We start from the raw sequence: 55427 nt of genomic DNA on the forward strand, positions 1-55427 counted from the left end.
CACCGCCACCCCCGTCCGCCCCACCCGAGAGGAGGCGACCGCATGTACGAAGGCATCGTCCAGGAGCTGATCGACGAGCTCGGCCGGCTCCCCGGCATCGGCCCGAAGTCCGCCCAGCGCATCGCGTTCCACATCCTGCAGACCGAGACGTTCGACGTCACCCGGCTCGCCGAGATCCTGCTCGAGCTGCGCGGCCGTGTGCACTTCTGCGACATCTGCGGGAACGTGGCGGAGGAGGCGACCTGCGGGATCTGCCGCGATCCGCGCCGCAGCCGCGCCGTCATCTGCGTCGTGGAGGAGGCGAAGGACGTCCCGGCGATCGAGCGCACCCGCGAGTTCCGCGGGCTCTACCACGTGCTCGGCGGCGCGATCAGCCCGATCGACGGCATCGGCCCGGATCAGCTCCGCATCCGCCAGCTGCTGCAGCGGCTCGCGGACGGCGAGGTGCAGGAGGTCATCATCGCGACCGACCCGAACCTCGAGGGCGAGGCGACGGCGACCTATCTCTCGCGCATGCTCAGCACCCTCGGCATCCGCATCACCCGTCTGGCCTCCGGGCTGCCCGTCGGCGGAGACCTCGAGTACGCCGACGAGATCACCCTCGGCCGCGCCTTCGAGGGCCGCCGGCTCGTCGAGAACTGACGCGGCCGCCGGAGTCGCATGACCGCTCCGGCATGAAGTCGACCGGTAGACTCGCCCGTCGGGTCGCGACGGCGGTCCAGCCACCGACACGGGAGCAGCACGTGAGCCTGATCGTCCAGAAGTTCGGCGGGTCCTCCGTCGCCGACGCGGAGAGCATCAAGCGGGTCGCGAAGCGGATCGTCGCCACCAAGCAGGCGGGCAACGACGTGGTCGTCGCCGTCTCGGCCATGGGCGACACCACCGACGACCTGCTCGAGCTCGCCCACCAGGTCACTCCCATCCCCGCCCCCCGCGAGCTCGACATGCTGCTCTCCTCGGGCGAGCGCATCTCGATGGCGCTGCTGGCGATGGCGATCAAGAGCATGGGCTTCGAGGCCCGCTCCTTCACCGGCAGCCAGGCCGGCATGATCACGGACGCGCAGCACGGCGCCGCCCGCATCGTCGACATCACCCCGGTCCGCCTCCGCGAGGCGCTCGACGAGAACGCCGTCGTCATCGTCGCGGGCTTCCAGGGCTTCAACCGCGACACGAAGGACATCACCACCCTCGGCCGCGGCGGCTCGGACACCACCGCCGTCGCGCTCGCCGCGGGACTCGGCGCCGACACCTGCGAGATCTACACGGACGTCGACGGCGTCTTCACCGCCGACCCGCGGGTCGTCAAGAAGGCCCGCAAGCTCGACCGCATCACCAGCGAGGAGATGCTCGAGCTGGCCGCCGCGGGCGCGAAGGTGCTGCACATCCGCGCCGTCGAGTTCGCCCGCCGCCACGGAGTCACGCTCCACGTGCGCTCCTCCTTCAGCCCCAACGAGGGCACCATCGTCTACAACGCCGAGACCGCCGGCGCCGAGCAGAACGGACAAGCCGTGGAAGAGCCCATCATCGCCGGAGTCGCCGCCGACCTGAACGAGGCGAAGATCACTGTCGTCGGAGTCCCCGACATCCCGGGCAAGGCCGCGCAGATCTTCACGATCGTGGCCAAGACCGGCTCCAACATCGACATGATCGTGCAGAACGTGTCGGCTGCGGCCACCGCCCGCACCGACATCTCGTTCACCCTGCCCAAGGCCGACGGCCAGACGGTCCTCATGGCTCTCAACGCCGAGAAGGACGAGGTCGGCTTCGAGTCCCTGCAGTACGACGACCAGATCGCCAAGCTCGCGCTCGTGGGCGCCGGGATGCGCACCAACGCCGGCGTGTCCGCGAAGCTGTTCCGCTCCCTCTACGAGGCCGGGATCAACATCGAGATGATCTCCACGAGCGAGATCCGCATCTCGGTCGTCACCCGCGCCGACACCGTGAACGAGGCCCTGCGCGTCGTGCACACCGCCTTCGGGCTCGACGCCGAGGACGAGGCCGTCGTCTACGCCGGCACCGGCCGCTGACGGCCGGACACCCTCGCGATCCGGCCGTTCCTCCCGAGCGGCCGGAGCGACCGGTACCCTCTCCCTCGATCCCCCCGCCACGAGCGGCCCGCGCGCCGCACGGACGAAAGAGCACAGCATGAGCAGCACCCCCCTCCACGTGGGCGTCGTCGGCGCGACCGGCCAGGTCGGGAAGGTGATGCGCCGCCTCCTCGAGGAGCGCGACTTCCCGATCGCGTCCATCCGCTTCTTCGCCACCGCCCGCTCGGCGGGCACGACGCTGCCGTTCCGCGGCGGGGACGTCGTGGTCGAGGACGTGGAGACCGCCGATCCGACGGGGCTCGACATCGCCCTGTTCTCGGCCGGAGCCACGGGATCGCGCGCGCAGGCGCCCCGCTTCGCCGCGGCCGGCGTCACCGTGATCGACAACTCCAGCGCCTGGCGGATGGACCCCGAGGTCCCGCTGGTCGTCAGCGAGGTGAACCCCCACGCCATCGACCAGGCGGTCAAGGGCATCATCGCCAACCCCAACTGCACCACGATGGCCGCGATGCCGATCCTCAAGGTCCTCGACCGCGAGGCGGGGCTCACGCGCCTGATCGTCAGCACCTACCAGGCCGTGTCCGGCAGCGGACTGGCCGGAGCGAACGAGCTGGCCGGCCAGGTCCGCGCCGCCGTCGCCGACGAGCACCTGCTCGACCTGGTGCACGACGGCTCGGCGGTCGACTTCCCCGCGCCGGACAAGTACGTCGCCCCGATCGCCTTCGACGTCATCCCCTTCGCGGGGAGCCTGGTCGAGGACGGCTCGAACGAGACAGACGAGGAGAAGAAGCTCCGCAACGAGAGCCGCCGCATCCTCGAGCTCCCGGAGCTGCTGGTCTCGGGCACCTGCGTGCGCGTCCCCGTGTTCACCGGCCACTCGCTCTCCGTCAACGCAGAGTTCGCCTCCGCCCTCAGCCCCGAGCGTGCTCGCGAGCTGCTGGCCGACGCGCCCGGCGTCGTGCTGCGCGAGGTGCCGACTCCGCTGGAGGCCGCGGGCAAGGACCCGAGCTTCGTCGGCCGCATCCGCGCCGACGAGGGTGCTCCGGAGGGACGCGGCCTCGCGCTCTTCATCAGCAACGACAACCTCCGCAAGGGCGCGGCCCTGAACGCCGTGCAGATCGCCGAGCTCATCGCGGCGAAGCAGCCCGTGTCCTGACCGGCGTGGACGGGGCCGGCGCCGAGCGCTCCGGCCCCTTCCGGGTGGAAAAGCCGCGAATTTGATGGGGGAGCGGGGCCCCTCCCCGCCGCGGCGTGCTCGGGCGAGCGTAAACTCGACTCTCGTGAACTCCTCGGAACCGGTCGACGTCGCCCTCATCGGTGGGGGCATCATGAGCGCCACGCTCGGCGCCCTCATCACCCAGCTGCAGCCCGACTGGACGATCGCCGCCTACGAGCGCCTCGGCGACGTGGCGCAGGAGTCGTCGAACCCGTGGAACAACGCGGGCACCGGTCACGCGGCCCTCTGCGAGCTGAACTACATGCCCGAGGCGGCCGACGGCTCCGTCGACCCGGCCAAGGCGATCCAGATCAACGAGCAGTTCCAGATCTCGCGCCAGTTCTGGTCGAGCCTGGTGGAGTCCGGCGACATCCGCGAGCCCTCCAGCTTCATCAACCCGGCGCCGCACATGACCTTCGTGCACGGCGAGGCCAACGTCGAGTACCTCCGGAAGCGCTACGAGGCCCTCAAGGACCAGCCGCTGTTCGCCGGCATCGAGTTCACCGAGAGCGTCAAGACCATCCACGAGTGGGCGCCCCTGCTGATGGAGCAGCGTCCCGCCGGCGGCGGCCCCTACGCGGCGACGCGCATGCCGGCCGGCACCGACGTCGACTTCGGCTCGCTGACCCACCAGCTGTTCGACCACGTCGTCGCCCACGGCGGCACGCTCGACACCGGCCGCGAGGTCACCGACATCACCCGGCAGAAGGACGGCACCTGGCGCCTCGACCTCAAGCAGGTCGTCGGAGGCACGCCCCAGTCGGTGACCGCCCGCTTCGTCTTCGTCGGCGCCGGCGGCGGTGCGCTGCACCTCCTGCAGAAGTCGGGCATCCCCGAGATCAAGGGCTTCGGAGGCTTCCCGATCTCGGGCCAGTTCCTCCGCACCGACAACCCCGAGCTGGTCGCCCGGCACAAGGCGAAGGTCTACGGCAAGGCCGCGGTCGGCGCGCCCCCGATGTCGGTGCCGCACCTCGATGCGCGCGTCGTCGACGGCGAGTCATCCCTCCTCTTCGGCCCCTACGCGGGCTTCACGCCCAAGTTCCTGAAGCGGGGCTCGTGGCTCGACCTGCCCCTGTCGATCCGGCCGCACAACATCGGCCCGATGCTCGCGGTCGCCCGCGACAACCTCGACCTGATGAAATACCTGATCGGTGAGGTGCTCGCCGGCCGTGGCAAGAAGATGAAGGCCCTGCGCGAGTTCCTGCCCACCGCCCGCGACGAGGACTGGTACCTGATCACCGCCGGCCAGCGCGTCCAGGTGATGAAGAAGGACGAGAAGAAGGGCGGCGTGCTGCAGTTCGGCACCGAGGTCATCACCGGAGGGGACGGCACGATCGCCGGCCTGCTCGGCGCCTCGCCCGGAGCCTCGACCGCCGTGCCGATCATGCTCGACATCGTGCAGAAGTGCTTCCCCGACCGGATGAAGGCCTGGGAGCCGCGGATCCGCGCGCTGGTGCCGAGCTACGGCTCGACCCTCAACGACGCGCCCGAGAAAGCCGAGCAGACGGTCACCGCGACCGCCGAGACGCTGGAGCTGTCCGCCTCGGTCTGATCGGCTGCGATCCGTTCGAACGTATGTTCTAATGGCTCCATGAGGTGGAGCGGGCAGTCGATCGGCACGGCCGACGAGGCCGCCCTGCCCGGCCTCGTCAAGCTCACCGACCTGGTGCGGACGGTGCGCACGCCGGAGTTCGAGGGCATCACCTTCTACGAGGTGCTCGCGAAGTCGGCGCTCAACCGCGTGCACACCTCCTCGAAGATGCCGTTCGGCTGGAGCATCAACCCGATGCGCGGCTGCACCCACGCCTGCACCTACTGCTTCGCCCGGCCCACGCACGAGTACCTCGAGTTCGACGGCGGCCGCGACTTCGACTCGCAGATCGTCGTGAAGGTGAACGTCGCCGAGGTCCTCACCCGGGAGCTCGCCAAGCCGAGCTGGGAGCGGCACCCCGTGGCACTCGGCACCAACACCGATCCGTACCAGCGCGCCGAGGGCCGCTACCGGCTGATGCCGGGCATCATCGCCGCGCTCGCCGCCTCGGGCACCCCGATCTCGATCCTCACGAAGGGCTCGCTGCTGCGGCGAGACCTGCCGCTGCTCCGCGAGGCCGCAGAGCACGTCCCGGTCGACCTCGGAGTCTCGATCGCCGTCTACGACGAGGGCCTCCAGCGCTCCGTCGAGCCGGGTGCGCCGACCGCGGCGGCCAGGCTGGCGACGGTCACCGCGGCACGGGAGGCCGGCTTCGACTGCTCGGTGTTCCTGATGCCGATCCTGCCGTTCCTCACCGACACACGGGCGCACCTCGACGAGTCGCTCCGGGCCTGCCGCGAGGCGGGCGCCAGCACGATCATGTACTCGACCCTCTACCTCAAGCCCGGGGTGAAGGAGTGGTTCCTGCAGTGGCTCGGGCAGGAGCACCCCGAGCTGGTCGACAAGTACCGAGCGCTCTACCCGGGCCGCGACGCCTACGCGCCTCTCGAGTACCGGCGCTGGCTCTCGGCGCGCATCCGCCCGCTGATGCGCGCGCACGGGCTCGAGCGCGGCGAGGAGGACCCGGCCACCGGCTCCGTCAAGTCCTCCGCCCTCGGTTCGCTCGGAACGCTGCGGACCCTCGGCGGCGAGCGGCGCTCCCTCCAGCACGACGGGCTGCTGGTCGGGGAGCTCGGGCCGGAGCGCGCCGCGATCCTGCCGGGCGTAGGACAGCCGACGCTGTTCTGAGCCGGGGGCGGGCCCGGCCGCGGCTAGGATCGTCCGCATGGTCACCCGCTCCGGTGAGCCCTCGGGCTCCTCCGCCCGGAGCGCCCGCGACGCGGCACCCCGTGCGGTCCGGCTCGGCCTGCTCGACCCGCGCGAGGACCTGCTCGCGGCGACGAGCGCGTGGATCCGCACCCACGCCCCGGACTTCGAGGTCGTCGTGGCCGCCTCCACCTGGCACGACCTGGTGACGAGCGATGTCTTCCCCACCCAGGTGGTCGTGATGGACGCCGAGCTGCGCGAGCCGATCTCGATCGAGGCGCGGATCCGGACCTGCCGGGCGGCGGGAGCCGCGGTCGTGGCGCTCTCCGCGAGCGAGGACGACGAGGTCCGCGAGCGCGCCCTGAAGGCCGGAGCCGTGCGGCACCTGGCGAAGTCGCGCCCGCTCGCCGAGGTGATGGAGCAGACCCGCGCCGCTCTCGAGATGCGCTCGGCCGACGTCTCGTCCGCGCAGTGGCGGCCCCTGCCGTCCGGAGTCGCGGCGCAGCAGCGCCCACGGCTCAGCGCCGGCGAGCTGGAGGCGCTGCGTCTCTACGCGTCCGGATCGAGCACCCCCGAGGTCGCCGCCAAGATGAACGTGCAGTTCGAGACCGCGAAGACCTACCTGCAGCGCGTGCGCCGCAAGTACGTCGCCGTCGGCAGGCCCGCGGGCCGCCGGGCCGATCTGATCCGCCGCGCCGGCGAGGACGGGTTCCTCCCGTGACCGGCCCCTGCTCACCCCGGGGGCCCCGCCCCCGGACCCGCCCCGAGGAGACCTGATGGCCAAGCTGTACTTCCGCTACGGAGCGATGAACAGCGGGAAGAGCACGTCGCTCCTGCAGGCCGCGCACAACTACGAGGAGCGCGGGCACCGGGTGCTGCTGGCCAAGCCGGCCGTCGACACGAAGGGCGAGGAGCTGATCGTGTCGCGGCTCGGCGTGACCCGTCCGGTGGACATCCTGTTCGAGCCCGACGGGGACCCGGTGGCCGTCTTCACCGCCGCCCGGGCCCGCGTGCTGGCCGAGTCGAAGCGCGACGTGAGTGCTCTGCTCGTCGACGAGGCGCAGTTCCTGCCGGAGTCGCACGTCGACGATCTGCTCCGGATCGCCATCCTCGAGAACGTGCCCGTCCTGGCGTACGGCATCCGCACGGACTTCCGCACCGCCGCGTTCCCGGGCAGCAGGCGACTCCTGGAGATCGCCCACAGCCTCGAGGAGCTGAAGACGATCTGCCGGTGCGGGCGCAAAGCGATCTTCAACGGGCGCGTCGTGGACGGCCGCTTCGTCTTCGACGGCGATCAGGTCGCGATCGACGGAACGGCGGTCACCTACGAGTCGCTGTGCGGCGCGTGCTACCTCCAGGAGAGCCGCGGCCGGCTCCGCGGATGACCGGTCGAGCGTTCCTCACCGGTGCGACACCCCTCCGAAACGAGGAAGTGGGTAGCCTGACGACGTGACAACACCGGAAACGGAATTACGCCTTTCGAAGCAGCAGGAAAGGTCGGGGGAAACGATGACGGCGCAAGGGGCACCGCTGAGGCGTCGGCCGTCGTGGGAGCAGGACTACCGGCGACGGCTGCTCATCACGGACGTCGTCGCGATCGTCCTCTCCGTCTTCGGCACGCAGCTCTTCTGGTTCGACCTGAACCTGAACTCGGATCTGGGGTTCAAGAACCCCGCCGACATCGCGGTCAGCTACACCTGGGTGTCCGTCGCCCTGTCGGTCGGCTGGCTCCTCGCCCTCCAGGTCTTCGACACGCGCGACCGCCGGATCGTCGGCACCGGCTACGTCGAGTACCGCCGCGTCGTCGACGCCTCCATCTGGCTCTTCGGCATCGTCGCGATCATCGCCTACCTGCTCCAGATCCTGCTTGCGCGCGGCTACATCATCACGGCGTTCCCCGCCGGGATCGTGCTGATCTGCGTCGGCCGCCTGGTCTGGCGCTCCTGGCTCACCCGGCAGCGCCGGGCGGGCCGCTTCTCGAGTCAGGTCGTGCTCCTCGGCTCCCGCGCGAGCGTCCTGCACACCGCGCGCGAGCTGCGCCGCGGCACCGAGGCCGGCTACAAGCTCGTCGGCGCCGTCTCGACCTCGGTCGGCGGTGCGGACGCGCTGCGGAGCGAGCAGGAGCTCTCGGGCCTCGCGGTCCACGGGTTCACCGGGATCGACGGCGTCCGCGCCGTGATGGACGCCACCGGTGCCGACACGGTGGTCGTCACGAGCTCCGACGAGCTGGCGCCGCAGCGGATCCGCGAGCTGAGCTGGACGCTCGAGCCCGGGCGCGAGCACCTCGTCGTGGCGCCGAGCCTCACCGACATCGGCGGTCCGCGCATCCACACCCGCCCCGTCGCGGGCCTTCCGCTGATCCACGTCGAGACCCCGCGCTTCGACGGCCGCCAGCGGTTCGCCAAGCGCCTCTTCGACATCCTGGCGTCGACCATGCTGATCATCCTCAGCGCGCCGGTGCTCGTCGTCGTCGCCGTGCTGGTCAAGGTCACCAGCCCCGGGCCCGTGCTCTTCCGGCAGGAGCGCATAGGCCTGAACGGCGCGACCTTCGAGATGCTGAAGTTCCGCTCGATGGTCGTCGACGCGGAGGCGCGACTGGCGGCACTCGCGTCGCAGCAGCGTGCGGAGGGGAACTCGATCCTCTTCAAGATGGCGAAGGACCCGCGCGTCACCCGGGTGGGTGCGATCCTCCGGCGCTTCAGCCTCGACGAGCTGCCCCAGTTCCTGAACGTCTTCCGCGGCGACATGTCCCTGATCGGCCCCCGCCCGCCGCTGGCCCGCGAGGTCGAGCAGTACGAGGAGCACGTGCACCGCCGCTTCCTGATGAAGCCGGGCATCACCGGGCTCTGGCAGGTCAGCGGACGCTCGAACCTCTCGTGGGAGGACACCGTCCGCCTCGACCTGTACTACGTCGAGAACTGGTCGATGACCGGCGACATCGTCATCCTCTTCAAGACCGCGCGCGCCGTCCTCGCCCGCGACGGGGCTTACTGATCGCCGGGGGGAGGGGCGCCGAGCCCCGCACCCTGTCCGTCTCGGTCCTCGAGACCCCGTTCCGCGTGGTCTTCGGACGCGGCGTCGGCGACGAGGACGCGGCGCGGATCGCCGACAGCTGGGCCGCCTGCGCGTCCGAGCCCGACGCGGGAGCACGCGACGTCCTCGCCGAGGTGGGGCACGATCCCTCCGTCCCGCTCGACGGCTCGCCCCGGGTCTCGAGCGCCACGCTCGCGCAGCTCGAGGAGTCCCTGACCTCGACCCTGACCCTCGAGGCGATCGGCGCCCGGCGCGCCGACCTGCTGATGCTCCACGCCTGCGGGATCTCCGACGAGTCCGGCCGCGTGCTGGCCTTCGTCGCCGCCTCCGGGACCGGCAAGACCACCATCGCGCGGACGCTCGGGTCCCGCTTCGGCTACGTCACCGACGAGACGGTCGGCGTGACCCCGGAGGGGCGCGTCCTGCCCTATCCCAAGCCGCTGTCGGTGAAGCCGCTGACCGGATCGGCGCCGAAGGCGCAGCTGGCCCCCGGGTCGCTCGCCCTCCGACCGGTCCCGGAGGCGCCCCTGCGGCTGGCGGGAGTCCTCCTGCTCGAGCGCCGCGACGGCGTCGGGACGCCCTTCCTCGAGCACGTCGACCCGGTCGACGCGATCGAGGACCTGGTGCCGCAGACCTCCTACCTCTCGGCCCGCCCGCGGCCGATCGCCGATCTCGTCCGCACCCTCTCGGCGCTGGGCGGCGTCCGGCGACTGGTCTACTCCGAGGCCGCGAGCGTGGTGCACCTGGTCGAGGAGGTCTTCGCGTCCCTCGGCGCCGAGGCCCCGTCCGCCTGGTCCGAGGTGGTCTCCGTGCAGCTCGACCCTGTGGGCGAGGCCCTGCCCGGCACCGTCCTGCGCACCCCTGCGGACGACGCTGTGGAGCTCGCCGACGGCCAGCTGCTCGTGTTCTGCGGCGGCACCCTCGTGCGCCTGTCCGGCATCGGCCCGACGATCTGGCGCCAAGCCGGCCGGGGCTCCGATCTGCCCGGTCTCGTCGCCGCGGTGCTCGAGGAGGCGGGCCCGCCGCCCGCCGGCGTCGATGCGGAGGCGGTCGTCGAGTCGGCGGTCGTCGAGCTCGAGGGCCTCGGAGTGATCACGAGAGGGACTCCGCCGGAGCCCACCCCCGACGGGTGGCACGGTTGACGCGCCTGGCGCCGAGGGCGCGGAAGCGCTGTGTCAGAATTCGGAAGAACCCGTCTCCGGCGCCCGCCGCGTGATCCGTACCAGCGAAGGAAATCTGACTCTGTGGAACTTCGAGACGTCCTCCGGCTCCTGCGCGACCACTGGATCCCGATCGTCGCGGCGATCCTCCTCGGCACTCTCGTCGCCTTCGGCTGGTCGCTGACGCAGAAGCCGCGGTACGTCGCCGACTCGCAGGGCCTCGTCTCCGTCGCCACCACCGGTGCCGACGACAGCCAGGCGATCTACACGCAGCAGATCGCGCAGTCCGTCGCCAAGTCGAGCCTCGCCACGTACGTCCCGATCGCCACCTCGCGCGACGTGGCGCAGATCGCGATCGACAGCCTCGGCCTCGACGTCTCGCCCGCCACGCTGATCTCGGCGATCGCGGTGCAGGCCGACACGGTCGCCCCAGTGATGAAGGTCAGCGCCACCGCCTCCACCCCCGAGGGCGCGCAGAAGCTCGCCGATGCCTGGGTCGCGGCCATCGCCACCAAGGTGCAGCAGGTCAACCAGGAGACGGGCGTCGGCGACACGGTCTCCCTCACCGTCCTGCAGACCGCGGCGCTCCCGTCCTCGCCGGCGTTCCCGAACCTGCGCCTCGTCCTCGCGGTCGGCGCGCTCGCGGGCCTCGTCCTCGGTCTCGTCTACGCGTTCGTCCGCAACACTCTGGACCGGCGCATCCGCACCGCCGAGATGGTCGAGCGCCTGTTCGACCTCCCCGTGGTCGGCACCCTCCCCGTCGACAAGCGCCTCAGCGAGACCAACCGCATCGTCCCCGAGGCCGACACGACCGACTACATCAAGGCCGACGGCAAGCACGCACTCGCCGAGGCGCTGCGCGAGCTCCGCACGAACCTGCAGTTCATGAACATCGACAGCCCGCCGCGCATCATCGTCGTGACGAGCCCGCTGCCCTCGGACGGCAAGTCGACGGTGACCGCGAACCTCGCGGTGACGCTCGCCGCCTCCGGCCAGCGCACCGTCGTCGTCGACGGCGACCTCCGCAAGCCGACGGTCGCCAAGTCGTTCGGCCTCGTGCCCGGCGTCGGCCTGACCGACCTGCTGATCGGCAAGGCGGAGCTGCAGGACGTCCTGCAGCCGTGGGGCCCGTCCGGCAACCTCTGGGTGCTCGGAGCCGGGTCGATCCCGCCGAACCCGTCCGAGCTGCTCGGCTCCAACGGCATGGACATCCTCCTGCACGAGATCGCCCGCGAGGCCATCGTGATCGTCGATGCGCCGCCGCTCCTGCCCGTCACGGACGGCGCCATCCTCACCGCCCGCACCGACGGCGCGCTCGTGGTCATCTCCGCGGGCAGGACGACGACCGACGAGCTGGGCAAGGCGATCCAGAACCTCGAGCGGGTCAGCGGCCACACCCTCGGCGTGATCCTCAACCGCGTGCCCGCGCGCGGCCAGGTCGGCCGGGGCTACGGCTACTACTACACGAGCTACTACGGCTCCGAGCGATCGGGTGCCCGCCCGGACACGGCCGTCGAGCCCGAGCCCGCGTCGACCTCGGCCTGAGCGCCCCGCGATGATCTTCCCGGGAGACGACTCCGCCCGCCCCCCCCGCCGGAGCTGGCGACCGGACGAACCGGTCGCCGCCTCCGCCGCCCCCGTCTTCACCGTGCTCTCGGTCTGCACCGGCAACATCTGCCGGTCGCCGATGGCGGAGCAGCTGCTGCGCGCCGCACTCGCCGACGCGACATCACCCGCGGGAGGTCCGCTCTTCGCGTTCACGAGCGCCGGAGTGAGGACGCGCGACGGACTGCCGATGGACCCGGTCTCGGCCCGCTTCTCGGCTCAGCACGGGGGAGACCCGGCCGCGCACACGAGCGCGGTGCTCGGCGACGCGATCGTCGGCGACGCCGACCTCCTGCTCACGATGACGCGCGACCACCTGGTCGACGCCTCCCGGCGCTTTCCGTCGCTCCTCCTCCGCGGCTTCACGCTGCTCGAGTTCGCCCGCGTGCTGCCGTTCGTGCTGCGGGAGGTGCCGCTGCCGACGGTCGAGGACCCCGCCGCGCGGCTCCGCGCCGTCGTGCGGCTCGCCGCCGCCCACCGCGGGCGCGCCCCGCGGGGCGAGGGCGGCGACGACATCGAGGACCCGATCGGCCGCAGCGAGGCCGTGCACGAGCGCGTGGCGGCGCAGATCGCGGCGGCTGTCGCCGACGTCTCCCGTGATCTGAGAGCATTGGCGCGGCGGTAGTCGCGCGTCCGCGGGCGCGCTGACGCGTCGCCGCATCGCATCGCTCCTCCTCACCGTCGCGACCGCGACACGAACCCGCCACGATTCGGAGAACCCCTGTGAAGCTTTCTGTCATCGGCTGCGGCTACCTCGGTGCCGTCCACGCTGCCGCCATGGCCGAGCTCGGCCACGACGTCATCGGCATCGACGTCGACCAGAAGAAGATCGACGCCCTGGCCGCCGGCACCGCGCCGTTCTTCGAGCCCGGCCTCCCGGAGCTGCTGTCCTCCGGCGTCGCCTCCGGGCGCCTGCGCTTCTCGACCGACATGGCCGACGCCGCCGGTGCGGCCGTGCACTTCGTCGCCGTCGGCACCCCGCAGAAGCCGGGCGAGAACGCCGCGGACATGACCTACGTCGACTCGGCGATCGACGGTCTCCTGCCCTACCTCGAGGCGGACTCCCTCGTCGTCGGCAAGTCGACCGTCCCCGTCGGCACCGCTGCCCGCCTGGCCGACCGCATCGCCTCCTCCGGTGCGACCCTCGCCTGGAACCCCGAGTTCCTCCGCGAGGGCTTCGCCGTGAAGGACACGATCAGCCCCGACCGCCTCGTCTACGGCGTGCCCGCAGGCGAGGCCGGAGCAGCGGCGAAGGCGACCCTCGACGAGGTCTACGCGACGGCGCTCGCGGCCGAGACCCCGCTCGTGGTCACCGACTACGCCACCGCCGAGCTGGTGAAGGTCTCGGCCAACGCCTTCCTCGCGACCAAGATCTCGTTCATCAACGCGATCGCCGAGATCGCGGAGGTCACCGGCGCGGACGTCACGCAGCTCGCCGACGCGATCGGCTACGACGTGCGGATCGGCCGCCGCTTCCTGAACGCGGGCATCGGCTTCGGAGGCGGCTGCCTCCCGAAGGACATCCGCGCCTTCTCGGCCCGCGCCGACGAGCTCGGCGTCGGCGAGTCCGTCGCCTTCCTCAAAGAGGTCGACGCGATCAACCTGCGTCGCCGTCAGCGCGTCGTCGACCTCGTCACCGAGGGCCTGGGCGGCTCCGTCGAGGGCCGCCGCATCGCGGTGCTCGGTCTGGCGTTCAAGCCGGAGTCGGACGACATCCGCGACTCGCCGTCGCTCGACGTCGCCGCTCGCCTGCACGACCTCGGTGCGACCGTGGTCGCGACCGACCCCGAGGCGATCGAGAACTCGCGCCGCCGCTACCCCGAGATCACCTACACGACCGACGTCGACGAGGCGCTGGCCGGTGCCGACGCCGTGGTCGTCGTGACGGAGTGGAAGCAGTTCCGCGCCCTCGACCCCGCGGCCACGGCGGCGAAGGTGGCCAACACCTTCCTCGTCGACGGTCGCAACTGCCTCGACCCCGCCGCCTGGCGTGCGGCCGGCTGGGAGTACCGCGGCCTCGGCCGCTGACGCGGCGGAGCCGTCGTCTCAGCGGACGCGGCTCGGCTGATCCGCCACGACGCCGGAGGTGCCGCGGAGGGGGATGTGCGCGAAGGCGTCGTCCCACTCCGCCGCCCTCCGGCGTCGTCGTGCGCGGACGACCATCCGGAGCAGTACGCCGGCGACAGCGCCGAGGAGGGCGCCGGAGGTGTTCATCACGACGTCGTCGACGGTGGCGAAGCGCGCCGAGAGGAAGAGCAGCTGGCCCGCCTCGATGAGCGAGCTCACGACGGCGCCGACGGCGACGGCGACCCACGCCCTCCGGAGCCGCAGGTTGAGGGCCAGGAGCAGCCCCAGGGGCACGAACAGGGCGATGTTGGCGATCGACTCGATGAACGCGTAGTCGACCATCGGGAGGCCGTGCCGGGCGAACCAGGAGGTCACTCGGCCGAGATCCCCCCGCACTCCCGCATCGACGGGCGTCGGCCAGAAGGCGATCGCTGCGAGCGCGACCACGTAGGGCACGCTGATGGCGAGGGTGAGGCGGGTGAGCGACCGGGTCACGGTGCTCCTCTCGTCGGTCGTCGGGCGGGGGCGGCGACGACGGCGGAAGAACAGTCTCGCTCCCGGCTGCTGGGATCGGGCCGGGAGGCGCGGGGGAGTGGGCTGGAGGCACGCCCGTGCGCAGGACGCTCGGGACGCCGACAGGGGTGCTCGAGCCGGAGAGCGCGGGGCGGTGATCGCGCCGGCTCCGTCGTCGACCAGGCTCCGGCCCGGGCGAGCATCCGCCTGCGGGCGAGCCCCGCCACAGCAGAATTCCGAGAACGCCCCGGGAACGACGAAGCCCGGCCGGATCATCGATCCTGGCCGGGCTTCTCACCGGTCGGGGTAGCGGGATTCGAACCCACGACCTCCTCGTCCCGAACGAGGCGCGCTACCAAGCTGCGCCACACCCCGGTGTGCTCATCACGGAGAACCGCTCACGAGCCTCGACAATAGTAGCCGATTTCCGGACCGCCGTCGGACACCCCTCGTCAGGCCGCCGGAGTGAGCGTGACGAGGGTCACCTCGGGCCGGCAGGCGAAGCGCACCGGTGCGTAGATCGAGGTGCCGACTCCGGCGGACACGTTGAGGTACGAGCTGCGCAGTCCGTTGTCCCACGTCGTCGAGCCGGCGACCTTGTCGCGCGGGATGTCGCAGTTGGTGACGAGGGCGCCGAAGCCCGGGACGCAGACCTGCCCGCCGTGCGTGTGCCCGGCGAGGATCACCTCGGCGCCGCGGGCGACGAAGTCGTCGAGGATGCGCTGGTAGGGCGCGTGCGCCACGCCGATGCTGACCCCGGCCGGTCCGTCCTCCGCGCCGCGCAGCTCGTCCACGGCTCCGGCGACGAGGTCGATGCGGTCGAGGCCGATGTGCGGGTCGTCGACGCCGAAGAACTCGATGCGCGTCCCCTTCACCGTGATGCTCTCGGCGCGGTTGTTGAGGTCCACCCAGCCGAGCCCGTCCGAGAAGAAGCCGGTCAGCCCGTCGGTGTCGAGATCGGCCTCGTGCTGCTTGGGGTTCTTGGAGGGGCCGACGAAGTAGCGGAGCGGGTTCTTGATCCGAGGGCCGAAGTAGTCGTTGGATCCGTTGACGAAAGCGCCGGGGATCCCGGCGAAGGGCTCCAGAGCCCGGCGGATGCCGAGCACGCCGTCGCGGTGGCCGAGGTTGTCGCCGGTGTCGACCACGACGTCGGGCGCCAGGGCGAGGAGCGAGCGGATCCACTCCTGCTTCTTGCTCTGCCACGGGGCCATGTGCAGGTCCGACACGTGCAGGACGCGGATCGGCTCGGAACCGGCGGGCAGCACCGGGAACGACGTGCGCCGGACGGTGAACAGCGTCCGCTCGACGCCGATGCCCCAGGCCGCGGCGACGGCTCCGGCCGCGGCGACGGTCGCGAGGGCGGTGGTGAGGGGGCGACGGGTGCGTCCGGTCATGGGTCCTTCTCTCGCACGTCGGCCGCGAGCGCGGCCGCGTTCATTCTGCCGGACGCTCCCTCGGGAGCAGCCGGGGGTGCGGGGGCTCAGCCCGCGCGGGGCGGGGCGCCCGGTCCGGCGCTGATCTGCAGGGTGATCTCCGCGCCCCGGGAGACGCGCGACCCGGCGGGCGGGTTCGTCTGCGCGACCGTCCCTGCCGGGCGGTCGGAGGGGACCGGAGAAGTGTCGACGCGGACCGTGAAGCCGACGGAGCGCAGGCGTGCGGCCGCCGCAGAGGGGCTCTGGCCGGTGACCTGGGGCACGGCCTCCTGCGGAGCGTCGACGAGCGAGCGGACCGGAGCCGGGAACGCCGTCCCGCCGTACTTCGCGTCGGCGACGCGCATGATGCGCGGCCAGATCTGGTGGCGCACCTGACCGGCGTTCACCCGGTTGAGACTGAATCCGCGCATGGAGGTGAAGCCGGTCACGTTGCCGACCCAGGTGGCGGTGGCGACCTCGGTGCTCGCGCCGACCATCCACGTGTGCAGCGCGTCGTCCGTGGTGCCGGTCTTGCCGATGTGCGGCACCCCGGTGCGGGGGTTGGAGGGGGCGCCGGTGCCGCCCGTCACCACTTGCTGCAGGGCGTAGCCGGCGGTCGCGGCAACCTCCTCGGACATCCCCTGGCTGCACTCGGAGGCGGGCGGCGCGACGTCCGCGCCCGTGCGGTCGACGATCCGGTCGATCGCGATGGGCGTGCAGACGGTGCCCTTGTTCGCGAAGCCGGCGAAGGCCGTGGCCATCGTGAGCGGAGCGATCTCGTTGGTGCCGAGGATGGTCGGCGCGAGCTTCTGCAGCTCGGTCCCGTCGGCACGGTGCACGCCCATCGCCAGCGCCGTGTTGCGGATGCCGCAGAGGTCCAGCTGCTGGGCCATGGCGGCGAACGAGGTGTTGATCGAGCCGGTCGTGGCCTGCAGGGCCGTGGTCACTCCTCCGTTGCCGCCCTCGTCGTTCCCGGGGTTCCAGGACTCGCCGTAGTAGACGCCGTCGGGCTCGCAGCTGTCACGGAAGGTCGTGTAGGCGCGGCGGGTGCCGTCGACGCTCTCGCCGAGCGAGTGCCCCTCCTGCAGCCACTCCGCGAGGGTGAACACCTTGTAGGTCGAGCCGACCTGGAATCCCGAGGAGCCGCCGTACCCGAAGTCGGTGTTGTAGTTGACGCTCGTGTAGTTGGGGCCCGTCAGGTCCGGATCGTTGGAGTAGTCCTTGTTCTGGGTCATCGCGAGGATGCGGCCGGTGCCGACCTCGACCGAGACGCTCGCGCTGCCGATGTTCACGTTCGCCATCGACTTGGGCACCCAGTCGTCGGTGGCCGAGACGGCGGCCTGCTGCAGGTCGGAGTCGAGGGTCGTGTAGATCCGGTAGCCGCCGCGCTTGAAGGTGGCGTCGCGCTCGTCCTGGCTCGCACCGAACGCGTCGTCGTTCTTGATGACCCAGGTGACGTAGTCGCAGAAGAAGGCCGCGACTCCGGCCGTCTGGCAGCCGGTGCTCGGCTCGGTGATGTTCGGCGTCACGGGCTCGGCGACGGCCGCCTGCGCCTGCTCGGACGTCACCTTCGACTCGAGGTCCATGCGGGTGACGATGTAGTCGCGCCGGTCCCGGGTCTGCGGGTAGCCCTCCGCGGCGGGGTTCGCCGGGTCGCCGGGCCGGTCGAAGCGGAACTTCTCGGGGTTGTTCACGATCGCGACGAGCGCGGCGGACTGCGCGAGCGAGAGGTCCTTCGCGCTCACTCCGAAGTAGTAGCGGGCGGCCGCCTCGACGCCGTAGACGGTGCCGCCGAACAGGGCGATGTTGAGGTAGCCCAGCAGGATGTCGTTCTTCGGATACTCCTTCTCGAGCCCGATGGCGAGCCGCATCTCGGCGACCTTGCGCTCCGGAGTGGTCTCCGTGGCCTCGCGGTAGGCCGCGTCGCGCTCGATCGGATCGCTGAGCGCCTCCGCCTTCTGCACGAGCACGTTCTTGACGTACTGCTGCGTGATGGAGGAGCCGCCCTGGACGTCCCCGCCCATGGCCGTCGTCGCGGCCGCGCGGACGGTGCCGAGCAGATCGATGCCGCCGTGCTCGTAGAAGCGGGGGTCCTCGGAGGCGACCACGGCGTCCTTCACGAACGGCGAGATCTCGTCCCAGCCCACCTCGACGCGGTTCTGGGCGTAGAAGGAGGCGAGCAGCACGTCGCCGCCGGAGGAGTCCTTCGCGTACACGTCGCTCTTCTCGGCGAGCGTGCCGATCTCGAGGTACTCGGGGAGGTTGTCGAACATCTCCACCGTGTTGCCGGCGGCCATGCCGCTCAGCGCAATCGCCGGCGTCACCGAGGCGGCCACCAGGACTCCCGCGACGACGCTCATGGCGACGATGCCGATCAGACCGCCGACGGCGCCCCCGATAGTCTTCACGACTCTGGTCCCGCCCTGCCCCGACATAGAATCAGCGTAGTCGCCGCGCTCGGACGAGCCGCGGCGCTCATCCCGCCGACGCGCGGCGCTCAGCAGTCGTCCCGCACCGGCCGCACCCGAGGAGAGCCATGTCCGTCCCGCGCTGGGAGTACATCACCACCCCGCTGATGATCCACAACACCACGGCGATCCTGAACACCTGGGGATCCGAGGGCTGGGAGCTGGTCCAGATCGTGACCGGTCCCGAGGGCGGCCTCGTCGCGTACCTCAAGCGCCCCGTCGCCGAGGCCGGCGCGTGATCGCCGAGCGCCTCGCGGAGCTCGGCGTGGAGCTGCCCGCGGTCGCGGTCCCCGCCGGCGCCTACGTCCCCGCCGTCGTGCACGGCGGCCTCGTCTACACGGCGGGGCAGATCCCCTTCGTCGACGGCGCTCTGCCGCTGGTCGGCAAGGTCGGCGACGAGGTGTCGCCCGAGCAGGCGAAGGAGCTGGCCCGCACCTGCGCCCTCAACGCGCTCGCGGCCGTCGCCGACGCGATCGGATCGCTCGACCGGGTGACGCGGATCGTGAAGCTCACCGGCTTCGTCGCGTCCGCCTCCGGCTTCACCGGGCAGCCCGGCGTGATCAACGGCGCCTCGGAGCTGCTCGGCGACGTGTTCGGCGAGCCCGGCCGTCACGCGCGCTCGGCCGTCGGGGTGGCGGAGCTGCCCCTCGGCGCTCCCGTCGAGGTCGAGCTGATCGTCGCCTTCGACTGACGCACCGCCCCCTCCGGCCCACACGGCGGGAGGGGGCGGCGCCCGGTCAGTCCGCGGCGATCGCGGAGGAGATCACCGCCATCACCTGCGTGTCCGCGAGCGTCGTCGTGTCGCCCACGGCACGTCCCTCCGCCACGTCGCGCAGCAGCCGGCGCATGATCTTCCCCGAGCGGGTCTTGGGCAGCTCCTGCACCACGAAGATCCGCTTCGGGCGGGCGATCGCGCCGATGTGCTCGGCGACGTGCGCCTTCAGGGTGGCCTCGAGCTCGTCGTGTCCGTGGGCCAGCGCCTCGGCCTGGCTCGCCTTCGCGATCACGAACGCGACCACGGCCTGGCCGGTGGTCTCGTCCGCGGCTCCCACGACGGCCGCCTCGGCGACGACCGGGTGCGAGACGAGGGCCGACTCGATCTCGGCCGTCGAGAGGCGGTGGCCGGAGACGTTCATCACGTCGTCCACGCGCCCCAGGAGCCAGAGGTCGCCGTCCTGATCACGACGCGCCCCGTCGCCCGCGAAGTAGCGGTCGCCGAACTTCGACCAGTAGGTCTCGACGTAGCGCTCCGGGTCGCCCCAGATGCCGCGCAGCATCGCCGGCCAGGGCTCGGTGATCACGAGCAGTCCGCCCTCGTCGGCGCCGACCGGCGTCCCGGAGTCGTCGACCACGTCGATCGAGATCCCCGGCAGAGCTACCTGCGCGGACCCGGGCTTGAGAGTCGTCACCCCGGGCAGGGGGGACACCATCATCGCGCCGGTCTCGGTCTGCCACCACGTGTCGACGATGGGGGTGCGGCCGCCGCCGATGACGTCGCGGTACCAGACCCACGCCTCCGGGTTGATCGGCTCGCCGACCGATCCGAGCAGGCGCAGGCTCGAGAGGTCGAAGCGCTGCGGGATCTGCCGGCCGAGCTTCATGAAGGAGCGGATCGCCGTGGGCGCCGCGTAGAGGATCGTCACGCCGTGCTTCTCGACGATCTCCCACCAGCGGCCGGGATGCGGGCTGTCCGGAGTGCCCTCGTACATCACCTGGGTGGCGCCGTTGGCGAGCGGGCCGTAGACGACGTAGCTGTGCCCGGTGATCCAGCCCACGTCCGCGGTCGACCAGTAGACGTCCGACTCGGGGTGCAGGTCGAAGACCGCGCGGTGCGTGAAGGCGACCTGGGTGAGGTACCCGCCGCTGGTGTGCAGGATGCCCTTGGGCTTCCCGGTCGTGCCGCTGGTGTAGAGGATGAAGAGGGGCTGCTCGGCGGGGAACGGCTTGGCGACGTGGTCGGCGTCGACCGCCACGATCTCCTCGTGCCACCAGAGGTCGCGCCCCTCGTGCCAGGCGACCTCGTTGCCTCCGCGGCGCACGACCAGGACGTGCTGGACGCTGGACTCGCCGCCGAGGGCGAGCGCGGCGTCGACCGCCGGCTTCAGGGGCGAGACGGCGCCCTTGCGCCAGCCGCCGTCGGCGGTGATGACGAGTGTCGCCTCCGCGTCGTCGATGCGCGCGCGCAGGCTCTCGGCGCTGAAGCCGCCGAAGACGACGGAGTGGACCGCCCCCAGCCGGGCGACGGCCAGCATCGCGATGACCGCCTCCGGGATCATGGGCAGGTAGATCGCGACGCGGTCGCCGGCGCGGACGCCGAGGCTCGTGAGCAGGTTCGCGGCGCGCTTCACCTCGGCGGTGAGCTCGGCGTAGGTGATCGAGCGGGAGTCGCCGGGCTCGCCCTCCCAGTGCAGGGCGACGCGGTCGCCGTGGCCGGCCAGGACGTGGCGGTCGAGGCAGTTGTAGGCCACGTTCAGCTCGCCGTCGTCGAACCACTTCGCGAACGGGGGCTCGCTCCAGTCGAGGGTGCGCGTGAACGGTCGGTGCCAGTGCAGGAGCTCGCGGCTCCGGTCGGCCCAGAAGGCGAGGCGGTCGGCCGCGGCCTCGTCGTAGAGCGCGGCGGTCGCGACCGCTCCGGCGGCGAGATCGGCCGGCGGCGGGAACCGGCGGGTCTCGTGGAGGAGGTTGTCGATGGCGTTCCGGTCGGCGGCCGGGGCGTCGGGGGGAGTGGACATCTGCGATTCGCTCCTTCGCGAGTGAGACGTTCGCCGGCCCGCGCGGTCGGCGTCGCACCACCGTAGCGCCCGCCTCCAGCGGGGATCGCCGAGCGCCGCAAGCTGAGTGCGGGGCGGGTGTCGGATAAGAGTCCGCAGAGAACAGGATCCGGGCTTGGCGAATCGCGATCCGTCCCCTACAGTTGCATACGGCCGAATGAACTTCGGCCCAGCGGCGCAAGTGATTCCCCCCAATCCAGCGCCGCCGAGGCGGCACCTGTTCCCCCCAATGGGTGCCGCCCCCTTCTTCCCGCCTGATCCGGCGGACGGACGCCCCCGCTCGAGCCCTGCTCGCGGGGGCGTTTCCGCGTCGCCGGGACGTCTCCTCGTCGACTGGGCTTCTCTGCGCCGTGGGGCCCCTCCTCGGAGCGGCTCCCTGCCGAGAGCCCCGGGCCGCCCCTGCGCTCGCGTCCGGCCCGGGTCGTTCCTCCACAGGCGCCGACGCGGGCGTCTCTCCTCCGATCGGGCAGGGAGCGCCCCGGCGCGCGGAACGGGCTCCTAGCGTGCCGGGATGACCCGCGACTTCGTCCCCCTCGTCCCCGCCGAGCACCGCCGCGACCCGCTGCCGGTGCGGCCCGCCGCCGCCGGTCTCGGGCTGCTCGCGCCGCACGCCGCGGATCCCGCGGTGACCGACCTCTTCGTGAACGGCGGCGCGGGCCTCTGGATCGACCGGGGCGGTGGTGCGGAGCGGGTTCCGGAGTGGACGCTCGACGCTGCCGGAGCACGGCGGCTGGCCGTCGCGCTGGTCGCGGCCGGTGGACGGCACGTCGACGAGGCGAGCCCGTGCGTGGACGTCAGGCTCCGCCACGGGGTCCGCGTGCACGTCGTGCTGCCGCCGGTGGCGACCGGGGGAGCGCTCGTGTCGGTGCGGGTGCCGCGGTCGGACTCCTGGACGCTCGGGGAGCTGCAGGCGGCCGGGATGCTGGACGACGACGGAGTGCGGCTTCTGCGCCGGGCGGTCCGCGAGCGGTGGAACCTGCTGATCACGGGAGCCGGTGGATCAGGCAAGACCACCCTGCTCGGTGCCCTGCTCGGGTGCGCGGCGCCGACCGAGCGGATCGTCGCCATCGAGGACGTCGGCGAGCTCCGGCCGGCGCACCCGCACGTCGTCTCGCTCGAGGCTCGGCAGCCCAACCTCGAGGGCGCCGGTGCCGTGGGCCTGGACCGGCTCGTGCGGGAGGCGCTGCGGATGCGTCCGGACCGCCTGGTCCTCGGCGAGTGCCGCGGCGTCGAGCTGCGCGAGCTGCTGTCCGCGCTGAACACCGGGCACGACGGCGGTGCGGGGACCCTCCACGCGAACTCCCTCGAGGACGTGCCCGCGCGTCTCGAGGCGCTCGGGGTCCTCGCGGGACTCGGGCCCGAGGCGATCGCCCGCCAGACGGTCAGCGCGATCGACCTGGTGCTCCACCTCGAGCGCCGCGACGGGCGGCGGCGGCTGGCGGCATCCGGGACGTTCGCGCTCGACGCGGCCGGCCGCCTGAGGGTCGAGGACGGGTCGCTCCCGAGCGCCTCGAGGTCGAGCGCGTGACGGGCCGCGACGGGCTGGACGAGGTCGCGGCCGTCGTGCACCGACTGGCCGTCCTCCTCGCGGCGGGAGTGGCTCCCGCGTCGGCCCTCGGGCATCTCGCGGGGGCGGAAGGGGCGGACAGCGGGGACGCGCGGCGGCGGCGACTGCTCCGGGCGGTGTCGGAGGAGGCCGGCCGCGGGGGCGACGTGACGGAGGCGCTGCTGCGCGGGACGCCGGTTTCGCGGCGGAGCGGCTCGGAGCGGAAGCGGCCGCGACGGCGAGCGCCGGACACCGGTGAGGCGACCGCGTGGGCGGCGCTGGCCGCCGCGTGGCGGGTGGCCGCCGACTCCGGCGCGCCGGTCGCCGCCGCTCTCGGCGAGCTGGCGGAGTCCCTGCGCGAGCTGGCGCGCGCCCGCCGGGACATCGAGGTGGCTCTGGCCGGTCCCTCCGCCACCGGGAGGGTCGTGAGCGCGCTGCCGCTGGCGGCGCTGGGTCTGGGGGCACTGCTGGGCTTCGACGTGGTCGGCGTGCTCCTCGGGACGGTGCCCGGTGCGGTCTGCCTGGTCGGGGGAGCCGGGTTGATGGCGGCCGCGCACGCGTGGACGCGGCGCCTCGTCCGAAGCGCGGCCCCGGCCGATCCGGCGCCCGGGCTCGCGCTCGACCTCCTCTCGGTGGCGCTGGCCGGTGGCGGCTCGATCGAGTCGTCGCGCGCCCGGGTCGTGGCGGCGCTCGCCGAGTGCGGGCTCGACTCGGGCGAGCGCGTGTTCTCCGACGCGGACCCGGTGCTCGCCCTCTCCGCGGCGGCGGGCGTGCCGGCCGGACGCCTGCTCCGGAGCGAGGCGGCTCTGGTCCGGGCACGGGCGTCCTCCGGGGCGCGGGAGCGAGCCGCTCGGCTCGGCGTGACCCTGATGCTGCCGCTCGGGATCTGCGTGCTGCCGGCGTTCCTGCTGCTCGGAGTGGCTCCGATGGTCGTCTCGGTGCTGCTCTCGACGTTCTCGGTGGCGGCGTGACGCGGTCGACCGCTCCTCCACAGGGGCGGGACCGGGAGGCGTCTCCACGGATCGGCCGGAGGGTCGATCGGTGGGATCGGGAGTCCGCGATCCTCGGAGGAGGGGCGCGGAGCGGGGCGGAACGGAGCAGGACGGATGAGAAGTGACACGGCGATCAGCGGCGGGGGAGTCTCCCGGAGTCGAGGACTCGGTAGGAGCAGGGATGCGGGAAGTGGTGTGCCCGGAACGAGCCGGGGCTCGAGGAGCGGCGGAGGTGCGGCGTCCGGCGGAGGAACGGGCATCGACGTCTCCGCGGGGCGCGTCGAGTGGCGCCGACCCGGGTGGGGAGGTCTCGGCGCTCTGGGCGACGAGGAGGGGTCGGCGACGGCGGAGTACGCGATCGCGACGATGGCCGCGGTCGGTTTCGCCGGGCTGCTGGTGGTCATCCTCAAGGGCGACGAGGTGCGGAGCATCCTGACCGACCTGGTGACCCGCGCGCTCACCGCGGCGGGATGAGAGGCCTTCCGCTGCTGCGCGGGCGGCTCGTCCAGGAGGAGGGCTCGGCCACTGCCGAGCTCGCGCTCGTGCTCCCGGCGGTGGTCGCGGTACTGGCGCTGTGCCTGGGGTCGGTGGCGGCCTCGGCGCAGTACGTCCGGCTCGTCGACGCGGCCGCCGACGCGGCCCGGTCCGCGGCCCGGGGCGACGACCCCCGCACGCCGCTCGCCCGGGTGGCGGGGGCGTCGCTCACGGCGGGGGAGCAGGACGGACTGGTCTGCGTCGACGTCGCGGCCCGGCTGCGCCCGCTCCCGGCGGTGTCGCTCCCGGTCTCGGTCCGGTCCTGCGCGCTGGGCGGAGGCGGATGATCCGACGGCTCCCCGGGGCTGTCCGCGACCGGGAGGAGGGATCGGCCGCGGTCGTGGCGATCGGAGTCGTCGCGGGCACGATCCTGGTGACGGCCGCCGTGCTCGCCGGCTGCGCAGGAGTCGTCGGGCACCAGCGAGCGGTCGCCGCCGCGGACGCCTCGTCCCTGGCAGCGGCCGACGTCGCCTCCGGCCTGCTGACCGGGGATCCGTGCGGACGTGCCGCCGCCGTGGCCCGCGCGAACGGCGCCGAGCTCGTCCTCTGCGACGTCGACGGGGGCGTCGCGAGAACGGAGGCGGCCGTCGCCGCGGGTCCGCTCTCCCTCACGGCGCGGTCGAGGGCCGGCCCGCCGCCCTGAGGGCGGAGGCAGCAGCGGGCGTCGTCCGGACCGAGGTCCGGACGACGCCGCGGGAGCGCGTCAGTCGGAGGAGAGTCGCTGGTACCGGTACGCGGCGGCGGTCGGCAGGGCGCCCGCGCCCTCGTCGTGCTCGAGGCCGCCGGCGAGGAGGTAGATGTAGCGGGAGCCCGCCCTCGCCCCGGGGATCTCGAGGCGTGCGGCGGGGGCCTGATCGTCGCCGTATCCCCGGCGGAGGGTCTTGCCCTCCAGCGGTCCGTCGAGGAGCTTGGCCGTGTAGGCGGAGGTCGTGGTGGTGTGCGTCGTTGCCATGCCTCATCATGCGCCGATCGGCGCCGCGCGTCACCCCCGTCGTCGGCAGGCCGGGCAGGCGGCTCCGAGGCCGTGTCCAGCGTCCTCCCGAGGTCCCCGTGTCCTCGGGAGGGGGCAGGACGTCCGGGGTCAGTGTGTATGGTGTGCCTGTCGGGCGCCCCCGCCGATGGGGACGCGTCGCCGTTCCCCGCACCACGTCGCCGCGCACCGTCTCCCCGCAGCAAGGGGACGTCGGACCACTGGTCGTCCGACCCGACAGCACCAATCGAGGAGAACTGTGTCCGGCACGAAGAAGCTGGTGATCGTCGAGTCGCCGGCGAAAGCCAAGACCATCGCCCAGTACCTGGGCGACGGCTACGAGGTGCTCGCCTCCGTCGGGCACATCCGCGACCTCATCGAGCCGAAGAACCTCCCCCCGGAGCTGAAGAAGGGCCCGCTGGGCAAGTTCTCCGTCGACGTCGACAACGGCTTCGAGCCCTACTACGTCGTCTCCGACCAGAAGAAGAAGACGGTCGCCGACCTCAAGCGCGCGCTGAAGAACGCCGACGAGCTCTACCTCGCCACTGATGAGGACCGCGAGGGCGAGGCCATCGCGTGGCACCTCCTCGAGGAGCTCAAGCCCAAGGTCCCCGTGCACCGCATGGTCTTCCACGAGATCACGAAGGACGCGATCCAGAAGGCGCGCGACAACACCCGGGACATCGACACCTCCCTGGTCGACGCCCAGGAGACCCGCCGCATCCTCGACCGCCTCTACGGCTACGAGATCTCGCCCGTGCTGTGGCGCAAGGTCGGCCCCGGGCTCTCGGCCGGTCGGGTGCAGTCGGCCGCGACCCGCCTGGTGGTCGACCGCGAGCGGGAGCGCCTGGCGTTCGTGTCGGCGAGCTACTGGGACCTCGCCACCGTGCTCGCACCCGAGTCGGACGCCGCGGCGGGCTTCGACGCCCGCCTGGCGCGGCTCGACGGCAAGCGGATCGGAAGCGGCCGCGACTTCGACGACCGCGGTCAGCTGAAGGGCGACGTCACCGTCCTCGACGAGTCCACCGCCGGTGCCCTCGCCGAGGCGCTGCGCGACCCCGCCACCACGGTCCGGGTCTCGAACCTCGAGTCCAAGCCGTACTCGCGCCGCCCCGCCGCCCCGTTCACCACGTCCACGCTCCAGCAGGAGGCGGCGCGCAAGCTCCGCTTCTCGGCGCGCCAGACGATGAGCGTCGCGCAGTCGCTCTACGAGAACGGCTTCATCACCTACATGAGGACCGACTCGCCCGGGCTCTCGCAGCAGGCGCTGAACGCCGCACGCACTCAGGCCGCGTCCCTCTACGGAGCCGAGACCGTCCCGGACAAGCCCCGCCTGTACTCCGGCAAGAACAAGAACGCGCAGGAGGCGCACGAGGCCATCCGGCCCGCGGGCGAGACCTTCCGCACCCCGGACCAGCTCTCGGGCACCCTCCGCGGCAACGACCTCCGCCTCTACGAGCTCATCTGGAAGCGCACCGTCGCCTCGCAGATGGCCGACGCCAAGGGCTCGACCGCCACCGTGACGCTGCTCGCCGAGCCGGCCGGCGACGTCGCGAAGACCGCCGAGTTCACCGCCTCCGGAACCGTCATCACCTTCCGCGGATTCCTGCTCGCCTACGAGGAGGGGCGCGACGAGGAGCGTCACGGCGCCCGCGACGAGAAGGACGCCAAGCTGCCGGTGCTCGAGGTCGGCCAGAGCCTGGTCGTCGCCGAGGTCGAGGCCAAGGGCCACGAGACCTCGCCGCCCCCGCGCTACACGGAGGCGAGCCTGGTCAAGGCGCTCGAGGAGCTCGGCATCGGCCGGCCCTCGACCTACGCGTCGATCATCTCCACCATCGTCGACCGCGGCTACGTCACTCCGCGCGGGACCGCCCTCGTGCCCAACTGGATCGCCTTCTCGGTGGTCCGGCTGCTCGAGGACTTCTTCTCCGACCTGGTGGAGTACGACTTCACCGCCGAGATGGAGGGCGACCTCGACCGCATCGCCGGCGGCGAGGAGGACCGCGTCGCCTGGCTCAACCGCTTCTACTTCGGCGGAGGCACGCACCCCGGGCTCCGACACGTCGTGGACAACCTCGGCGAGATCGATGCGAAGAGCATCAACTCCGTCCGGATCACGGACGACATCACCCTGCGCATCGGCAAGTACGGCCCCTACCTCGAGGTGGCCCAGGAGGAGGGGCAGGAGACGCCGCGTCGCGTCAACCTGCCGCTCGAGCTGGCTCCCGACGAGCTCACGCCCGCCAAGGCGCAGGAGCTCGTCGACGCCCCGGTGCAGACCGACCGCGTGCTGGGAAGCAACCCCGACTCGGGCAAGACCGTCGTCGTCAAGGACGGGCGCTTCGGCCCCTACGTGACCGAGGTCGATCCGGAGCCGGAGACCGCGGCGGATCCCGCCACCGGGGAAGTCGTCGAGCCCGCGCCCGCGAAGCGCGGCGCGAAGAAGCCCGCTGTCGTGAAGCCGCGCACCTCCTCCCTCTTCAAGTCCATGGACGTCGCGTCGATCGACCTGGCGACGGCGCTGCGCCTGCTCGACCTGCCGCGCACGGTCGGCGACGACCCCGAGAGCGGCGAGCCGATCACGGCTCAGAACGGCCGGTACGGCCCGTACATCAAGAAGGGCACCGACAGCCGGTCGCTCACCAGCGAGGACCAGATCTTCGAGGTCGACCTGCCGACGGCGCTCGAGATCTTCGCCCAGCCGAAGTACGGGGCGCGACGCGCGTCGAGCGCGCTGAAGGAGTTCGAGGCGGACCCCGTCAGCGGCAAGCCGATCCGGATCCGCGACGGACGCTTCGGCGCCTACGTGACCGACGGCGAGACCAACGTCACGATCTCCAAGGGCCTCACGATCGAGGAGATCGACTTCGAGCAGGCGGTCCAGATGCTCGCCGACAAGCGCGCGAAGGGCCCGGCCAAGAAGGCTCCGGCCAAGCGCGCGCCGGCCAAGAAGCCCGCGGCGAAGACCACGGCGGCCAAGACGACAGCGGCCAAGACGACGGCGGCTAAGACGACGGCGGCCAAGACGACCGCGGCCAAGACGGCCGCGGCCGCCAAGAAGACGACCGCAGCGAAGAAGCCCGCCGCGCCCCGCGCCACCTCCGCGAGCCGCGCGGCCGCGGCGGCCGCCGCCGAGACGTCGGACGCGACCGAGTCGTGACCGGGCTGTTCGTCACCCTCGAGGGCGGGGACGGCGCGGGCAAGACCACGCAGGCCCGGCTGCTCGAGGAGTGGCTGGGCACGCGGGGCGAGACCGTCGTCCGCACCCGCGAGCCCGGGGGCACCGAGGTGGGCCTGCAGATCCGCGAGATCGTCCTGCACCACCGCGGCGAGATCGATCCGCGGGCCGAGGCCCTGCTCTACGCGGCGGACCGCGCCCAGCACATCGGGACGCTCGTGCGACCGGCGCTCGAGCGGGGCGAGGTCGTCGTGCAGGACCGCTACATCGACTCCTCCGTCGCCTACCAGGGAGCCGGGCGGGTCCTCGACGCCGTCGAGGTCCGGCGGCTCTCGGAGTGGGCCACCCACGACCTGAGGCCAGACCTCACCGTCCTGCTCGACCTCGACCCCGCCGTCGCGCGGGGCCGGCTCGACGCGGCCCGCACCCGCTTCGACCGGCTGGAGGCCGAGAAGGCGGAGTTCCACGGGCGCGTGCGCGAGGCGTTTCTGGCGATCGCCGAGACGGACGCCGAGCGCTTCCTCGTCGTGGACGCCGCTCTCCCCGTCGAGGAGATCGCGGCCGCGGTGCGGGAGCGGGTCGCCGCGCTCCTCGACGGTGCGTCGGCTGTCGGTGCTCGCGGTTAGCCTGGTGGCATGACCGTCTGGAGCCAGCTCGTCGGGCAGGAGCACGCCATCGGCGCCCTGCAGGACGCCTCGACGCCCCGGGACGACCGTGGCCGGGAGTCGTCGTCGATGACGCACTCCTGGCTCATCACCGGCCCTCCCGGGTCCGGCCGCTCGAACCTCGCCTACGCGTTCGCCTCCGCACTGCTCTGCCGCCACGGCGGCTGCGGGGAGTGCCCCGACTGCCGCCAGGTCGCCGCCCGCTCCCATCCCGACCTCGCCGTGCTGACCACCGAGCGCGTGATCATCTCGATCGACGAGGTGCGGCGGCTGGTCAGCAGCTCGCAGTACTCGCCCTCGGTGTCGCGCTACCGCGTCATGGTCATCGAGGACGCCGACCGGATGAGCGAGCGCACGTCCAACGTGCTGCTGAAGGCGCTCGAAGAGCCGCCGGAGCGCACGGTCTGGATCCTGTGCGCCCCGAGCGAGGCCGATCTGCTCCCCACCATCCGCTCCCGCGTCCGCTCCGTGCGGCTCCGCGTGCCGAGCATCGAGGACGTCGCCGGTCTCCTCGAGCGCCGCGACGGGGTCGACCCCGAGACCGCCGAGCGCGCCGCCCGCCAGGCTCAGAGCCACATCGGGATGGCGCACCGCCTGGCGACCGACGCGAACGCGCGCGAGCGCCGCGAGGAGACGCTCCGCATCGCCCTGCGCCTCCGCGGCGTCTCGGACGCGGTGCTCGGCGCTGCGCGGATGATCGAGGTCGCGACCGAGGACGCCAAGGCGATCACCCTCGAGCGCGACGAGGCCGAGCGGCAGCAGGCGCTGCGCTCGCTCGGCGTCGAGCCCGGGGGCACCGTGCCCGCGCAGCTCCGCTCGCAGCTGCGGGCGCTCGAGGAGGATCAGAAGCGACGCGCGACGCGGAGCCTCCGCGACGGCCTCGACCGGATCCTCGTCGACCTGCTCTCCCTCTACCGCGACGTGGTGCGCCTCCAGCTCGGAGCGCCCGGCGGCGTCATCAACGAGGAGGTCCGGACCGAGATGACCGCGCTCGCCGACGCGACTCCGCCCGACCGCACGCTCGCCGTCCTCGACGCGATCGCGACCGCCCGGCAGCGGATCGACGCAAACGTCTCCCCGGTCCTCGCTCTCGAGGCGCTGCTCGTCGTTGCGGCGCGCCGCCCGGTGGCCGCGTGAGGCGGGGGCGCCGGTCGGCCGTCGTCGTCGCGCTCGCCGCGGCCGCGTCCCTCCTGACCGGCTGCTTCGCGCCCGGCCCGAGCGTCGACCGGACCTCCACCCCCTATCCGCAGACCGTCGACGACTCGCTGGAGCGCTACTACTCGCAGGTGCTGGTCTGGGACGACTGCGGCGACGGCGCTCTCTGCACCGACGCGACAGTCCCGCTCGACTGGGACGACCCCTCGGGGGAGACGGCGTCGATCGCCCTGGTGCGCCGACCCGCGACGAAGGGACCGGCGATCGGCTCCCTGCTCGTGAACCCGGGCGGACCGGGAGCGTCGGGCGTCGACTTCATCCGCGACAGCGCCGACTACGCGGTCGACTCCGCGCTCGCCGCCCGGTACGACGTCGTCGGCTTCGATCCGCGCGGAGTGGGCGCCTCCACCGCGGTCTCCTGTCTCGACGCCGCGGGCCTCGACTCCTACCTCTACGACATCACGCCGGGGGAGCGGGGCAGCGACGAGTGGATCCAGGCGCAGCGCACGACCGCTGCCGCGTTCGCCGCCGCCTGCCAGGAGCGCAGCGGGCCACTGCTGCCCGAGGTCGGCACCCCGAGCGCCGCCCGTGACCTCGACGTGCTGCGCGCGGCGCTCGGCGACGAGACGCTGCACTACCTCGGCTACTCCTACGGCACGTTCCTCGGAGCGACCTACGCCGGGCTGTTCCCGGACCGGGTCGGCCGCCTCGTCCTCGACGGCGCTATCGATCCGGCGGCCACCTCGTTCGACGTGGTGCGCGAGCAGGCGAAGGGGTTCGAGAGCGCACTGCGCGCCTACCTCGCCGACTGCCTCCGCTCGGACGACTGCCCGTTCACCGGCACCGTCGACGCGGGGATGGCCCAGCTGAAGCGCATGCTCGAGGACGTGGACGCCTCGCCGATCCGGGCCGCCGACGGCCGGGAGCTCGGCGCGAGCACGCTGTTCACCGCGATCGTCTACCCGCTCTACGACGCCACGGCGTGGGGAGCGCTGAGCGAGATGCTGGCCGGCGTCCGCCGGGGCGACCCCGCGGTCGCGTTCCAGTACGCGGACGCCTACAACGGGCGCGACGCGGACGGCCGGTACGCGGACAACACCACCGAGGCGTTCCTCGCGATCAACTGCGTCGACTACTCCTACGACGCCGACACCGCCTCGATGCGCGCCGACGAGGCCGCTCTCGAGCAGGCCGCGCCGACCATCGGCCGCTACATGGCCTACGGCGACATCCTCTGCAGCGAGTGGCCGGCGGCGTTCGAGGGCTCCCGCGAGCCGATCACCGCGGAGGGCTCGGCGCCCATCCTGGTCGTGGGCACCACGAACGATCCCGCGACGCCCTACGTATGGGCGCAGGCGCTCGCGGGCGAGCTCTCCGCCGGTCACCTGGTCACCTACGACGGCGAGGGCCACACGGCCTACAACAAGTCGACGTCCTGCGTGAACGACGCGGTCGACGCGTACCTGCTCGAGGGGACCGTCCCGGAGGTGGATCCGCAGTGCTGACCGAGCAGGAGCGGTCCCGCGAGCAGCAGCCCGGGCTTCGCGAGCGCAAGCGCCTGGCCACGCGGCGGGCGATCGAGATCGCCGTCCTCCGCCTCGCTAGCGAGCGCGGGCCGGAGCGCGTAACCATCGACGACGTCTCGCGCGCCGCCGACGTCTCCACGCGCACCTTCTTCAACTACTTCGCCTCGAAGGAGGACGCGCTGGTCGGCGGGCTCCCGGTCATCGCCGACGAGACGGCGGCGGCGTTCGTCGCGGGCCGGGGCGCCGTGCTCGAGGACCTGCAGCGGGTCTTCGTCGCCGCGATGGAGGAGCCGCTCGAGGAGGACCGGGAGCTGCACGTCCTCCGCCGCGCGCTCTTCCGCGAGCACCCGCATCTGGTCGGTCTGAAGATCGCGGGCATGCGCGAGTTCGAGCTCGCGGTCGAGGGGCTCGTCGCCGAGCGTCTCGGCCAGGAGGACGACGACGCGGAGCGGGTGCGCAGCCGGGCGCGGATGCTGACGCTCCTCGGGCTCGCCGCCGTCCGCCACGCCTGGGCGGCCTGGGTCGATCACGACGGCCGGGAGGCCCTGCCCGGACGCATCGCCCGCTCCTTCGAGGAGCTCCGCGGCGCGCTCGCCTGAGCCGAGCGCGGCGGTCGCCGCCGCCGTCGCGGAGCCTCTGCTCGACCGCGCCGTCCTGATTCACGCCCGGGGGCGCGAGCAGGCTATGCTGTGTAATCGTGTCCGGGGCTCAGGCCCCGCGTGCACGCCGCCTTAGCTCAGTCGGCAGAGCGTCTCACTCGTAATGAGAAGGTCGTGGGTTCGATTCCCACAGGCGGCTCCCTCTCCCGTCATCCGCGACGTCCCGGCCGGATCCGCGAGTTCCCGGCCTCATCCGCGGCGTCCAGGTCGCGTCGAACTCGCGTCGCTACCCTGTTGCGGATGACCGACACGCCTCCTCCCCGCCGTCGCCGCACTCTCGTGGTCGCCGCGGTGCTCGTGGCCGCCGTGCTCGGTGGCGGCGCCTTCGGCGTGGGGACGGCCCTCGGCAGCGCCGCGGAGCCCGGGGCGCTGCCCGTCGTCTCGACCCCGACCGCCACCGCGACTCCCGCACCGACGCCGACGGCCACGGCGCGGCCCACCGCCGAAGCGGCGGCCGAGGCGCTCCGCACCTGCTCGGTGGCGGGGCTCGCCGCCGACCCGCGCCTGGGCTCGATGCAGGCGCGTGTGGTCGACGCCGCGACGGGCGAGGTCCTGTTCGACCGCGGGGGCGGGACCGCGTCCCGCACCGCCTCCGCCCTCAAGATCCTCACAGCCGCGTCGGCGCTCGCGGTCCTCGGCCCGGACACGCGCATCGCCACCACCGTGGTCCGCGGGAGCGAGCCCGGAAGCGTCGTCCTCGTCGGCGGGGGAGACCTCACCCTGACCCGGCTCCCGACCGGCCGGGAGTCGACCTACGCCGGAGCGGCCCACCTCGACGACCTCGCGGCGCAGGTCGAGAGCGCCTGGGAGGCGGACCCGTCCACCGCCGGGACGCCGATCACGTCGCTGGTGCTCGACTCCTCCCTCTACTCGGGCGAGACCTGGCAGCCGAGCTGGAACCGCAAGGAGCAGGTCGACGGCTACATGCCCGAGATCACGGCGCTCCAGGTGGACGGCGATCGCGAGGACCCCACGGCCTCGACCTCCGAGCGCGGCACGGATCCGGTCGGCCGGGCCGGAGAGGCGTTCGCCGACGAGCTGGACGGCTCGCCCGTGGTCTCCACCGGGACCGCTCCCGCGGGCGCCGCGGTTCTCGGCACGGTGGAGTCGGCTCCGGTCGGCACGCTCGTGCAGCAGATGCTGCTCGTCTCCGACAATGCGATCGCCGAGATGCTCGCGCGGCTCGTCGCGATCCGCACCGGCGCGGGCAGCGACTTCGCTGCCGAGCAGGCCGGTGTGCTGCAGGGGCTCGCCGGTTACGGCGTCGACACGTCCGGGATCGCGATCGTCGACGGCTCCGGCCTGAGCGACGACAACGCGGTCGCGCCGGCGTACTTCACCGAGCTGCTCCGGAAGGTGCAGGCCCGCGAGGGGCAGCTGGGGATCCTCCTGGACGGCCTGCCGGTGTCGGGCCGGACGGGCTCGCTCTCCTACTCCGACCGCTTCGCCGGCGACAACGCCGCGGCCGACGGCGCGGTGCGCGCGAAGACGGGCTGGATCGACACCGGCTACACACTGGCCGGCGTGGTCACCGCGGCGGACGGCACCGAGCTGACCTTCGCGGTCTACGCTCTCGGCGACGTCTCCGACTCGGCGAAGACCGCGATCGACACCCTCGTGACGGGCGTCTACCGCTGCGGCTCCTCGCTCTCCGACTCCTGACCCGGACGGGTCGACCTCCCGCTCCTCCTCTCCACCTCCTCCCGGAAGGCCCACGATGACCACCGCACTCCTGATCGTCGACGTGCAGAACGACTTCACCGAGGGCGGCGCGCTCGCCGTCACAGGCGGCGCGGCCGTCGCCCAGGGCATCACCGCGCATCTGGCGGCGCACGCCGACCGGTACTCCGCGGTGCTGGCCTCCCGCGACTGGCACGAGGGCGACTCCGACAACGGCGGCCACTTCGCGGTGGAGCCGGACTTCGTCGACAGCTGGCCCGTCCACTGCGTCGCCGGCACGGACGGCGCGCGGTTCCACCCGGCCCTGGACACCGCTCGGATCGACGTGCAGATCCTCAAGGGACAGGGCCGTCCCTCCTACTCGGCCTTCGAGGGCACGACGGAGGCGGGCGAGGAGCTCGGCGCCGTGCTCGCGGAGCGGGGCGTCACCGCGCTCGACGTCGTGGGACTCGCGACCGACCACTGCGTGCGCGCCTCGGCACTCGACGCGCGACGGGCGGGGCTCGAGGTCCGCGTGCTCGAGGACCTGGTCGCAGGCGTCTCCGAGGAGGCGAGTGCCGCGGCGCTGCGCGAGCTCACGGAGGCGGGAATCCGCGTCGAGCGGTCCGTCTGAGGGCTCGTCCCTCCACAGGGCTCAGGGAGGCGCAGGTCCTCGAGGCTCCCGGCGACCCCGCCCCCGGAGCGATCGCCCGTCCTACACTGGGAGGACGAGAAGCTCCTCCTGGCGCGGTCTGCGCGCTCCGATCCGAAGAAGTGGTTCCCTCCTGTGACTGATTCCGTCGCGTCCCGCGCCGCCGAGACCGCTCTGCTCGCCCGCATCCCCACGCAGCTGCTGATCGGCGGTGAGTGGGTGGACGCCTCCGGCGGCGGCTCGATCGACGTCGAGGACCCGGCCATCGGAGCGGTCCTGGTCTCGATCGCCGACGCGACTCCGGAGGACGGGGTCCGGGCGCTCGACGCCGCCGTCGCCGCCGGTCCGTCGTGGGCCGCGACGGCGCCGCGGAAGCGGGGCGAGATCCTCCGGCGGGCGTTCGACCTCCTGCAGGAGCGCACCGAGGAGTTCGCGCTCCTGATGGCGCTCGAGATGGGCAAGCCGGTCGCGGAGGCGAGGGGCGAGGTCGTGTACGGCGGCGAATTCCTCCGCTGGTTCAGCGAGGAGGCGGTGCGCATCAGCGGACGCTACGGAGTCTCGCCCGAGGGCAGCGGCCGGATGATCGTCTCGCAGCACCCGGTGGGCCCCTGCTACCTCATCACCCCCTGGAACTTCCCGCTCGCGATGGCGACGCGGAAGATCGCTCCGGCGCTGGCGGCGGGCTGCACCGTCGTCGTGAAGCCGGCCGAGCTCACTCCGCTCACCACGCTCGCCTTCGCGGCACTGCTCGCCGAGGCGGGGCTCCCCGACGGCGTGCTCAACGTGGTCACCACGTCCTCGGCGGGAGCCGTGTCGGCTCCGATCCTGTCGGATCCCCGCCTGCGGAAGGTGTCCTTCACCGGCTCCACGCCCGTCGGGCGCACGTTGCTGCAGCAGGCCTCCGAGAACGTGCTGCGGACCTCGATGGAGCTGGGCGGCAACGCGCCCTTCGTCGTGTTCGAGGACGCCGACCTCGACCGGGCGGTCGAGGGCGCGATGCTCGCGAAGTTCCGCAACATCGGCCAGGCCTGCACGGCCGCCAACCGCTTCTTCGTGCACGAGTCGATCGCCGAGGAGTTCGCCGCGCGGATCGTGGAGCGCGTGCGCGCTCTGCGCGTCGGCCGCGGCACCGAGGACGGAGTGACCATCGGCCCGCTGATCGACGAGCGCGCGGTCGAGAAGGCGTCCGCGCTGGTGGAGGACGCCGTCTCCCGCGGCGCGCGCCTGCTCACCGGCGGCGATCGGATCGAGGGGGCGGGCCACTTCTACCGGCCGACGGTGCTCGCGGGGGTCGACCGGGAGAGCGAGATCCTGCGCACCGAGATCTTCGGCCCGGTCCTCGCGATCGTGCCGTTCACCGACGAGGACGACGCCGTCGCGCTCGCCAACGACACCGAGTACGGACTGGTGTCCTACGTCTTCACGCGCGACCTCGCCCGCGGTCAGCGGATGATCGAGCGGCTCGCCACCGGGATGATGGGCCTCAACGTCGGCGTGGTGTCGAACGCGGCGGCGCCCTTCGGCGGGGTGAAGCAATCGGGCCTCGGTCGCGAGGGCGGACTCGAGGGGATCCACGAGTACCTCAGCACCAAGTACACGCTCACCCCCGACCCCTTCGCCTGATCCGGTGGAGCGGATCGAGGTCACCGCGCTCGACGACCCGAGGCTGCGCGACTACGCGCACGCGACCGACGTCGCGCTGAAGAACGCCCGCGGCCCGCACGGCCTGTACATCGCGGAGTCGGCGCTCGTGCTCGAGCGCGCGATCGCCGCCGGGCACCGGCCGCGCTCGGTGCTCGCCCTCGGCGGTTCGGCCGGCGAGGCCGAGCGCCTGGTCGGCCGCTTCGACGTGCCCGTCTTCACGGGCACGGGTGAGCTCCTGGCCGAGCTCACCGGGTACACCCTGCACCGCGGTCTGATCGCGGCGATTGACCGGCCCGTGCTGCCCGACCCGGCCGGCCTGCTCGCGGGAGCGCGCCGCGTCGTCGTGCTCGAGGACGTGGTCGACCCGACCAACGTCGGCGCGATCTTCCGCTCCGTCGGGGCCATCGGAGCCGATGCGGTGCTGGTGACGCCGCGCTGCTCCGATCCGTACTACCGCCGCGCCATCCGCGTGAGCATGGGAACGGTCCTCCAGGTGCCCTGGACGCGCGTCGGCGACTGGCCGTCGACGCAGCGGCTCCTGCACGGAGCGGGCTTCACGATCGCGGCGATGGCTCTGACCCCGGAGGCGGTGCCCCTGCGGGACTTCGCCGCCCGCGCTCCGGAGCGCGTCGCCCTCGTGCTCGGCACCGAGGGGCAGGGTCTCACCGCCGAAGCGCTCGCCGCCGCCGATGTCGCCGTCCAGATCCCGATGCGGCACGGAATCGACTCGCTCAACGTCGCTGCGGCGTCGGCGGTCGCGATGTGGGCGCTCACCGAGCCCTCCTGAGAGGCGCGCCTGTGCCCCGTTGGGGGTGCCACTGGGGCGTGAGAGCGCGCCCAGCGCTCGCCGGAAGCATCGACTGCGCTACCGTGGCCGCACTCCCGCCCGCAGACGTCACGAACGAGGTCGTCCATGCTCCTGCGCACGACGCTCCGCCCGCCTGTCGCGCTGCTCGTCGGAGTCGCGCTCGCACTGAGCCTCACCGCCTGCTCCGGTCCCGCCGCGGAGGTGCCGGACGGGTCCGTGCGCGACTCGGGCTCCGTCGCGACCGCCGCCCCGGCGCCCACCGGCACAGCCGATCCCGAGAGCGGCGCGCGCATGACCCGCCTGATCAGCGACTGCCTCGCCCGCTACGGCCTGAGCGACCGGCCGCCGCTCGCGAGCCCGCTCGCGGAGGAGGAGGTCCGCCTGGCGGCGCAGCGCGCCCGTGACGCCTACGACGCCACCCTGACCGACTGCTCGGCGCAGGCGCTCGCGTCCGGAGAGCCGAGCAGTGATCCGACGGGGGAGCCCGGCAGCGAGCCGACCGACGAGCCCGACGCCGACTCCACCCCCGCTCCGGCGGGCTGACCGTGCGACTCGAGGGGACGTCCGCGCTGATCGCGGGGGGAGCATCCGGACTGGGAGCCGCGACGGCGACGGCGCTCGACGCCGCAGGAGCGCACGTGGTCGTGCTCGATCTGCCGTACGCGGTGGAGGCCGCGCGTCTGCCCGCCTCCGTGCAGCTGATCGCCGGGGACGTCCTCGATCCGGACGCCGTCTCGCGCGCCGTGGGGGCGGCGGGGGAGCTGCGCGTCGCCGTGAGCTGTGCGGGCGTGGCCACACCCGGGCGGCTGCTCGGACGCGACGGGCCACTGCCGCTCGAGCAGTTCGAGCGGGTGCTGCGGATCAACACGACCGGGACGCTCAACGTGCTGCGCCTCGCCGCGGCGTCGATCGCCGAGCGGGAGCCCGTCGACGAGGAGCGGGGAGTCTTGGTGACGACCGCCTCCGTCGCCGCGTTCGAGGGGCAGATCGGGCAGGCGGCCTACGCCGCGTCGAAGGGAGCCGTGGCGGCGATGACCCTGCCGCTCGCGCGCGAGCTCGCGGCCCGGCTCGTGCGCGTGGTGTCGATCGCACCGGGCACGTTCGACACGCCCCTGCTCGCCGGGCTGCCGGACAGGGCCCGCGAGGCGCTCGGCTCGGCGACGCCGCATCCGGCCCGCCTCGGACGCCCCGAGGAGTTCGCGGCCCTGGTGCGGCACATCGTCGAGAACCCCATGATCAACGGCGAGACCATCCGGCTCGACGGGGCCCTGCGGCTGCCGCCGCGCTGAGGGACGAGCGGGCGCAGGCTGCTGGTCGAGACGTGCGGGCGTCTCGAGACGCCGCTGCGCGGCTGGTCGACCGGCATGAGGCAGCGGCGGTCGCGAGACGCCGCTGCGGCGTCCGTCAGACGAGCAGCTGGTGCTTGGCGAGGTCCCGGTAGAGCGGCGTCGACTCGACGAGCTCGGAGTGGGTGCCGACTCCCACGACCTCGCCCCTCTGCAGCACGACGATGCGGTCGGAATCGACCACCGTCGACAGGCGGTGCGCGATCACCAGCAGGGTCCGGTTCTCGGCGACCGCGTCGATCGCCAGGCGCAGGCGCTGCTCGTTGAGGCCGTCGAGGCTCGACGTGGACTCGTCCAGCAGCAGGATCGGCGGGGCCGCCAGGAGCGCGCGGCCGATCGCGAGGCGCTGACGCTCACCGCCCGAGAGCATCACTCCGCTCTCGCCCACCGGCGCGTGCAGGCCGAGCGGGTTGCGCTCGAGCACGTCGGTCAGGTTCACCGCCTCGAGCACCCGGAGGCAGTCGGCGTCGTCGGCGTCGGGGCGGCCGAGGACGAGGTTCTCGCGGATGGTGCCGGCCAGGACGGGGGCGTCCTGCTCGACGTAGCCGATCTGCGCGCGGAGCGCGTCGCGGTCGATGGCCGTGATGTCGACGCCGCCGAGTCGGACGACGCCGGCCTCCGGGTCGTAGAACCGCTCGATGAGGGCGAGGATCGTGCTCTTGCCCGCTCCCGACGGTCCGACCAGGGCGGTGCGCTTGCCGCGCGGCACGGTGAAGGAGACGCCGCGCAGGACGGTGCGGTCGCGCTCGTCCGCCACGGCCGCCGCGTCGGGCACGGCGCCCTCCTCGTAGGAGAACACCACGTCCTCGAAGGAGATGGCCTCCTCCGCCACGCCGGCGCCGAGGCCGCCCGCGGAGGCGTCGCCGTCGCCCTCGATCGGCAGGTCGATGATCTCCTGGATGCGGCCGAGGGCGCCCAGCGCCGAGTTCACCGAGGTGATGGCGCCGATGAAGTTGCCGAGCGGCATCACCATCATGAAGAGGAAGAGGATGAACGAGACCAGCTGGGCGATGTCGATCGCGCCGGACGCGACGCGGTAACCGCCGACGCCGAGGACGGCGAGGAAGGCGACCTGCATGGCGATCCCCGCCACCGGCACTACGAGGGCCGAGACGTGCGCGACGCGGATCCCGAGGCGGTACGCCTCCGTCGCGTGCTGGTCGACGACCGCGATCTCACGGTCGGTGGCTCCGGCGGCACGGATCGTCCGGACGGCGCTGATGGCGCGCTCGACGGCCGCGGCCAGATCGCCGACCTTCTCCTGCGCCTTGCGGCTGGCGGTGCGGATGCCGCGGCCGAGGGTCAGCGCGAGCCCGAGGGCCACCGCCACCACCGCCACGATGATCAGCAGCAGCACCCAGTCGATGACTGCCATCGCGATGATCGCGCCGACGAAGACGAGGGAGCCCGCGATCGAGTCGACGAGCCCCTGGGTCAGCACCGCGCGCAGGAGCGTGGAGTCGGAGCCGACGCGCGAGACGAGGTCGCCGGTGCGGCGCGCATCGAACTCCCGAATGGGGAGGCGCAGCAGCCGCGCGACGAGGCGGCGGCGGCTCGAGAGCACGATCCCCTCGCCGGTGCGCTGGAGCAGGTAGTGCGCGAAGCCCGAGATCAGCCCGGAGGCCACGACCAGGCCGACGAGGGCCCACACCAGCGGGCCGAGATCGAGACCGGACTGGACCCGGGTGATGACCTGGCCGACGAGCAGGGGCTGGCCGAGGCTCGCCGCCGCTCCGAACAGGCTGAGGACCACGACGACCGAGAGGATGCCGCGGTGCTCGAGCAGGTAGGGCACGAGCTGCGAGAAGGAGGCGCGGGGTCCGTCGTCGCGGGAGGGTCGTCGTCCGCCGCGCCGGGAGGTGGTGGTGCTCATCGCCGTCCATTCTGCCCCGTCGTCGCTGCGAGCAGGCCACCAGAGGGCGGGCCCGGTGCTCAGGGAGGCGGCGGAGACGCGGACGGCCCGCCGGGGGATCCCGACGGGCCGTCCTCTGCAGGGAGTCCTACGACACGTTGTCGTGGTACGACGCGTTCTTCGTCTCCTTGGAGAGCAGGAGCGCGATCAGCGTCAGCACGGCCGCGGCGCTGAGGTAGAGGCCGACCAGCACGGTGCTGCCGCCCGCCGCCCTCCAGAGCGCGACCGCGATGATCGGCGCGAGGGCCGCTCCGAGGATCGACGCGAGGTTGTACGCCATCGCCGAGCCGGTGTAGCGGACGTTGGTCGGGAACAGCTCGGGGAGGACGGCGCCCATCGGGCCGAAGGTCAGGCCCATCAGCGTGAAGCCGAGGATCAGGACCGCCATGACGCCCGCGAAGCCGGCGCTGAACAGGGGCACGAAGAGCAGGCCGAACACGAGGATCGCCGCGGTCACCACGAGCAGCGTGCGGCGGCGGCCGAAGCGCTCCGCGAGCGGGCCGGAGACGAGCGTGAAGATCCCGAAGAACACCACGCCGACGATCAGCATGACGAGGAAGTCGTTGCGCGTGTAGCCGAGGCCCGGAACCGCGCCGTCGACGGGTGAGGTGCCGTAGGTCAGCGTGAACGTGGTCATCAGGTAGAAGAGCACGTAGGTCGCCAGCATGATGAAGGTGCCCAGGATGAGCGGGCGCCAGCTGGTGACGAAGACGCGGGCGAGGGGCAGCTTGGCGACCTCGCCCTTCTCTACGACCTTCTGGAACGCGGGCGTCTCGACGAGCTTGAACCGCACGTAGAGCCCGATGATCACGAGCACGGCGCTCGCCAGGAACGGCACGCGCCAGCCCCAGGCCGCGAACGTCTCGTCGCTCATCGTGCTCGCGAGCACCAGGAACAGGACGTTGGCGACGATGAAGCCGATCGGTGCGCCCAGCTGCGGGAAGGTGCCGTAGATGGCGCGCTTGCCGGCCGGTGCGTTCTCGGTCGCGAGCAGCGCGGCTCCGGACCACTCGCCGCCGAGGCCGAGGCCCTGGCAGAAGCGCATCACCACGAGCAGGAACGGAGCGAGGAACTCCCAGCCGGGCGTGAGCGCGGTGGGCAGGCAGCCGATCAGGAAGGTCGCGACGCCCATGGTGAGCAGTGAGGCGACGAGGGTGCCCTTGCGGCCGACGCGGTCGCCGAAGTGGCCGAAGATGATCGACCCGATCGGGCGCGCGATGAACGCGACGCCGAAGACGGCGAAGGAGGCGAGGAGGGCCGTGGCCGGGTCCTCGTTGACGAAGAAGAGCGACGGGAAGACCAGGACGGCGGCGGTCGCATAGGCGTAGAAGTCGTAGAACTCGATCGAGGTGCCGATGAGGCTGGCGAGGATGACGCGGCCGCGGGAGTTCTGCGGGGCGGCTGCTGGCGCGTCGGAGACGGCGGGAGAAGACATGAGGGAGGGGCTCCGTGTGGACGGCGGCTCCCCCCGAGCCGGCGGGGCGGGGCGTCGATCGGGCGTCGCGGGCCGCTGAGGAGAGGGGGAGGAGAGGGGGGTCGCTCGTGACGACCCGACCACTTTACTCCGTGTTCTCCCAGGTTCGTGTGCGGGCGGCCCCAGGACGGGGGCCGCCCGCAGTGGTTCAGCTGCGCAGCGAGCGGAGGAGCAGAGCGGTCGAGACCGCCGCCTCGGCCGCCTCGCGCCCCTTGTCCTCCTTCGAGCCGGGAAGGCCCGCGCGATCGATGCCCTGCTGCTCGGTGTCGAGGGTGAGCACGCCGAAGCCGACCGGCTTGCCCGTCAGGATCGAGACGGTGGTGAGCCCGGAGGTGGCGGCGTCCGAGACGTACTCGAAGTGCGGGGTGCCGCCGCGGATGATCACGCCGAGGGCGACGACCGCGTCGGCCCCCGCCTCCAGGGCCGCCTTCGAGGCGACGGGCAGCTCGAACGAGCCGGGCACGCGCACGAGCGACCAGGACGCTCCGGCCTCGTCGAGGGCTCGGCTCGCTCCGGCGATCAGGCCGTCGCTGATCTGCTCGTGCCAGGTGCCCGCGATGACGACGACGCGCAGTCCCGCGCCGTCGAGAGGGGAGGTGGTGGGGGCGCCGCTACCGGCCATTGCTACTCCTTCGTGGTGGCGCCGGCGATCCCGGCGTCGAGGGCGAGGCCGGAGATCCCGGCGTCGAGGGGGTCGTGGTCGAGGACGCTGTCGAGGGTGTGGCCCATGCGGTCGCGCTTGGTCTCGAGGTAGCCCTCGTTGAAGGCGCCGACTCCGACGACGAGCGGCACGCGCTCGGCGACGACGATGCCGCGGTCGGTGAGCTGGCGGACCTTCTCGGGGTTGTTGGTGAGCAGGCGCACCTCGGTGAGGCCGAGGTCCTCGAGGATCCCGACCGCCGCTCCGTAGTCCCGCGCGTCGGCGGGGAGCCCGAGGGCGAGGTTCGCGTCGAGGGTGTCGAGTCCGTCCTCCTGCAGGCGGTAGGCGCGCAGCTTGTTGATCAGGCCGATGCCCCGGCCCTCGTGACCGCGGAGGTAGACGACGACGCCGCCGTCCCGCTGGATCGTGTCGAGGGCGGCGTCGAGCTGGGGCCCGCACTCGCACTTCAGCGAGCCGAAGGCCTCGCCGGTCAGGCACTCGGAGTGCACGCGCACCAGGGCGGGCCGCCCCGCGGCGACCTCTCCCGCGAGGATCGCGACGTGATCCGCTCCGGTCTGCCGGTCGCGGTAGGCGCGGATCCGGAACGGGCCGTGGGTGGTCGGCACCGTGGTCTCGACCTCGAAGCTCACCCGCGCGCTCTCCGGGACCGCGACCGTGACGGGCACCTCCGCGTCGCAGTGGAACTCCTGCAGGTACGCGATGAGGGCCGCGACCGTGGTCACCGGCACGCCCTCGCGCTCGCCGAGGGCGATCAGGCCGGGCAGCCGCATCATCTCGCCGTCCTCGGCGACGATCTCGGAGATCGCGCCCACGGGGTACAGGCCGGCGAGCTTCATCAGGTCGACGGCCGCCTCCGTGTGCCCGTCGCGCTCGCGCACGCCGCCGTCGACGGCGCGCAGCGGCAGGATGTGGCCGGGGCGGTTCAGGCGGGACGGGGTCGCCTCGGGGTCGGCCAGCACGCGGAGGGTGTGCGCGCGGTCGGAGGCGCTGATGCCGGTGGAGAGCCGGTCGGCCGCGTCGACGGACAGCGTGTAGGCGGTGCCGCGCGGGTCCTCGTTCTCGACCACCATCAGCGGCAGGGCGAGGCGGTCGGCGATCTCGTTGGTCATCGGCGCGCAGATGAACCCGGAGGAGTGGCGGACCATCCAGGCGATCGTTTCCTGGCTGGCGAGCTGGGCCGAGACGATGACGTCGCCCTCGTTCTCGCGGCCCTCGTCGTCCGCGACGATGATCGGGCGCCCGGCGCGCAGCGCCTCGACGGCCTCGGGGATGGTGGCGAGGCTCATGAGCGGGCCTCCGCGATCGAGCGCAGCGCGAGCATCCGCTCCACGTGGCGGGCCAGGACGTCGGTCTCGATGTTGACCTGATCGCCGATCGCGCGCGCGCCCAGCGTGGTGACGGCGAGCGTCTCGGGGATCAGCGAGACCTCGAACCACTGCTCCGGCTCGGCGGCGGGGCTGATCGCCGAGACGGTCAGCGAGACGCCGTCCACCGCGATCGAGCCCTTGTCGACGACGAGCGGAGCGATGCCGGTCGGCAGCGAGAACCGCAGCACCCGCCAGGCCTCGCCCGGTGCGATCGCGAGCAGCGTCGCCGTGCCGTCGATGTGGCCCTGGACGATGTGGCCGCCGAGCCGGTCGCCGACCAGCGCGGCGCGCTCGAGGTTCACAGGGTCGCCGACGCCCACGGTGTCGAGGGTCGACATCCGCAGGGTCTGCGCCATGACGTCGGCGGTGAAGCCCTGGTCGGTGTGCTCGACCACGGTGAGGCAGACGCCCGAGACCGCGATCGAGTCGCCGTGCCGCACGCCCTCGACGGCGAGGGGCCCGCGGATGCTGAGGCGGATCGCGTCGGCGCCCGCCTCGACAGCGGTCACGACGCCCTTCTCCTCGATGATTCCGGTGAACATCAGTGGGTCTCCATCTGCAGGGCGTGGGGGAGGCGGGCCGGGGTGCCGGCACCGCCCGCGGGGAGGACGTCGGGGCGCGCGGTCACGAGGAGGTCGTCGCCGAGGATCTCGACCGAGCGGAGGGAGAGGCGCCGGGCCCCGCCGATGCTCTCCACGCCGAGGTCGCCGAGCGCGAGGCGGGGGCCGCCGAGGAGCGCGGGCGCGAGGAACACGAGGTACTCGTCGACCAGTCCGGCGGCGACGAGCGCGGAGGCGAGGGTCGGTCCGGCCTCGACGTAGACGCTGCGGATCTCGGCGAAGTAGAGGTGCGCGAGGACCGCGGCGAGGTCGCGGGTGCGCTCGACCACGACGGCGCGGGGGTGCTCGTGCAGGCGGGCGCCTGGCGGCATGGGGCGCGTGCCGACGACGACGGGCACCGGCTGGTGGGCGAGGAGCTCGCCTCCGTCGCCGCGGGCGGTGAGCGCGGGATCGTCGGCGAGGACGGTCCCGGTGCCGACGACAATCGCGTCGTGCGCGGCACGCTGCTCGTGCACGCGCTGCCGGGCCGCCGCTCCGGTGATCCAGCGGCTGCTGCCGTCCGCCGCCGCGGTGCGGCCGTCGAGGGTCGAGGCCCACTTGAGCGTGACGAAGGGGCGGTGCAGGCGGGTCGCGGTGAGCCACGGGTGGAGGAACTGCTCTCCCTCCTCGGCGAGCACGCCCTCGATCACCTCGACGCCGGCCTCGCGGAGGGTGCGACCGCCGCCGGCCGAGCGCTCGCCCGGGTCCGGCACGGCGTAGACGACGCGGGAGACGCCCGCCTCGATCAGGGCGCGGCTGCAGGGACCCGTGCGCCCTGTGTGGTCGCACGGCTCGAGCGAGACGACGGCCGTCGCGCCCTCGGCGGCGCCCGCCGCGACGTGCGACAGGGCGTCGACCTCGGCGTGCGCGGTGCCGGCTCCGTGGTGCCAGCCCTCGCCGAGGACGGTGCCGTCGGGCGCGAGGATCACGCAGCCCACGCGCGGGTTGGGTCCGCGGGCGGGCCCGCGCTCGGCGAGCGCCAGCGCCCGGCGCATCGCGTGCTCGTAGTCGATCGTCATTCCCGGTTCTTCCGTTCGTCGCCGAACTCCGGGGTCTCGATCGACGGTGCGCGGGCACCGTCGCTCAGCATCGCGCGGTGATGCGCGACGCTCGTGCTGCCTCTCCTCCGGACTTTCACCGTCGGTCCTGGAGTTCCACCAGGTCAACCGCCGCCCCTCTCGAGGGGCTGCGGCTCGCGGACTGTGACCGCCGGTTCGGAATTCCCACCGACCCCGGAGCACGTGCTGTCCGGTCAGCCTACTCACCCGCCGCCCGGAGGGAGCCTCCGCGCGTCACACTCCCGGCGCACGGTCGGCGCCGTGCGTCCCGGAGCCCGTCGGCGCTGCGGTCGCCCGTCGTCTCCGCGCGGTGGACCGCCGCGCTGCGTCCCCTCCGTCGATCACTCTTCGTTTGCCGTAGAGGTCGGTTGCATCCCAAATTGGATAGTCCGATCGTTCGACTCCGGTTGGCGTATACCGGCCGGGCTGGTCAGACACGGAATGTCCTCCACCGGCGACGGAGATTTTCGCCGCTCAATGGCGCGACGAGAATCTCCGTCGATCGAGGCTCCGAGGTCAGCTCTCCCGCTCCTCCGCGCGCATGCGCCTCCTAGCGCGTCGAGCTACCTCCACGGTAAAAGCAGTGAGGACCAGTCCCGTTCCAGGCCCGACGAAGGGCGTGAGAACGGCGCGTGCATCGGTGAACCAGAACAGAAGCAATAGAACCGCTGTACCGCCGAACAGCAGAAGCGCCAATCCTCCAAGGATGGGATTGCGCAATTCTCGGCGCATCGCCCGACTGAGATCGTGATCAGAGGCCATTGAATCTCCTTCGCTGTTCTTCGCGCGCTCTAACAGCGCTGGATGACCGGGTGCAGAGAGCCACCTATAGTGAGGTAGCGTGCGCCGAGGCACTGGCCAGAGTTGTTCGCTTGAACTGCGGCGACGTGGAATACGGCGCCGTAAGCGCCGCACACCGCTCCGAGGGGGGCGAATGCGGCCGTCATTGATCCGCACAGTAATCCTGCCGCTGCTGCGGTAGATTGCGACGCGGTTTTCGTCTCGGTTCTGTTGAGCATGATTGTAGAGAATGCGATGTCACAGGCGAGGCTGGGGTCGGCGACCACGGGATAGGATGCGCCCGTGTGATGCACTCTCTGCACCAGCGTGCCGCCGTCGATCGAGAAACTGGTCCTGACAGGAGCGCCGGTGGAATCTGAGGCCCAGGCCGGATTTATGAAGTTGACGGTCCGTCCGTGTGAATCCTTCACCGCAACCGAGTGGTCGATGAATTCAAGGATGGCGGGTTCTCCATCCACGGTCACGTCGAATCTGTAATCAGATGGGGCTGCCTGGTCCTTGATGAGAGCAAAGCCCGCATTGAGAACATGGCCTGCCCCTGTGAACGCGTAATCGTAGGAGTCGCTCATGTTGTAGACGAGCGCGCCTGAAGGCCCGACGCTCGCCGATCGGACAGCGGTTCCTGGAGTGAAGCCGACGCTGTGGTTCCTGTATTCGACCGTGAGGCCGGACTTCGTCGAGAGGGAGCCGCTCGGCTCCGGGTGCTCTGATTCGGAGCTTAGTCGAGCGGCGCGTTCACTGGAGGCGGCGATAGGCGTGAGCAAGCCGAAAGATTGCATTGTCGATTCTGCTGTTCGGGTCGCTGTGACGACTCCCGGATCGGCCGTCGCAGGTGTCGCGACCAATGAAGTGAAAGCAAGTACGGTGCCCATGAGCAGCGCTCGAACCGATCTTCTGGCGCCTGGCAAGAACATCTCCTTCTCTCAACGTCATCTTTGACACCAGTCACAATTGCAGGGTTATCGCAGATCATCAATGATCGGGCGGGTTGCAGAAGTCCGATGGCGCGTTCGGAGGACCATTCGCCTAATGGTGTCCTCGGCGGGTCGCTCTCGTCGAGTCCCGCGCGACGGAGGGCGCTCGGTTCAGTTCCGGTGCTCGTCCACCCAGCGCGGGAACGGGTCCGCGAACTCCGCCCAGGCGGCGGGGCCGGCCAGCAGCTCCTCGGGGGTGAGCAGGCAGCTCTGCAGGACGGCGGTCAGCCTCCCGGTGTCCAGGCCCGTCCCGAAGAAGGCGAGCTCCTGGCCGAGAGGCGCGTCCTCGTCCCAGCTGAGCAGGCTGGTCGGGTCCAGCGTCAGCACGTCGCCGGCGACCGACCACGAGCCGACCCGGTCGGCGCGCGTCGCCAGGCGCACCAGGCCGCGGGAGCGGAGGATGCGGCCCACCTTCTCCGCCATCAGCTCCCCGTGGACCGCCGTGCTCAGGCGGCCGGGGTGGAAGGGCAGCGGATCGCGGAATACGAACTCCTCGACGGTCGTGCCCGAGGCGCGGCGCCGCGAGGTCCCGTTGAGGGCGCACTGCCAGCCCATCGAGGAGGCGATCGCGTGCGCGCGCCGGGGGTGGAGCCTCCGTGGCGCCGCCGGGAGCTCACCGGCGGGGAGGAGATCGGCGGTGGGGGCGAGTGCTCGCAGGAGGTCGCGGACGAGTGCGGTCCGCTCGGGGTCGCTCTCGGAGAGGGGCTCGGCGAGGGCGATGAGGCTCGAGAACTCCAGGCGGGCGGCGAGGCGCTCCGCCGAGTCGAAGGAGGGGCCCGCGCCGCCGCAGAGCACGCGCAGGATCTCCTCCGTCGACGTCACGGCGACCACGTCGAGGATCGCGATGCGGGTGTCGGCGGGATGCCGCTGCGCGCAGAGGTGCTCGAGCACGAGTCCGATCTCGAGCGGGTCGGCCTGGCCATCGAGGGCGACGACCGTGTGACCGCGGTGGCCGTCGTCGGCGTCGGCCGCGAGGCGCCGGTGGAGCTCCTCGGCGAGAGCGGGACCGTCGGCGCCGGGCGGATCGACCTCGAAGGCGATCCGGGACTCGGGCCTGCCGGCGAGGAGCGCGGCGGTCCGCCCGGCGTCCCGGGGGTCGGTCGCGCTGACGAGGGTGACGGCGAGGACGGGGGGTGCGGGGTGCTGGGGCTCCATGGACCGCTACTCTATCGATAACAGTTCTCATTAACGACAGGAGCATCCGTGAAGGTCCGCAACTCCCTCAGGTCGATGAAGGCACAGCCCGGATCGCAGGTCGTCCGCCGCCGGGGCCGCGTCTTCGTGATCAACAAGCTGAACCCGCGCTTCAAGGCCCGTCAGGGCTGAGCGCCGACCGGAGGGTGCGAGCCCTCCCGTCGCGCACGGCCTCAGTGCTCGTCGTAGTGGCCGGAGTGAGCGGCGTGCTTGTGGCCGTCGTGGACGAAGTCGACGTGGTCGTCGTGCTGCACGGTCTCGTGCCCGCAGGCGTCGCCGTGCTCGTGGTCGGCGGTCGAGTGCTCGGCCTCCGACTCGTGCTCGTCGTAGTGGTCGCCGTGCAGGGCGTGGTGGTGCGTGCCGTGGACGTAGTCGACGTGGTCCTCGTGCTGCACGGCCGGGTGGCCGCAGCCCTCGCCGTGCTCGTGCTCGGTGACGGGGTGCTCGGCGTGGAGATCGGTGGTGCTCATTGTGCTGCCTTTCCGGATGCGGGGGCCGCGGACGCGACGGGCTCCAGTCGACCAGATCCATAAACGCATTGCAATGGATGCGCCTAATCGAGAGCGATCATCGTTCCCGACAGGGACGGAGGTCACCCCTCCAGGGCGTGCCGGACAGCGTCGTCGACGATGTGCGTGACGTGGGTGTCGGCGACGGAGTAGTGCGCCTCGCGGCCCACGCGCTCGACCGCGACCAGCCCGGCGGTGCGGAGCATCCGAAGGTGCTGCGAGACCAGCGGCTGCGAGAGCCCGGTCACCTCGGCCAGCCGCCCGACCGTCGACGTCTCCTCGGCGAGGGCCCGGAGCAGGCGCAGCCGGGAGGAGGAGGACAGCACCTTGAAGAGCTCGGCGGCGGGTTCGAGGTCCTCGGTCATCTGCTCATGTAAGCAGAGGTGCATGCGCCGTGTCCGCGCGGCGCCCCGCGCGCCTCCGGCTACCCTCGGTGCGATGGACGAGGACAGGTACGGGCAGGACGTGCTCGCCGGCGACTGGCGCGCCCGCGGCAGGGTCGAGGTGGCGGTGGTCGAGGCCGAGCGCGATCTGGTGGTCGAGGAGGTCGCCTCCGGCTTCGTGGGTGCCGTGCTCGGCGTGGAGCTGCGGATGGTGCGGCTGGAGGACCGGTTCGGCAAGGTCCGCGTGTTCCCGCTGGGGCCCGGGTTCCTCCTCGAGGGGAAGCCCGTGTCGCTGAAGGCGCCCGGGCTGAAGCGCGACGCCGGCCTCGGTCGCGCGCGCTCCGCCTCCGGCTCCTTCCACGTCGCCGACGCGAAGGCGCGGGTCGCCCTGCCCAGCCGCATCTACGTCGAGGGCCGGCACGACGCCGAGCTGGTCGAGAAGGTCTGGGGCCACGACCTGCGGGTCGAGGGCGTCGTCGTCGAGTACATCGAGGGCGTCGACAACCTCGACGAGCTGGTGCGAGAGTTCCGGCCCGGTCCGGGCCGCCGCATCGGCGTGCTCGTCGACCACCTGGTGCGCGGCTCGAAGGAGTCGCGGATCGCCGAGCAGGTCGCCGCCGGTCCGCACGGCGCCCACGTCCTCGTCGTCGGCCACCCCTACATCGACGTCTGGCAGGCCGTGAAGCCCGGCCGGATCGGCCTGGAGCGCTGGCCCGAGATCCCTCGCGGAACCGAGTGGAAGCACGGGATCTGCGAGGCGCTCGGCTGGCCGCACGAGGAGCAGGCCGACATCGCGCGCGCCTGGCAGCGCATCCTCGGCCGGGTGCGGACCTTCCAGGACCTGGAGCCGGCGCTGCTGGGCCGGGTCGAGCAGCTCATCGACTTCGTGACGGAGCCCGCATGACCCGGCACGCGGGGCTCGGCTTCGCCCTCGACGCCGTGCTCGTCCTGGTCTTCGTGCTGATCGGCCGCGGGAGCCACGACGAGGGGTCGGCGCTGATCGGCCTGCTCACCACGCTCTGGCCGTTCCTGGCGGCGCTCCTGCTCGGCTGGGTCGTCACGCGCTCGTGGCGCTTTCCGGACCGGATCGTGCCCGCCGGGCTCGTCGTCTGGGGGGTGACCGTCGCGGGCGGGATGCTCCTGCGGATCGCCTCCGGGCAGGGCGTGCAGTGGAGCTTCGTGATCGTGACGGCCGTCGTGCTGGCCGTGTTCCTCCTCGGCCGCCGCGCTCTGACGCGGCTGATCGCCCGCCGGCGCTAGGCGGACCGGCGGCTCAGCCCACCCGCACCCCGAAGTGCTCCGCGAACAGCGGCAGCAGGAGGCTGAGCTGCAGCTCGGAGAGGGTGGCGCCGCGGAGGCCGTCCAGCCCGGTGAGCACGTGCAGCTCGGCGCCGCGCAGATCGAGGTGCTCGATCCGGGCCCGGGAGAGATCGAGGGAGCGGACGTCGCAGTCGACCAGGCGCAGCCGCGTGCCGGTCGCACCCGCCAGGTCGAGCTCGTCGATCGTGCAGCGCTCGAGCAGCACGTCGCGCACCGCGGCGCCGCGGAGGTTCAGGTAGCCGAGCTTGCAGTCGGCCACGCGCACCTGCTCCCAGGTGCTCTCGTAGAGCTCGGCCGAGCCCAGCCGCGAGGCGAGCAGCTCGACGGATCGGAGCCGGCTCCGCGGCGCCGAGAGCCCGGGGACGTCCAGCCGCTCGAGCCGCGACTCCGCGATCGACGCGGCCCGCAGCAGGGCGCCGTCCAGGACCACTCCCTCCAGCGCGCACTCGCTGAAGGAGGCCGCGGTGAGATCGGCGCCGGTGAGGTCGGTGCCGGCGAAGCGCAGCCCTTCGGCGTGCTCCCGGGCGCCCGTGTCCCCGGCGTACCCCTCGGCGAGGCCGTCGAGGAGGAGGGGGTCGAGCCGGGGAGGAGCGGTCGCGTCGCGCACGCGGCGAGCCTAGTGCTGGCACCATGGCGGCATGCCCCGCCTGCTCGCCGTGTGCCGCGTCGCCCGCCTCCTGCCCGACTCCGGCACGGTCGGCGTGACCGCGATCGACAAGCGGCCGGTCGAGGGTCCCGTCGGAGTGCGCGACCTGGGCCTCTACGGCGACGTGCAGGCCGATCGCGCGCACCACGGCGGCCTCGACAAGGCGCTCTACGCCTACTCCGACGAGGACGCGCTCTGGTGGGCGGAGCGCCTGGGGCGGCCGGTTGCCGCGGGGATGTTCGGCGAGAACCTGCGGATCGCGGGCCTCGACGTGAGCGGAGCCGCGATCGGCGAGCGCTGGCGGATCGGCGAGGCGGTCGAGGTCGAGGTGACGATGCCGCGGACGCCGTGCGCGACGTTCCAGCGGGCCCTCGGAGAGCCGCAGTGGGTGAAGCGCTTCGCCGACGAGGGGCGCACCGGCGCGTACCTGCGGGTGCTGCACCGCGGATCGGTGGAGGCGGGCGACGCCGTCGAGGTCGTGAGCCGGCCCGGGCACGGCGTCCCGGTCGACCGCTGGTACCGCGAGCACAGCCCGGCGGACGCGCAGGCGCTCCTCGAGGCGGAGGAGGCGGGCGCGTTCCGGCCGGCTCCGGCGCTGCGGGCGTCGATCGAGCGGGCGCTCGCCTGACCCGGTCTACTCCCCGCGCGCCTCACGCTTGAGGCGGCGCTTGACCGCTCGCTCCGTGAGCACCGTCAGGTAGTCCTGCACGGGCCGGTCCTGCAGGTCCGCGAGCTCCTCGCGCACGAGCGGCGCGACCTGCTCCTCGGAGTGGTCGGGGAACTTCTTGCGCACGTTCGCGGTCACGTCGCGCACCACCTGGTCGAGATCGAAGTCGGTCGTCATGCGGAGATCCTGGCCCCTCCAGGTGAACAGGAGGGGCGCGGAGCCCACGGCCCCGCGCCCCTCCTCCGTGCCGATGGTCAGCTCGCGGCGACGGCGATCTCGTTCGGCGTGACGTCGAGCTCGCCCGTGGCGACGACCTCTCCCGTGGTGAGGTCGACGGCGTGGATGCTGTCGGCGGCCGGGTCGGTCACGTAGGCGATGTCTCCGGCGACCGTGATCGCGGGGTGCGGGTCCTGCCACTCGACCGGGCTCTCCCAGGCGTCGACGACGGGGTAGGAGGCGGTCAGCTCGCCGGTCCCGGGGTCGAGGACGTGGATCGCGCCGTCCGAGGCGATCATGTACGCCAGGTCGTCGGGGCCGCGGGCGACGCCGCGGAAGGTGTACTCGACGCCCTCGGGCAGGTCGACGACGTCGAGGGTCTTCGCCTCGGTGTCGATCAGCGCCACGCGGTGCAGGAGGTAGCACTCGGCGTCGCGGTCGTCCTTGTAGTCGCCGACGATGATCGGGCTGGTCTCGCTGACCCAGGCGTTGCCCATGCGGCCGTACGGCTGGTCCGGCGCCTCGAGCTTCGTGATCTCGCCGCCGTCGTAGACCAGGGCGCCGTTCTCGCAGCCGAAGACGACGACCTCGTTCTCGGCCGTGCCCTCTCCGTGGACACCGGGGCACTGGTCGTTCGTGGCCGTCACGGCGCCGGAGGCGTCGCGCACCTCGATGCCCTTGCGCCCGTCGGCGTCACCGACCGTGGTGAGGAAGGTGCCGTCCTCGAGGACGATCGAGACGCCGTGGTGCGCCTCGACGCCCGGGATGGTCTCGGTCTCGGGCATCCCGTCCGAGGACGCCAGGTCGGCGGTCTCGAGGACGGTCGTGTCGCTCGTGCCGTCGGCGTAGAGGACGGTCTTCCCGGCGTGCCGGACGACGTGGCCCGGGGTGTCCGCGGGGAAGACGATGTCCGTCAGCTCCGGCTCGCCGCTGGTGCCGGCGGCGGTGTCGAGGAGCTGGAACCCCTCGCTCATGGTGACCATGACGTGGCGGTCGTCGCCGGCGGGGTTGAGGCGGGTGAACTCCTCGGAGTCCATGTCCGCGACGGTCTCGAGGGTCTCGCCGTCGAGGACGAGGATGCCGCCCTCGTAGGCGACGGCGACGCGGGCGCCGGCGGCCGCCGCGGCCTCGGTGGCCGGTGCGGTGGACGCCGAGGACTCGGCGGCCGGGGTCGAGCTCGACGAGCAGGCCGCGAGGACCGTGATCGAGCAGGCGGCGATCAGGCCGAGGCCCGCCCGCCGGACGTGGGGATTCTGCATGGGTGCTTCTTCTTCCTGGTGGTGGATCGGAGGGCTCACGGGGAGAGCCCGGTGGCGATGCGCTGTGTGTTGACGCGCATCATGGCGAGGTAGTCGGGAGCGCCGCCCTCGGGCGCCGTCAGGGACTCCGTGAACAGCTCGACCACCTCCACGCGGATGTCGGCCTCGCTCGCGAGCGCCTGGACCAGGCGGTCGGGAGACGAGGACTCCGCGAAGATCGTGGGGACGCCGGTCTGCTCGACCGCGTCGACGAGATCGGCGAGGTCGGAGGCGGACGGCGCCGCGAGGGTCGTGCCTCCCGGGATGACGGCGCCGACGACGTCGAAGTCGAAGCGGTCGGCGAGGTACCCGAAGACGTGGTGGTTGGTGACGAGGGCGCGGCGCTCGGCGGGGATCGCGGCGAACGCCGCGGCCATCTCGGAGTCGAGCCGCTCGAGCTCGGCGCGGTAGCCGGCCGTCCGGTCCCGGACGGCGGCCGGATCGACGCCGTCGAGCGCGGCGAGCACGGGCCCGAGGGAGTCGACGACGTCGATCATCCGGCCGGGGTCCGTCCAGAAGTGCGAGTCCGGGCTCCCCTCCGCGTCTCCCTCGCTGTAGTCGAGGACGTCGACGGCGTCGCCGGCGACGAACGCGGGGACGTCCTCACCGGAGGCCTCGTCGAGGTGCTGCTGCAGGCCCTCCTCGAGTCCGAGCCCGTTCGAGACGACGAGGTCGGCGGAGCGCAGGCGCGCCGCCTCCTGCGCCGAGATCTCGAACGAGTGCGGGTCGGCGTCGGGCTTCATCAGCGTGACGACCTGCGCCTCATCGCCGACGAGCTCGCCCACGACGTCGCCGAGGATGTTGGTGGAGACGATGACGAGGGGCCTCTCGTCCTCCTCCGCGGACGTGCAGCCCGACAGGAGCAGGACCGCCGCGGCGGACGCGAGGGCCCAGCGGCGCCTCATCGGCCCGTCTCCGCCGTGAAGGCCGGCTCGGTGGCGGTCTCGAAGGTGCGGGCGAGGCGCGCGCCGTCCGCGTAGTCGATCTCGTGCAGCTTCCGCTCGGCGGGTGCGCTGAGGTAGGCCCGCTGCTGGTCGGCGATCAGGACGGGCCGCGAGCCGTCCGCGGTCGTGTCGGCGACGAGGGGCGCGGTCTCGGCGAGGACCGCGCCGTCGGAGCCGTCGAGCACCAGCACGCGGCCGTCGGCGGCGAGGGCGAGGACGGTCTCGTCCGCGTCGTCCACCGCGGTGACCTGCGCCAGCGGGGCGGGAGAGGGGAGGAGGCTCCAGGAGCGCTCCCGGGTGTCGAGGAGCCAGATGCCCGCGTCCCCGGCGAGGCCGGCGACCGTGGGGCGGCCCTCGCGGTTGTCGAAGGAGGCGGCGGGTGGCGCGGTGGTGCCGGCGGGGTAGGGGATCCGCTCGACGATGAGCTCCTCGTCCTCGATCGACGCCAGGAGTGCGCCGTCGGAGCAGCCGATGACGGCGCCGACGCGGGTGGTGATCGTCCCGGCGGGGTCGGGGCAGGCCTCGCGGAGGCCCGTCGGCTCGCCGTCCGAGTCGTAGCCGGCGACGGCCGCTCCGGATCCGGACCCCTCGGTCACCAGTGCGGACGAGCCGACGGGCACGACCATCCCGGGTCCGGGCTCGACGTCCTTCCGGAACCGCTCGACGATCGCCCCCTTCGACAGCGCCTCGGTGTCGAGGAGGACCGCCTCGCCGGTGTCGGGGAAGAAGAGTCCGGTTCCGCCGGTGGTCGAGAGGTTCGTCGTGGCGACGACGGCCGTCCCGGAGCCCTCGACCGTGCCGATCAGGCGGGGGTCCGCGCGGTAGTAGTGGAAGTGGTCCACGTGGTCCCAGGTCCACACGCCGCTGTCGACGATCTCGACGCCCGCATCGGTCTGGGCGAAGAGGTAGCGGCCGTCGGTCGTCATCGCGCTCGGTGCGCCGATGGTGCCGAGGCCGGTGACCGTCTCGTCGAGGAGGTCGAGGTGCGACACGGCGCCCGACGGGTCGATCGACGTCAGCCCCAGGCGCGGCTCGGCGAG

55 protein-coding genes, 2 tRNA genes and 1 riboswitch (1 of these 58 running past the window's edge) are annotated in these 55427 nt (G+C 72.5%); of the genes, 35 read left to right on the plus strand and 22 right to left on the minus strand.

The window, feature by feature from the left end:
* Positions 1–42: 42 nt before the first annotated feature.
* From recR to C5C69_RS07135, 12 genes are all read left to right on the plus strand, one after another.
* Positions 43–642 carry a recombination mediator RecR gene (recR, locus tag C5C69_RS07080; protein WP_104222157.1) on the plus strand — a complete coding sequence of 200 codons (600 nt, stop codon included), beginning with the start codon at positions 43–45 and terminating at the stop codon, positions 640–642.
* 101 nt (positions 643–743) lie between these two features.
* Positions 744–2027 (plus strand): aspartate kinase, encoded by a 1284-nt coding sequence (locus tag C5C69_RS07085; RefSeq protein WP_104222160.1) that lies wholly within the window; start codon positions 744–746, stop codon positions 2025–2027.
* Positions 2028–2145: 118 nt separating this feature from the next.
* Positions 2146–3204, plus strand: coding sequence for an aspartate-semialdehyde dehydrogenase (locus C5C69_RS07090; protein ID WP_104233747.1), 1059 nt, complete (start codon positions 2146–2148; stop codon positions 3202–3204).
* Positions 3205–3268: 64 nt separating this feature from the next.
* Positions 3269–4816, plus strand: coding sequence for a malate:quinone oxidoreductase (locus tag C5C69_RS07095; RefSeq protein WP_104233746.1), 1548 nt, complete (start codon positions 3269–3271; stop codon positions 4814–4816).
* A 39-nt stretch (positions 4817–4855) separates the two neighbouring features.
* The gene (locus tag C5C69_RS07100; RefSeq protein WP_104233745.1) at positions 4856–5983 is read left to right on the plus strand and encodes an Rv2578c family radical SAM protein; all 1128 of its coding nucleotides are present in this window, start codon (positions 4856–4858) and stop codon (positions 5981–5983) included.
* Positions 5984–6020: 37 nt separating this feature from the next.
* A complete protein-coding gene (locus tag C5C69_RS07105) occupies positions 6021–6722 on the plus strand; it encodes a LuxR C-terminal-related transcriptional regulator (RefSeq protein ID WP_104233744.1) in 702 nt (233 codons plus the stop codon).
* Between the two features lie 55 nt (positions 6723–6777).
* The gene (locus C5C69_RS07110; protein WP_104227256.1) at positions 6778–7386 is read left to right on the plus strand and encodes a thymidine kinase; all 609 of its coding nucleotides are present in this window, start codon (positions 6778–6780) and stop codon (positions 7384–7386) included.
* A gap of 124 nt (positions 7387–7510) precedes the next feature.
* Positions 7511–8995: a sugar transferase gene (locus C5C69_RS07115; protein ID WP_104222171.1), complete on the plus strand. Its 1485-nt coding sequence runs from the start codon at positions 7511–7513 to the stop codon at positions 8993–8995.
* A gap of 65 nt (positions 8996–9060) precedes the next feature.
* Positions 9061–10176 (plus strand): hypothetical protein, encoded by a 1116-nt coding sequence (locus tag C5C69_RS07120; RefSeq protein WP_104233743.1) that lies wholly within the window; start codon positions 9061–9063, stop codon positions 10174–10176.
* Between the two features lie 102 nt (positions 10177–10278).
* Positions 10279–11739 carry a polysaccharide biosynthesis tyrosine autokinase gene (locus C5C69_RS07125; protein WP_159939611.1) on the plus strand — a complete coding sequence of 487 codons (1461 nt, stop codon included), beginning with the start codon at positions 10279–10281 and terminating at the stop codon, positions 11737–11739.
* 10 nt (positions 11740–11749) lie between these two features.
* Positions 11750–12424: a low molecular weight phosphatase family protein gene (locus tag C5C69_RS07130; RefSeq protein WP_104233741.1), complete on the plus strand. Its 675-nt coding sequence runs from the start codon at positions 11750–11752 to the stop codon at positions 12422–12424.
* A gap of 98 nt (positions 12425–12522) precedes the next feature.
* A complete protein-coding gene (locus C5C69_RS07135; protein WP_104222179.1) occupies positions 12523–13827 on the plus strand; it encodes a UDP-glucose/GDP-mannose dehydrogenase family protein in 1305 nt (434 codons plus the stop codon).
* 18 nt (positions 13828–13845) lie between these two features.
* Here the strand turns inward: C5C69_RS07135 and C5C69_RS17205 are convergent, their stop codons facing one another.
* From C5C69_RS17205 to C5C69_RS07155, 4 genes are all read right to left on the minus strand, one after another.
* Positions 13846–14361: a VanZ family protein gene (locus C5C69_RS17205; RefSeq protein WP_258065113.1), complete on the minus strand. Its 516-nt coding sequence runs from the start codon at positions 14359–14361 to the stop codon at positions 13846–13848.
* Between the two features lie 319 nt (positions 14362–14680).
* A tRNA-Pro gene (locus C5C69_RS07145) sits at positions 14681–14754 on the minus strand.
* Between the two features lie 77 nt (positions 14755–14831).
* The gene (locus tag C5C69_RS07150; protein WP_104233739.1) at positions 14832–15773 is read right to left on the minus strand and encodes a metallophosphoesterase; all 942 of its coding nucleotides are present in this window, start codon (positions 15771–15773) and stop codon (positions 14832–14834) included.
* Positions 15774–15859: 86 nt separating this feature from the next.
* A complete protein-coding gene (locus C5C69_RS07155; RefSeq protein ID WP_181067824.1) occupies positions 15860–18199 on the minus strand; it encodes a transglycosylase domain-containing protein in 2340 nt (779 codons plus the stop codon).
* A 128-nt stretch (positions 18200–18327) separates the two neighbouring features.
* Here C5C69_RS07155 and C5C69_RS16935 point away from each other — a divergent pair, with 128 nt between their 5' ends.
* Both C5C69_RS16935 and C5C69_RS07160 read left to right on the plus strand, forming a co-directional pair.
* A complete protein-coding gene (locus tag C5C69_RS16935; RefSeq protein WP_164861113.1) occupies positions 18328–18498 on the plus strand; it encodes a hypothetical protein in 171 nt (56 codons plus the stop codon).
* Complete coding sequence (locus C5C69_RS07160; RefSeq protein ID WP_219812178.1) at positions 18495–18950, plus strand: RidA family protein; 456 nt, start codon at positions 18495–18497, stop codon at positions 18948–18950. Before C5C69_RS16935 ends, C5C69_RS07160 begins: the two co-directional genes overlap by 4 nt.
* A 46-nt stretch (positions 18951–18996) precedes the next feature.
* Here C5C69_RS07160 and acs read toward each other — a convergent pair whose 3' ends face one another.
* Entirely contained in the window at positions 18997–20991 is a 1995-nt protein-coding gene (acs, locus tag C5C69_RS07165; RefSeq protein ID WP_104233737.1) for an acetate--CoA ligase, read from the minus strand.
* A 550-nt stretch (positions 20992–21541) separates the two neighbouring features.
* Between acs and C5C69_RS07170 the strand changes: the two genes are divergently transcribed.
* The 5 genes from C5C69_RS07170 to C5C69_RS07190 all read left to right on the plus strand — a co-directional run bounded on the left by C5C69_RS07170 (position 21542) and on the right by C5C69_RS07190 (position 24745).
* On the plus strand, positions 21542–22558 hold the full coding sequence (locus C5C69_RS07170) for a TadA family conjugal transfer-associated ATPase (protein ID WP_104233736.1): 1017 nt from the start codon (positions 21542–21544) through the stop codon (positions 22556–22558).
* Positions 22555–23547 (plus strand): type II secretion system F family protein, encoded by a 993-nt coding sequence (locus C5C69_RS07175; protein WP_104233735.1) that lies wholly within the window; start codon positions 22555–22557, stop codon positions 23545–23547. The genes C5C69_RS07170 and C5C69_RS07175 overlap by 4 nt, the downstream gene beginning before the upstream one ends.
* A gap of 339 nt (positions 23548–23886) precedes the next feature.
* On the plus strand, positions 23887–24042 hold the full coding sequence (locus C5C69_RS17460) for a DUF4244 domain-containing protein (protein WP_258068897.1): 156 nt from the start codon (positions 23887–23889) through the stop codon (positions 24040–24042).
* Positions 24039–24389 carry a TadE family type IV pilus minor pilin gene (locus C5C69_RS07185; RefSeq protein ID WP_104233733.1) on the plus strand — a complete coding sequence of 117 codons (351 nt, stop codon included), beginning with the start codon at positions 24039–24041 and terminating at the stop codon, positions 24387–24389. The genes C5C69_RS17460 and C5C69_RS07185 overlap by 4 nt, the downstream gene beginning before the upstream one ends.
* A complete protein-coding gene (locus C5C69_RS07190; RefSeq protein WP_104233732.1) occupies positions 24386–24745 on the plus strand; it encodes an Rv3654c family TadE-like protein in 360 nt (119 codons plus the stop codon). Before C5C69_RS07185 ends, C5C69_RS07190 begins: the two co-directional genes overlap by 4 nt.
* A 60-nt stretch (positions 24746–24805) precedes the next feature.
* Here C5C69_RS07190 and C5C69_RS07195 read toward each other — a convergent pair whose 3' ends face one another.
* The gene (locus tag C5C69_RS07195; protein WP_104222197.1) at positions 24806–25054 is read right to left on the minus strand and encodes a hypothetical protein; all 249 of its coding nucleotides are present in this window, start codon (positions 25052–25054) and stop codon (positions 24806–24808) included.
* A gap of 277 nt (positions 25055–25331) precedes the next feature.
* Between C5C69_RS07195 and topA the strand changes: the two genes are divergently transcribed.
* From topA to C5C69_RS07255, 12 genes are all read left to right on the plus strand, one after another.
* The gene (gene topA, locus C5C69_RS07200) at positions 25332–28232 is read left to right on the plus strand and encodes a type I DNA topoisomerase (RefSeq protein ID WP_104233731.1); all 2901 of its coding nucleotides are present in this window, start codon (positions 25332–25334) and stop codon (positions 28230–28232) included.
* Positions 28229–28876, plus strand: a complete 648-nt coding sequence (tmk, locus tag C5C69_RS07205) for a dTMP kinase (protein WP_104233730.1) — start codon at positions 28229–28231, stop codon at positions 28874–28876. Before topA ends, tmk begins: the two co-directional genes overlap by 4 nt.
* 9 nt (positions 28877–28885) lie before the next feature.
* Positions 28886–30052, plus strand: a complete 1167-nt coding sequence (locus C5C69_RS07210; RefSeq protein ID WP_104233729.1) for a DNA polymerase III subunit delta' — start codon at positions 28886–28888, stop codon at positions 30050–30052.
* Positions 30049–31575, plus strand: coding sequence for an alpha/beta hydrolase (locus C5C69_RS07215; protein WP_104233728.1), 1527 nt, complete (start codon positions 30049–30051; stop codon positions 31573–31575). The genes C5C69_RS07210 and C5C69_RS07215 overlap by 4 nt, the downstream gene beginning before the upstream one ends.
* Positions 31569–32195 (plus strand): TetR/AcrR family transcriptional regulator, encoded by a 627-nt coding sequence (locus C5C69_RS16940; RefSeq protein ID WP_181027157.1) that lies wholly within the window; start codon positions 31569–31571, stop codon positions 32193–32195. The genes C5C69_RS07215 and C5C69_RS16940 overlap by 7 nt, the downstream gene beginning before the upstream one ends.
* A 126-nt stretch (positions 32196–32321) precedes the next feature.
* A tRNA-Thr gene (locus tag C5C69_RS07225) sits at positions 32322–32394 on the plus strand.
* 101 nt (positions 32395–32495) lie between these two features.
* Positions 32496–33917 carry a D-alanyl-D-alanine carboxypeptidase/D-alanyl-D-alanine-endopeptidase gene (dacB, locus tag C5C69_RS07230; RefSeq protein WP_104233727.1) on the plus strand — a complete coding sequence of 474 codons (1422 nt, stop codon included), beginning with the start codon at positions 32496–32498 and terminating at the stop codon, positions 33915–33917.
* Positions 33918–33972: 55 nt separating this feature from the next.
* Positions 33973–34548, plus strand: a complete 576-nt coding sequence (locus C5C69_RS07235; protein WP_104233726.1) for a nicotinamidase — start codon at positions 33973–33975, stop codon at positions 34546–34548.
* Positions 34549–34701: 153 nt separating this feature from the next.
* Positions 34702–36189 (plus strand): NAD-dependent succinate-semialdehyde dehydrogenase, encoded by a 1488-nt coding sequence (locus C5C69_RS07240; protein WP_104233725.1) that lies wholly within the window; start codon positions 34702–34704, stop codon positions 36187–36189.
* Between the two features lie 4 nt (positions 36190–36193).
* Positions 36194–36997 (plus strand): RNA methyltransferase, encoded by an 804-nt coding sequence (locus C5C69_RS07245; RefSeq protein WP_104257638.1) that lies wholly within the window; start codon positions 36194–36196, stop codon positions 36995–36997.
* 126 nt (positions 36998–37123) lie between these two features.
* Positions 37124–37561, plus strand: coding sequence for a hypothetical protein (locus C5C69_RS07250; protein WP_104233723.1), 438 nt, complete (start codon positions 37124–37126; stop codon positions 37559–37561).
* A gap of 2 nt (positions 37562–37563) precedes the next feature.
* Positions 37564–38307, plus strand: a complete 744-nt coding sequence (locus tag C5C69_RS07255) for an SDR family NAD(P)-dependent oxidoreductase (protein WP_104233722.1) — start codon at positions 37564–37566, stop codon at positions 38305–38307.
* A gap of 115 nt (positions 38308–38422) precedes the next feature.
* Here the strand turns inward: C5C69_RS07255 and C5C69_RS07260 are convergent, their stop codons facing one another.
* The 9 genes from C5C69_RS07260 to C5C69_RS07290 form a co-directional block, all read right to left on the minus strand.
* Positions 38423–40237: an ABC transporter ATP-binding protein gene (locus C5C69_RS07260; RefSeq protein ID WP_104257639.1), complete on the minus strand. Its 1815-nt coding sequence runs from the start codon at positions 40235–40237 to the stop codon at positions 38423–38425.
* A 127-nt stretch (positions 40238–40364) separates the two neighbouring features.
* Positions 40365–41711, minus strand: a complete 1347-nt coding sequence (locus tag C5C69_RS07265; protein ID WP_104222221.1) for an MFS transporter — start codon at positions 41709–41711, stop codon at positions 40365–40367.
* A 187-nt stretch (positions 41712–41898) separates the two neighbouring features.
* On the minus strand, positions 41899–42372 hold the full coding sequence (ribH, locus tag C5C69_RS07270) for a 6,7-dimethyl-8-ribityllumazine synthase (protein ID WP_104250609.1): 474 nt from the start codon (positions 42370–42372) through the stop codon (positions 41899–41901).
* Positions 42373–42374: 2 nt separating this feature from the next.
* Positions 42375–43697 carry a GTP cyclohydrolase II gene (gene ribA / locus C5C69_RS07275; RefSeq protein WP_104222225.1) on the minus strand — a complete coding sequence of 441 codons (1323 nt, stop codon included), beginning with the start codon at positions 43695–43697 and terminating at the stop codon, positions 42375–42377.
* The gene (locus C5C69_RS07280; RefSeq protein WP_104233719.1) at positions 43694–44320 is read right to left on the minus strand and encodes a riboflavin synthase; all 627 of its coding nucleotides are present in this window, start codon (positions 44318–44320) and stop codon (positions 43694–43696) included. The genes ribA and C5C69_RS07280 overlap by 4 nt, the downstream gene beginning before the upstream one ends.
* Positions 44320–45396 carry a bifunctional diaminohydroxyphosphoribosylaminopyrimidine deaminase/5-amino-6-(5-phosphoribosylamino)uracil reductase RibD gene (gene ribD, locus C5C69_RS07285; protein ID WP_258065115.1) on the minus strand — a complete coding sequence of 359 codons (1077 nt, stop codon included), beginning with the start codon at positions 45394–45396 and terminating at the stop codon, positions 44320–44322. The genes C5C69_RS07280 and ribD overlap by 1 nt, the downstream gene beginning before the upstream one ends.
* Before the next feature lie 91 nt (positions 45397–45487).
* Positions 45488–45620: riboswitch (FMN riboswitch) on the minus strand.
* 331 nt (positions 45621–45951) lie between these two features.
* Entirely contained in the window at positions 45952–46197 is a 246-nt protein-coding gene (locus tag C5C69_RS16685) for a hypothetical protein (RefSeq protein WP_146078468.1), read from the minus strand.
* Positions 46198–46226: 29 nt separating this feature from the next.
* Positions 46227–47015, minus strand: coding sequence for a hypothetical protein (locus C5C69_RS16690; protein WP_146083614.1), 789 nt, complete (start codon positions 47013–47015; stop codon positions 46227–46229).
* Positions 47016–47321: 306 nt separating this feature from the next.
* Entirely contained in the window at positions 47322–48365 is a 1044-nt protein-coding gene (locus C5C69_RS07290; RefSeq protein ID WP_104257640.1) for a GTP-binding protein, read from the minus strand.
* 48 nt (positions 48366–48413) lie between these two features.
* Between C5C69_RS07290 and ykgO the strand changes: the two genes are divergently transcribed.
* Positions 48414–48536 (plus strand): type B 50S ribosomal protein L36, encoded by a 123-nt coding sequence (ykgO, locus tag C5C69_RS07295; protein WP_104226896.1) that lies wholly within the window; start codon positions 48414–48416, stop codon positions 48534–48536.
* Positions 48537–48577: 41 nt separating this feature from the next.
* On the opposite strand, the gene C5C69_RS17210 is transcribed toward ykgO, so the two are convergent.
* Both C5C69_RS17210 and C5C69_RS07305 read right to left on the minus strand, forming a co-directional pair.
* Positions 48578–48874, minus strand: coding sequence for a hypothetical protein (locus C5C69_RS17210; protein ID WP_104257641.1), 297 nt, complete (start codon positions 48872–48874; stop codon positions 48578–48580).
* 122 nt (positions 48875–48996) lie between these two features.
* Entirely contained in the window at positions 48997–49278 is a 282-nt protein-coding gene (locus tag C5C69_RS07305; protein WP_104222235.1) for a helix-turn-helix transcriptional regulator, read from the minus strand.
* A 73-nt stretch (positions 49279–49351) separates the two neighbouring features.
* Here C5C69_RS07305 and C5C69_RS07310 point away from each other — a divergent pair, with 73 nt between their 5' ends.
* A complete protein-coding gene (locus tag C5C69_RS07310) occupies positions 49352–50200 on the plus strand; it encodes a DUF3097 domain-containing protein (protein ID WP_104226898.1) in 849 nt (282 codons plus the stop codon).
* A complete protein-coding gene (locus C5C69_RS07315) occupies positions 50197–50556 on the plus strand; it encodes a DUF3054 domain-containing protein (RefSeq protein ID WP_104257642.1) in 360 nt (119 codons plus the stop codon). Before C5C69_RS07310 ends, C5C69_RS07315 begins: the two co-directional genes overlap by 4 nt.
* A 13-nt stretch (positions 50557–50569) precedes the next feature.
* Here C5C69_RS07315 and C5C69_RS07320 read toward each other — a convergent pair whose 3' ends face one another.
* Positions 50570–51223, minus strand: coding sequence for a pentapeptide repeat-containing protein (locus C5C69_RS07320; protein ID WP_104257643.1), 654 nt, complete (start codon positions 51221–51223; stop codon positions 50570–50572).
* 31 nt (positions 51224–51254) lie between these two features.
* On the opposite strand from C5C69_RS07320, the gene C5C69_RS07325 reads away from it, so the two are divergent.
* A complete protein-coding gene (locus tag C5C69_RS07325; protein ID WP_104257644.1) occupies positions 51255–51890 on the plus strand; it encodes an MOSC domain-containing protein in 636 nt (211 codons plus the stop codon).
* 6 nt (positions 51891–51896) lie between these two features.
* On the opposite strand, the gene C5C69_RS07330 is transcribed toward C5C69_RS07325, so the two are convergent.
* The 4 genes from C5C69_RS07330 to C5C69_RS07345 form a co-directional block, all read right to left on the minus strand.
* Positions 51897–52106, minus strand: coding sequence for a three-helix bundle dimerization domain-containing protein (locus tag C5C69_RS07330; protein ID WP_104262881.1), 210 nt, complete (start codon positions 52104–52106; stop codon positions 51897–51899).
* Between the two features lie 77 nt (positions 52107–52183).
* The gene (aztD, locus tag C5C69_RS07335) at positions 52184–53404 is read right to left on the minus strand and encodes a zinc metallochaperone AztD (protein WP_104257645.1); all 1221 of its coding nucleotides are present in this window, start codon (positions 53402–53404) and stop codon (positions 52184–52186) included.
* A gap of 35 nt (positions 53405–53439) precedes the next feature.
* Positions 53440–54348 carry a zinc ABC transporter substrate-binding protein AztC gene (gene aztC / locus C5C69_RS07340; protein ID WP_104257646.1) on the minus strand — a complete coding sequence of 303 codons (909 nt, stop codon included), beginning with the start codon at positions 54346–54348 and terminating at the stop codon, positions 53440–53442.
* Positions 54345–55427, minus strand: the 3' portion of a protein-coding gene (locus C5C69_RS07345) for an ABC transporter (RefSeq protein WP_104257647.1). 138 nt of this gene lie beyond the right edge of the window; 1083 of the gene's 1221 nt are visible here — the last part of the coding sequence; its start codon lies beyond the right edge, outside the window; its stop codon occupies positions 54345–54347. The genes aztC and C5C69_RS07345 overlap by 4 nt, the downstream gene beginning before the upstream one ends.

Source organism: Rathayibacter sp. AY1C7 (genome assembly GCF_002931865.1).
Lineage (GTDB): Bacteria > Actinomycetota > Actinomycetes > Actinomycetales > Microbacteriaceae > Rathayibacter.

What these genes read in the sequence shown, in the direction of transcription:
- C5C69_RS07305 (WP_104222235.1), bottom strand. Translation starts at nt 49,278, where the DNA reads ATGACCGAGGACCTCGAACCCGCCGCCGAGCTCTTCAAGGTGCTGTCC.
- C5C69_RS07130 (WP_104233741.1), top strand. Translation starts at nt 11,750, where the DNA reads ATGATCTTCCCGGGAGACGACTCCGCCCGCCCCCCCCGCCGGAGCTGG.
- C5C69_RS07105 (WP_104233744.1), top strand. Translation starts at nt 6,021, where the DNA reads ATGGTCACCCGCTCCGGTGAGCCCTCGGGCTCCTCCGCCCGGAGCGCC.
- C5C69_RS07315 (WP_104257642.1), top strand. Translation starts at nt 50,197, where the DNA reads ATGACCCGGCACGCGGGGCTCGGCTTCGCCCTCGACGCCGTGCTCGTC.
- C5C69_RS07090 (WP_104233747.1), top strand. Translation starts at nt 2,146, where the DNA reads ATGAGCAGCACCCCCCTCCACGTGGGCGTCGTCGGCGCGACCGGCCAG.
- C5C69_RS07115 (WP_104222171.1), top strand. Translation starts at nt 7,511, where the DNA reads ATGACGGCGCAAGGGGCACCGCTGAGGCGTCGGCCGTCGTGGGAGCAG.
- C5C69_RS07190 (WP_104233732.1), top strand. Translation starts at nt 24,386, where the DNA reads ATGATCCGACGGCTCCCCGGGGCTGTCCGCGACCGGGAGGAGGGATCG.
- C5C69_RS16685 (WP_146078468.1), bottom strand. Translation starts at nt 46,197, where the DNA reads ATGGCCTCTGATCACGATCTCAGTCGGGCGATGCGCCGAGAATTGCGC.
- dacB (WP_104233727.1), top strand. Translation starts at nt 32,496, where the DNA reads ATGACCGACACGCCTCCTCCCCGCCGTCGCCGCACTCTCGTGGTCGCC.
- C5C69_RS07095 (WP_104233746.1), top strand. Translation starts at nt 3,269, where the DNA reads ATGGGGGAGCGGGGCCCCTCCCCGCCGCGGCGTGCTCGGGCGAGCGTA.
- C5C69_RS07310 (WP_104226898.1), top strand. Translation starts at nt 49,352, where the DNA reads ATGGACGAGGACAGGTACGGGCAGGACGTGCTCGCCGGCGACTGGCGC.
- aztC (WP_104257646.1), bottom strand. Translation starts at nt 54,348, where the DNA reads ATGAGGCGCCGCTGGGCCCTCGCGTCCGCCGCGGCGGTCCTGCTCCTG.
- C5C69_RS07250 (WP_104233723.1), top strand. Translation starts at nt 37,124, where the DNA reads ATGCTCCTGCGCACGACGCTCCGCCCGCCTGTCGCGCTGCTCGTCGGA.
- C5C69_RS07260 (WP_104257639.1), bottom strand. Translation starts at nt 40,237, where the DNA reads ATGAGCACCACCACCTCCCGGCGCGGCGGACGACGACCCTCCCGCGAC.
- ribH (WP_104250609.1), bottom strand. Translation starts at nt 42,372, where the DNA reads ATGGCCGGTAGCGGCGCCCCCACCACCTCCCCTCTCGACGGCGCGGGA.
- C5C69_RS16935 (WP_164861113.1), top strand. Translation starts at nt 18,328, where the DNA reads ATGTCCGTCCCGCGCTGGGAGTACATCACCACCCCGCTGATGATCCAC.
- C5C69_RS07110 (WP_104227256.1), top strand. Translation starts at nt 6,778, where the DNA reads ATGGCCAAGCTGTACTTCCGCTACGGAGCGATGAACAGCGGGAAGAGC.
- C5C69_RS07330 (WP_104262881.1), bottom strand. Translation starts at nt 52,106, where the DNA reads ATGACGACCGACTTCGATCTCGACCAGGTGGTGCGCGACGTGACCGCG.
- C5C69_RS07170 (WP_104233736.1), top strand. Translation starts at nt 21,542, where the DNA reads ATGACCCGCGACTTCGTCCCCCTCGTCCCCGCCGAGCACCGCCGCGAC.
- C5C69_RS07185 (WP_104233733.1), top strand. Translation starts at nt 24,039, where the DNA reads ATGAGAGGCCTTCCGCTGCTGCGCGGGCGGCTCGTCCAGGAGGAGGGC.
- C5C69_RS07210 (WP_104233729.1), top strand. Translation starts at nt 28,886, where the DNA reads ATGACCGTCTGGAGCCAGCTCGTCGGGCAGGAGCACGCCATCGGCGCC.
- ribD (WP_258065115.1), bottom strand. Translation starts at nt 45,396, where the DNA reads ATGACGATCGACTACGAGCACGCGATGCGCCGGGCGCTGGCGCTCGCC.
- C5C69_RS07235 (WP_104233726.1), top strand. Translation starts at nt 33,973, where the DNA reads ATGACCACCGCACTCCTGATCGTCGACGTGCAGAACGACTTCACCGAG.
- ribA (WP_104222225.1), bottom strand. Translation starts at nt 43,697, where the DNA reads ATGAGCCTCGCCACCATCCCCGAGGCCGTCGAGGCGCTGCGCGCCGGG.
- C5C69_RS17210 (WP_104257641.1), bottom strand. Translation starts at nt 48,874, where the DNA reads ATGAGCACCACCGATCTCCACGCCGAGCACCCCGTCACCGAGCACGAG.
- C5C69_RS07290 (WP_104257640.1), bottom strand. Translation starts at nt 48,365, where the DNA reads ATGGAGCCCCAGCACCCCGCACCCCCCGTCCTCGCCGTCACCCTCGTC.
- C5C69_RS07280 (WP_104233719.1), bottom strand. Translation starts at nt 44,320, where the DNA reads ATGTTCACCGGAATCATCGAGGAGAAGGGCGTCGTGACCGCTGTCGAG.
- C5C69_RS07265 (WP_104222221.1), bottom strand. Translation starts at nt 41,711, where the DNA reads ATGTCTTCTCCCGCCGTCTCCGACGCGCCAGCAGCCGCCCCGCAGAAC.
- recR (WP_104222157.1), top strand. Translation starts at nt 43, where the DNA reads ATGTACGAAGGCATCGTCCAGGAGCTGATCGACGAGCTCGGCCGGCTC.
- acs (WP_104233737.1), bottom strand. Translation starts at nt 20,991, where the DNA reads ATGTCCACTCCCCCCGACGCCCCGGCCGCCGACCGGAACGCCATCGAC.
- C5C69_RS07100 (WP_104233745.1), top strand. Translation starts at nt 4,856, where the DNA reads ATGAGGTGGAGCGGGCAGTCGATCGGCACGGCCGACGAGGCCGCCCTG.
- C5C69_RS16690 (WP_146083614.1), bottom strand. Translation starts at nt 47,015, where the DNA reads ATGCAATCTTTCGGCTTGCTCACGCCTATCGCCGCCTCCAGTGAACGC.
- C5C69_RS07325 (WP_104257644.1), top strand. Translation starts at nt 51,255, where the DNA reads ATGCCCCGCCTGCTCGCCGTGTGCCGCGTCGCCCGCCTCCTGCCCGAC.
- C5C69_RS07150 (WP_104233739.1), bottom strand. Translation starts at nt 15,773, where the DNA reads ATGACCGGACGCACCCGTCGCCCCCTCACCACCGCCCTCGCGACCGTC.
- aztD (WP_104257645.1), bottom strand. Translation starts at nt 53,404, where the DNA reads ATGCAGAATCCCCACGTCCGGCGGGCGGGCCTCGGCCTGATCGCCGCC.
- C5C69_RS07195 (WP_104222197.1), bottom strand. Translation starts at nt 25,054, where the DNA reads ATGGCAACGACGCACACCACCACGACCTCCGCCTACACGGCCAAGCTC.